This window comes from Deltaproteobacteria bacterium, from assembly GCA_011375175.1.
Classification (GTDB): domain Bacteria; phylum Desulfobacterota; class GWC2-55-46; order GWC2-55-46; family DRME01; genus DRME01.
Window position 1 is genome coordinate 57,672 of the sequence record DRME01000063.1, and the last position, 47,579, is coordinate 105,250.

The following is a 47,579-nucleotide window of genomic DNA, read 5'->3' on the forward strand; positions in this document are numbered from 1 at the left end:
CGCGGCGGCCACGACGCTGCTCATATACACCCACTACCTGCCGGGGAGCATCGTCATCGGCCAGGGCCTCTATCTCCTCATCGAGCACCGCCGGGACCGGCGTCTTGCGCGAAACTTCTTCCTCGCCCTCTCGGCCGTGGCGCTTTTGTACCTGCCGCAGCTCGGCGTGCTGGCAAGTCAGCTTCTCTACGCGCCGCACCACGGCTCGCCGGCGCCCATGGCCTACGGCCTCAAGGGCGCCGTGGTGAAGGCGGGCTACACGCTCTACGCCTTCGCCCTCGGCGAGACCGTCCTGCCCTGGGACCTGAAGGTCACGGCCGCCGCTGCCGCCGCCTTCGCCGCCGCCGCGCTCGCCGGTCTCGTCGGGGCCTGGAGAGTGCGCGGGGTCCCGGCCTTCGTCCTCTGCTTTCTCATCGTGCCTCTCGTCTTCCTCATACTCCTTACGGCCACGGTCTTTCCGTCCGAATCGTTCCACCTCTTTCCGGGTCTTCTGCTCTTTGTCCTCCCAACCTTCTACCTGACGGCGGCCATCGGCCTCACGGTCCTTCCGGCAAGGCTCTCGGCGGTCTCTTTCGCCGTCATCGTGGCGGCCTGGTGCTACTCGCTGGGCAACCTCTATGCGAAGCGGGGCTACATAAATCCGAATTATGTGATACCATGGAGAGAGGCGGCCGCCGTGCTCGAAGAGCGGGTGAGGCCCGGCGAGCTCGTCATAGCCACGGACAGGTCGCTCTATTATTACCGCCGGGGCGTGGACATGGTGCTTCTCGACGAGACGAAACGGAAGGGCGCGGTGGAGGAGACGGTGGAGAGGAGCGCTCCGCCCGCGCTGTGGCTCCAGGTGCGAGATCGGGGCAACCCGGAGGATACGCGCCACATCGAGACCTTTCGCCGCAGCCTCTCCGGCCGCTACAGACTCGCCTCGGCCCTGGGCTTCGTGGCCGAGGACCCGATGACGGTGAGCTTCAAGGAGCGCCTTCTCCGGCGTCCCGTACCGAAGTACAAACTCATGATCTACCGCTATGTAAAAAAAGAAGAAGGATGAGAGAGAGAGAGGGACCGGCATACTGGCTGGTGAACATTGCGATGGTCCTGGCCGTCGTGGCGGCGGCGCTTGTGCTCTTCGAGTGGTGGGCCAGGGCCACGGGACGATTCGTGCCGGAGGACAAGAGCCGCATAAGGGCCGAGGAGAGGCTCTACTTCCTCAAGGACGACACGCTCGGCTGGATAGGAAAGCCCAAGGCCTCCTACAAGGTCAGGGGCACGCGGGAGGACACGGTGGTGCTCAACAACTCGCTGGGCCTGCGCGACCGCGAGTTCGCCGCCGACAGGCCCGCCGGCACCACACGCATAGCCCTGCTCGGCGACTCCTTCATCTGGGGGTTCGGCACCGAGAGGGCCGAGGACCGCTTCGGCGACGTGCTCGAGGAGCTCCTGCGCCGCCGGGGCCTAAAGGTCGAGGTCTACAACTTCGCCATAGCCGGCTGGGGCACGGACCAGCAGTATCTCGCCTACAGGCGTATAGTCTCCGCCTACAACCCCGATCTCGTCATCCTGGCCTATTACGTCAACGACGCCCTCGACAACGTGACGCGCCAGGGCAAGCCCTACTTCGAGATCGTCGGCGACGGGCTCGAGCTGCGCAACGTGCCCGTGAGCCGCGAGGGCGAGCAGGAGTGGGCCGAGGAGGGGACCATGGGGGGGCTCAAGACCTTCCTCGGCACGAGGTCGTACACCTACCGGCTCCTCCGGGACCTGACAAAGCGCAGCGCCCTCTTCTTCAACACCATGGTCTCGCTGGGACTGCTCGACGACCCGTTCGAGGGGCGCGACCCCGCCTACCTGCGCAGGCTCGCCTCGATGCTCATAAGGCGTCTGGCCGAAGAGGTGAAAAAGGACGGGGCCGAGCTCATGCTCCTCTTCATACCCGACAGGGCCGAGGTGGAGGGAGAGCCCATGGACTACGTGATGCGCAGGATCGTGGAGGTGAAGGACGGCCTGGCCGGCGAAGACTTCGGCGTGCCGTCGCTGGACCTCACGCCGCTGCTCGCCGCCGAGGCGGCCCGCTCGCAGCGGCCTCTGTACCAGCGCTTCGACGGCCGCCACTGGACCGTTGAAGGAAACCGCTTCGTGGCGCGGGCCGTGGCGGCGTTCCTCGAGGAGCGCCGCCTCGCGCCCTTTTCCCGCAGGGAAAGTTTTCCGCCTAAATAATGGGAGTTCCACGGGGCGGGCCGTTTAAACCTCTTGACAGAAGTTACGGATATTTATATGATTAAACATTCTCTTTTTGACGGGTGAGAAGGGACTGCATCGTATGCTCGAAGGTCTTTCCGAAAAACTGCGCCGGGTGCTCAAGGGGGTGAGGGGCCAGGGGACCCTCACGGAGTCGAACATAAAGGAGGCCCTGCGCGAAGTGCGCATGGCGTTGCTCGAGGCGGACGTCAACTTCGCGGTCGTCAAGGAATTCACGGCGGCCGTGAAGGAGAAGGCCATGGGCGGGGAGGTGCTGGCGAGCCTTACGCCGGGGCAGCAGTTCACCAAGATCGTGAAGGACGAGCTCACCCGTTTTCTCGGCGGCGCCGCGGCGGAGCTCGAGCTGAAGGGGCGTCCCGCGGTCATCATGATGGTGGGACTGCAGGGCTCCGGCAAGACGACCACGACGGCCAAGCTGGCACGTTTTCTCAAGGGCCGCGGCAGAAGCCCCCTCGTCGTCGCCGCCGACCTCGTGCGGCCCGCGGCGGTGCTCCAGCTCCAGAGGCTCTCCAGGGAGGTGGGGGCGGACTTCTTCGACATCGGTGACATGAAGGACCCCGCCTCCATATGCGCCGAGGCGCTGAGGGTGGCGGCCATCAAGGGTTACGACACGATGCTCGTCGACACGGCCGGCCGCCTCCACATCGACGACGGCCTCATGGAAGAGCTCAGGACGCTCAAGTCCATACTCAAGCCCTGCGAAACACTCTTCGTCGCCGACGCCATGACGGGACAGGACGCGGTGAACACGGCGGGCGGCTTCCACGAGGCCATCGACATAACGGGCGTGGTGCTCACCAAGCTCGACAGCGACGCCAGGGGCGGCGCGGCCCTCTCCATGCGCATGACCACGGGCAGGCCCGTGAAGTTCGTGGGCCTGAGCGAGAAGATGGACGGCCTGGAGGTCTTTCATCCCGACAGGCTGGCGGGACGGATCCTCGGCATGGGAGACGTGCTCACGCTCGTGGAGAAGGCCCAGGCCGTGGTCGACAGGGAGCAGGCCCGAAGCCTGGAGCGCAAGATCCGCAGGGACGCCTTCACGCTCCAGGACTTCAAGGACCAGCTCCGCCAGATAAGGAAGATGGGCTCGCTCGACTCCATCCTCTCCATGATCCCTGGCTTCGACGCCCTCAAGAAATCCAAGGGACTGACGGTGGACGAGCGCGAGTTCAAGGTCGTGGAGGCCATAATCGACTCCATGACCGTCAAGGAGAGGCTCAATCCCGCGTGCCTCAACGCAAGGCGCAAGCAGCGCATAGCGGCGGGCAGCGGCACCACCGTGCAGGATGTGAACAGGCTCATAAAGCAGTACGACCAGATGCGAAAGCTCATGAAGCGCTTCAGCAAGAAGGGGGCCAGGGGCCTGAAGGGGCTCTTCCAGGGCCTGGGACGCTGAGGCCCCGCCGCGCGCTTCATGCACCGGGACGCCGTGTCTTGCCCTGCGGCGTTCCCGCTGAAAATCCACGATGAAAGGAGGTGATGACTGTTGGCGGTAAGGATAAGGCTTGCGAGACACGGACGCAAGAAACGGCCGTTTTACCGTATAGTTGTTGCTGATGCGAGCTCTCCGCGAGACGGCAGATGCATCGAAGTGGTAGGCACTTACGATCCTAATCACGATCCGGCTGCTGTTGACCTCAAAGCTGAAAAGATTGTCGCCTGGCTCAAGAAAGGCGCGAGTCCCTCTGAGACGGTAAGGCAGATCTTGAAGAAGGCAGGGGTAGGGATACAGAAAGCTGGAGGTGCTGGATGAAGGATCTGATAGAGACTATCGCAAAGGCACTGGTGGACCATCCAGAACAGGTCAGGGTGACGGAGGTCGAGGGCGAGCGCTCCTCCGTCATCGAGCTTTCGGTGGCCAAGGAGGACCTCGGCAAGGTCATAGGCCGGGAAGGCAAGACGGCCAAGGCCATAAGGACCATACTGACGGCCGCCTCCACGAAGTTGAAGAAACGCTCCGTACTCGAGATCATTGAGTGAAGGGAAGGGGCTCGTCGTCGCAGGGCGCATAGTCGGCGTGCACGGCGTGAGGGGCGAGTTGAAGCTCGCGCCCTACGGGGACCCCGAGGCGTTCGACTTCAGGGAGGTCTCCGTATCGGCCGGAAGGCGTCTGCGCACCCTCGGGGTAGAGAGGGCGAGGGTGCACAAAGGGCGCATACTGCTCAAGCTCCGCGGCCTCGACGACCGCAACGCGGCCGAAGGGCTCGTGGGGGCCGAGGTCCTCGTGGAGAGGGCGGCCCTGCCGCGGCTCGCCGAAGACGAGTACTACCAGTGCGAACTCCTGGGACTCCGTGTCTGGACCGAGCAGGGAAGGCTGCTCGGCGTGGTGAAAAACATCATCGCTACGGGCGGCAACGACGTCTACGAGGTCGAGGGTCCCGGGGGAGAGATCCTTATACCAGCAATAAAAGAGGTCGTCAGGACCGTCGATGTCGAGGGCGGCAGGATCACCGTGAGGCTCATGGAGGGGCTCGGCGGCGACTGACGCCCCCCAGACGGTGCGGCGGACCGCGCAAAGGGGCGTTTTTGTCCCTGCGGCCCCGTGGAAGGCCGGCAACGGCCCCCGAATATTTCGACATAACGACCGGCTCGACCATGCGTTTCGACATATTGACGCTCTTTCCGGCCTACTTCGATTCGCCGCTCAAGCAGAGCGTTCTCGGCAGGGCGGCGCAGCGCGGGCTCATAGAGGTGCGGACCCACGATATAAGGGACTTCGCCCGTGACAGGCACAGGACCACCGACGACAGTCCCTACGGCGGCGGTGCGGGCATGGTCATGAAGGTCGAGCCCGTTGTGGCCGCCATAGAGTCGCTCGTCGGCCCGAGGGAGCCGGGCGTGCGGGGCGCCTCCGCCGGCGAACGGGTCGTGATGCTCACCCCGCAGGGCGAGCCCTTCGACCAGGCCATGGCCTCGAGGCTTGCCGCCCTCGAAAGGGTCGTACTCCTGTGCGGCCGCTACGAGGGCTTCGACGAGCGCATAAGGGCCTTCGTCGACATGGAGCTCTCGGTGGGCGACTACGTGCTCTCCGGCGGCGAGCCGGCGGCCCTCGTCGTCGTCGACGCCGTGGCGAGGCTCGTCGAGGGAGTGCTCGGAAACTCCGCGTCGGCCCTGACCGACTCCTTTTCGTCGGGGCTGCTCGAACACCCGCACTACACGAGGCCCGATGAGTTCAGGGGACTGACCGTCCCGGCGGTGCTCCTCTCCGGCGACCACGGGGCCATCGAGCGCTGGCGCAGGGCCGAGAGTCGCAGGCGCACGCTGCAAAGACGGCCCGACCTCGCGGCCCGGGGCGCAAGGCTGGGGGGACGGTGAGCCGCCAGGGGCTCCATGTAGAGGCAGGGACCCTCTGAGCGGTGATTATTCTACGATCAACAGTCAGTTGCGGCTTTTAGTTGAAGCGGTACATGAATAGGGAGGATGTGGTGACATGGCAACCGTAGGCGATATCGAAAAAGAATTTCTCAGGACCGACCTGCCCGACTTCAGGCCCGGGGACACGGTGGTCGTCAACGTGAGGATCAAGGAGGGCGAGAAGGAGAGGATCCAGGCCTTCCAGGGCACGGTCATAAGGAAGCGCGGCGGCGGCACGGGCGCCACCTTCACGGTCAGGAAGGTCTCTTACGGCATCGGTGTGGAGAGGATATTCCCCCTCCACTGCCCGTCCATCGAGTCCGTCAAGGTGCTCAACCGCGGCAAGGTCCGCCGCGCAAGGCTCTACTACCTGCGAAACCTCAAGGGCAAGGCCGCAAGGATCAAGACAAGGCGCTGAGACCGCGGCACCGCGTCCCGTCTCATCCCGCCGCTCTTCACGCCGGAGGGGCACGCCATGGCAGGGGAGAAAGCGTCGGCTCCGGGCCCCACCGCGGAGCTCGAGGCCCAGGCCCGAAAGATGGGGGTCGAGGCCGTGGCAGGCGTTGACGAGGCCGGACGCGGCCCCCTCGCTGGCCCCGTGGCCGCCGCGGCGGTGGTCTTCGCGGGCGCGCCGCCAGAGATCGGCATCGACGACTCCAAGAGGCTCGCGCCGCGGCTTCGCACGAGGCTCGCCGCCGAGATATTCCGCACTGCCAGGGCCGTGGGCCTTGGCCTTGCCTGGCCGGCCGAGATCGACGGGCTCAACATCCACAGGGCGACCCTCCTCGCCATGGAACGGGCCGTCGCCCGCCTTGCTCCCGTCAGGCCACGGCTCCTGCTCATCGACGGCATCCACACAACGGCCCTCGGCGTCGAACAGAGGACCGTCAAGGGAGGCGACGCCAGGTGCCTCTCCATAGCCGCCGCCTCCATAGTGGCCAAGACGGCGCGCGACCGCATCATGGAGGCCTACGAGCGCATCTACCCGGGTTACGGCTTCGGCAGCAACAAGGGCTACGGCACGGCAAGACACATCGACGCCCTCCGCGCCCTCGGCCCCACGCCCATACACCGCAGGACGTTCCTCGGCAGGATTCTCGATGTCCGGAACCTTTCCGGCATCTCCCGGTGAACACCCTTAGGCGAACATCTCCCGATGAGCACCTCTGCGAACAGTGAGCTCGGCCGCCGCGGCGAGGACGAGGCCGCAAGGCTCCTCACGGCGAGGGGCTACAGGATACTCGCCCGCAACTACCGCACGCGCCGCGGCGAGGTCGACATAGTGGCCGCCGACGGAGACGCAATCGTCTTCGTCGAGGTCAAGACCCGCGCCGGCGCCGGCTTCGGCGCCCCTGCGGCCGCCGTCGACGCCCGCAAGATGCGCCGCATGACGCTCGCCTCCCGCGCCTTCCTCGCCCTCCACGGTCTCGAGGACAGGCCCGCCCGCTTCGACGTGGTGAGCGTCGAGATCCGCGACGGCCGCACAAGGTGCGAGCTCATAAAAAACGCCTTCGATGCCCCCGACTGACCTACTTTCTTTTTTGAAAAAAAAGAAAGTAGGCAAAGAAAAAACAATGGATCTTCATGGGCGTCGCGGTGTCGTCGGTACGCAAAGCGGCCCTCGTCTCCATCGCTCGTGCCTGCGCTCCTTCAGGGAAGGTGTTTGGGCAGGGAAAGACAGGGGTTCTTGATGGGGGTCGCGGCGGCGTCGGCGCGCAAGGCGGCCCTCGTCTCCATCGCTCGTGCCTGCGCTCCTTCAGGGAAGGTGTTTGGGCAGGGAAAGACAGGGGTTCTTGATGGGGGTCGCGGCGGCGTCGGCGCGCAAGGCGGCCTTCGTCTCCAGCGCTCGTGCCTGCGCTCCTTCAGGGAAGGTGTTTGGGCAGGGAAAGACAGGGGTTCTTGATGGGGGTCGCGGCGGCGTCGGCGCGCAAGGCGGCCTTCGTCCCCATCGCTCGTGCCTGCGCTCCTTTAGGGGGCGTCTTCCTTCAGGGGTCTTGACGCCCTGCGGCGGATCTCTTCGGTTTTGATGCGGAATCGAGGGGAGTTGAGAGTCTTTTTCGGGGGGCTCAGCGGTCCCACATCCCCCTGCCGCCGCCTTCTTCGGGTTTGTCCTCGAAGGGCGAGCGGTCGATGAGCGGAACCGGGCGGCGCGGCTCTCGGGGCTTGGGGTGCGAGTCGGTGGAGGTCCTGATCTCCTCCACCGCCTCAAGGCGCATCCCCTCGAGGAGATCGACGGCCTCGGCCGCCCGTTTGCGCCCGTCCGGGTCGAGCCGCGGCGCAAGGGAGCGGAGCGAGTCGATAAGCGCCGCCGCGTAGTCGTCGAAGACCCTGGCCACGCGGCGCTGCCTGCGCGGTCCGGGCTCGTCGGACCAGCGGATGTTCCTGAGCATCCGCGCCGTCTCGTCGCTCCTGCGGGAAGCCTCCTCCATGGCCGGCGCGGCCTCGGGCATGAGGGGCTCCACGGCCCTGCCCAGCGCCGCCTCGAACTCGTCCACGTGCCTTAGCGCGATGGAGACGCAGTCGGTCTGCGCCGCGGCCGGCCGGGGGATGAGGAAGAAGGCGATAACGAGGATGGCGGTCGTCATAAAGGTATCCTGCCCGCGCCGGCTGCCTCGCGGGGGGCTGCACCGGGGGGGCGGCCCGCAAGGGCGTAAAAAATCCCGCCTGGCGCGGGCCGACCCCCCGGTGCAGCCGAAGACCCGAATAACATACGATGGGGGGAAACGCGGGCCTGTGGCCCTTCTACGGAAGAAAATTTCCCCCGGTGCAATAATTATACAGAAAGGTGTCAGGGGTGTCAAATCGTCGAGACGGTGATAGAAAGGTTCTCATGCTGGTGGACGGCAACTCCCTCGTCTACCGTGCTTACCATGCCATGCCCCACCTCACCGCGCCCGACTCCACGCCCACGGGCGCGGTCTACGGCTTCACGCAGACCCTTCGAAAGCTCATGCGCGAGCACCGTCCCACCCACATGGCCGTGGCCTTCGATCTCAAGGGTCCCACGGTGCGCCACGCCCTCTACGGCGACTACAAGATCGACCGCCCGCCCATGCCCGGCGACCTGGCGCGGCAGATACCGGTCGTAAAACGCGTCGTCGAGGCCATGGGCGTGAAGGTGATGGAGATGGAGGGCTACGAGGCCGACGACATCATCGCCACGGCCGTCAAGGCGCTGCAAGACCCGGACGCCGTGGACATAAAGATAGTCAGCTCCGACAAGGACCTCTGCCAGCTCGTGGGCGAGGGCGTGGTCATGATCGACGCCGCCACCGGCAGGGTGCGGACCCCCGAGTACGTGCGCGGGAAGTTCGGCGTAGAGCCCGGACGGATCCCCGACTGGCTCGGCCTGGCCGGCGACCCCGCCGACAACATACCGGGCGTGCCCGGCATAGGGCCGCGCACGGCGACGAGGCTCATAGACCGCCACGGCTCTATCGACGATATTTATGCAGACCTGTCAAAGATTTCGGGCAAGAAGCTGAGGGAAAATCTCGAAGAGAACAGGGACCTTGCCTTCCTCTCCAAGGTCCTGGCCACCGTCATCACCGACGTGCCCCTGGACCTGGAGTTCGAGGGGCTCGAGATCGGCTCGGAGAGCGGCGACCTTGCGGCGCTTTATGCGGAGCTCGGCTTCGAGAGGCTCCTGCGCGGGCTGCGCGGCGGCGGCGACGGCCCGGACATCGACTATGAGACCATCGACGGCGAGGGAGCCTTCGCTCGATTCCGCTCCGCCCTCGCCGGGCCGCTCGCCTTCTACCTCGACGACGCCGGCGGCGGGGCCCTGGCCTTCGCGTCCGCCGGCGGCGGGCTCTGGTACATGCCTCTCGGCGGAGAAGGGCCTTTGCCGCGGGGCCTTGCCTCGCTCATGGAGGACGGGACGGTCGAGAAGGTGACCGACGACGCCAAGAAAGCCCACCTCTTCTTCCTGCGCCGCGGCGTGGCGCCGCGCTCGGTGGTGATGGACACCTCGCTCGCCTCCTACCTGCTCGATCCATCGAGAAGCGGCCACGCCCTGGAGACCGTGGCGCTGGAGCACCTCTCCAGGAGCCTTGCGCCCATGGAGGGGGGTGAGCACGGGGAGCTTTCCGAACGGGCGAGGGCGGCCCGGTGCTGCGAGCGGGCCTCGGTCCTCGGAGAGCTCGCGCCGCTTCTCGAGGCGAGGCTCGAAGAGGCGGACCTCTCGGCCCTTCTGCGGTCCATGGAGCTGCCCCTTGCGCGCATACTGGCCCGCATGGAGCTTGCGGGCGTCAAGGTGGATACGGCGCAGCTCGAGATGCTTTCCCGCGAGATAGAGGGGCGCCTTGCCGCCATCGAGGAGGAGATATACAGGCACGCCGGCCGCAGGTTCAACATAAACTCGCCCAAGCAGCTCTCGGCGCTCCTCTTCGGCGAACTGGGGCTCAAGCCCCTCAAGAAGACGAAGACCGGCTACTCCACCGACGAGGGCGTGCTCACCGCCCTTGCGCCACTCCACGAGGTGCCGCGCCTCATAATCGAGTACCGGGGCCTTGCAAAGCTCAAGGGGACCTACGTGGACGCCCTCGTCGCCCTCGCCGACCCGGCCACGGGCCGCATCCACACCTCGCTGAACCAGACCGTCACCGCCACTGGCAGGCTTTCGAGCTCGAGGCCCAACCTGCAGAACATACCGGTTCGCAGCGAGCTGGGCCGCCGCATCCGCCGCGCCTTCGTGGCCGAGCGGGGCAGCGTGCTCCTCTCGGCCGACTACTCGCAGATAGAGCTGCGTCTCGTGGCCCACATGTCGGGCGACCCGGCGCTCATCGAGGCCTTCGGAAACGACGAGGACATCCACACCGCCACGGCCGCCTCGGTCTTCGGCGTCCCGCCGGCCGAGGTCACCTCCGAGATGCGACGCAGGGCCAAGGCCATAAACTTCGGCATCATCTACGGCATGGGCGGCTACGGACTCGCCAGGGAGCTGGGCGTGGCCGTCGCAGAGGCCGAGGCCTACATAGAGAGTTACTTCGCCCACTACGCCAGGGTGAGGGAGTTCATCGAGAGGACCGTGGAGCAGGCCGGGAGGCTCGGATGGACGACGACGCTCTTCGGCCGGCGGCGCATGATACCGGAGCTCGCAAGCGGCAAGGAGAACGTCGTCCGCCTCGGCGAGCGCATGGCCGTCAACACGCCCGTGCAGGGATCGGCGGCCGATATCATCAAGGCCGCCATGATAGCCGTCGACGGCGAGCTCGAAAGACGGGCCATGAGATCGCGCATGGTGCTCCAGGTCCACGACGAGCTCCTCTTCGAGGCACCCGCCGACGAACGCGACGAGCTCGAGGAGATCGTCAGGACCCGCATGGAGGGCGTCGTGCGCCTTGACGTCCCGCTGAAGGTCAATATCGGCACAGGTGCCAACTGGTGCGAGCTCGATGGCTGAGGGGCCCGCAGAGGGGCCGCCGTCCGTTGAAAAGTTAAAAAAAGTCTTGACCTTATGGGGGCTGATCTATTATATTCCAAAATATAACTCTATGAACCGGCCGCTCAAGTGTGTTATAATTTCTATAGCTGATGCGGGTTGGTCGCCCCGGCGCTTCGGGCCGCGGGGCAGGCGACAAACGGTAAGAGGGTGAAAGTAATGGCGATGACTGTGAGAGAGGGCAAGCACAACGGTATCGAGAGGGACGACAAGCCGTACACGACCGGCGAGATAGCTTCCTTTTGTCATGTCACCATAAACGCCGTGAAGAAGTGGATATCGTCGGGCAAGCTCAACGCCTTCCGCACGCCCGGCGGCCACTACCGCATAGAGCGCAGCGACTTCAAGGACTTCATAGACCGTTACAGGCTTCACATCAAGGACGAGATATTCCCCGAAAAGCGCAAGATACTCATAATAGACGACGACCCGGCCATCGTCGAGTACCTCAAGGGCGCGCTCGAGATGATGGAGGACGACTTCGAGATAGAGACGGCCATGGACGGCTACGAGGCGCTCATAAAGGTGGGCGACTTCAAGCCCGAGCTGCTCATTCTCGACATCAGGATGCCCAAGATCGACGGCTTCGAGGTCTGCCGCAGGCTGCGGGCCGACGACAAGACCCGGGGGACCAAGATACTGGCCGTCACCTCCTACGGCAACGAGGACATGGAGAACATCATCCGCTGCGGCGCCGACCAGTGCATCTCCAAGTCCCACAACCTCAAGGAGTTCCAGAAGAGCGTGGAAAAGCTTCTCAAGTGACGGACTCCGCACCCGATGGGGAGACTCATGGGGTGAACCATCATGGCAAAATCTGTCGGCAGGATCTACGGCTCGCTCAGCATCTCGTGGAAGATGGGCTCCGTCTTTCTCCTGCTGCTGTTCATGATGGGCGTAGGCGGCTCCGTCGGTCTCTATAACGCCGTCAGGATCTCCGATGTCTCGGAGTACCTCTACAACGACTACTTCCGCAGGGTCCAGACCCTCTCCAGGGCCGAACACGAGTACCTCCTGCTGCGCCAGGACTTCATACGCCACCTCGTGCTCGCCGCCGAGCCGTCGCCTTCCCGCCTCGACGGCCTCATAGAGAGCCGCCGCGCTTCACTCGACACGCTCCTCGCCGATTACAGGATCATGGGGGTGCCCCCGGCCCTCGGCCCGGCCTATGAGAAGGTCGAAGAGAGCCTATCGAGGTACATCGACGTCCAGCGGCGCGCCGTGGAGGCCCTGCGCAGCGGCGACGGCGGCCGGCTGAGGGCGCTTCTCGACAGGGAGGAGCCCGGCGCCTTCTCGGCCTGTCTCGACGCGCTCGGCTCCCTCACGGAGGCCGAGAAGAGGAGCGCCGCGCAGGTCTACAGCGGCATCTCCTCGTCCGTGGCCGTCACGAAGACCGTCACCCTCGGTCTCTCGGTGGCCGCCATCCTCATAGCCGCCGGCCTCTGGTACGTGCTCACGCGCTCCATCGTCCACCCCATAGTCACCATCGGAGAAGCGGCCAGGGACATCGCCTCCGGCGACCTCAAGAAACGGATACCCCCCCTTGAGAGTGAAGACGAGATCGGAGCCCTGGCCCGGCGATTCAACACCATGGCCGAGTACCTCCAGGACTACTACGAGAGGCTGGAGCAGAAGGTCGAGGAGAGGACCGAGGAGCTGCGGCGCGCCAACGAGGAGCTCTTCACCCGCAAGCACGAGATCGAGATGGCCAACATGGAGCTCGAGGAGGCCAACAGGCACAAGAGCCAGTTCCTCGCCAACGTGAGCCACGAGCTGCGCACCCCCCTCAACTCCATCATAGGCTTCTCCGAGCTCCTTCAGGAGCGGTACTTCGGCGAGCTCAACGAGAAGCAGGCCCAGTACGTGGGCTTCATCAACTCCAGCGGCACCCACCTGCTCGAGCTCATAAACAACATCCTCGACCTCTCCAAGATCGAGGCCGGCCGCATGGACGTGACCATCGACGAGTTCCCGCTCCTTGAGGTCATTGGCGAGACCGTAGACTCGGTGAAGAACATGGCCCAGAAAAAGGGCGTGGAGCTCGGCTACAGGCAGGGCGACGGCGGTCCCGTCGTCGCGGCCGACAGGGCAAAGCTCAAGCAGATACTCATAAACCTCCTCTCCAACGCCGTCAAGTTCAACCGCGAGGGCGGCTCCGTCTACGTGGACTGGCATATCCGGGAAGACCCCAAGGGGGACGCCACCGAGCGCTCGCTCTTCATCTCGGTGAAGGACACGGGCATAGGGATAAAGCAGGAAGACCGCGGCAGGCTCTTCAAGGAGTTCGAGCAGATAGACCCTTCGTCCACCCGCGAGTACGGAGGCACGGGCCTGGGGCTCTCGCTCACCAAGAAGCTCGTGGAGCTCCATCATGGAGAGGTCATGGTCGAGAGCGAGTTCGGCAAGGGGAGCACCTTCACGGTGCGCCTGCCCCAGCCGGCGGCCAACGGCGGCGGGGCGGAGCCGGCGCCCGCCGTGGAGAGGCCCGGGGCCGAGACCGAGACACGGCGGCCGCTCATCCTCGTGGCCAGCGAGAGCGACGAGATAAACCGCATGCTCGACGCCTACCTCGAGAGCGAGTCCTACCGGGTCGCAACCGCCTCGGACGGCGAGGACCTGCTCGTCAAGGCGCGCTCGGAGAGACCCTTCGCCATCGTCATGAGCGTCAACATACCGAAAAAGGACGGCTGGGACGTGATGAAGGAGCTCAAGAGCGACCCGCTCACCTGCGAGATCCCCGTGCTCATCATCACTGTCTCGGACCGCAAGGAGCTCGGCTTCGCCCTCGGCGCCGTCGACTGCCTCGTAAAACCGTCGCCGGGGCGCGACGGGCTCGTGGACCTTCTCAGCCGGGTCGGCACCGCGTGGCAGCCGCGCCACAAGCGCACGACCATCCTCATAGTGAACAGCGACGGCAAGGTCCTCGACTTCCTCGACCAGATGCTCAGGGGCGAGGGCTTCTCGGTCATAACGGCCCGGCGCGGCGAAGAGGCCCTGGCCCTGGCCCAGGAGCGCACGCCCGACATCATCATCATCGATCTCATGCTCGCGGGCCTGAGCGGCTTCGACGTCATAGACGCCCTCAAGGAGCACCCCATGACGAGGGAGATACCGGTCATGATATTCACGGCCAAGGATATAACCGAGGCCGACAAGGAGAAACTCGGCGGCGACATACAGAACATCCTCCACAAGTCGAAGTTCAAGAAGGAGGACCTCCTCTCGGAGATACACCTTCTCGAGATGGCCTACCCGGAGAAGGCCAACATGGTCGACCCCCTCACGGGACTCTTCAACAGGCGGTACTTCAACATCGTGCTATCGAGGGAGCTGAGCCGCTGCACCCGTTACGGCCACATCTTCTCGGTGCTTCTCGTCGACATCGACCGTTTCGACGAGTTCAACGTCTCCAACTCCTATCTCTCGGGCAACGAGCTCATAAAGAAGCTGGCAAGGAAGCTCAAGGGCAACGTGCGCAAGGCCGACACGGTGGTAAGGCTCGAGGACGACGAGCTGGCAGTGCTCATGCCGGGCATCACGGCCGACGAGGCGCTCAAGGCCGCCGAGAAGCTGAGGATAATGGTGGAGCGCATGAGCGTGCCCGCGGTCTCGGGCGACGGGAAGGGGGTCACGGTCACCATAGGCGTAATCGGCCTCCCCGTGGACGGCGAGGTGGACATCATGGAGGAGCTGCGCCGGTGCGTGCGCCGGGGGCTCGACAGGGGGGGCAACAGGACGGTGGTCTTCGGACGATAAGAGGCCGCCGGCTCGACTTCGGCGTCCGCCTTCCGGGGCGGGCCTGGTCACCGCGGACAACGCGGTGCCTCAGGAGCCGCCGTCTCTTCTCCCCCCTTGCCTCTTCCCCGAAGAGAGGGGAGAGGCCGACAACCCTTTTATGCGTCTTCGCACCTCGGCCATGACCCTTGCCGGAGGCTCCACGCCGCCGTAGCGGTGGGCCTCGAAGACCTCGGTCACGGCCCGCACGTGGGCCGAGCCGCACCTTGCCGCAAGCTCCGAGGGCGTCTCCGAGGGGCGACGCGGGAAGCCCTTCTTTTCAAGGACCCTCAGCATCTCCCTGTAATAGGCGGGCGTGTCGCCGCCGGCGCCGGCCGGCCGGCCGTGGCGCCGGAGCGCGAAGAGCGCCGCCGCCGCGACGGCCGCCGTGGAGAGCGCCGCCGTAACGGGAAATCCTCCCCCGGCCCCCTCGCCCGCGCCCCATGCCCTGGCCCCCAGACCCTTGAGCCAGGTCCGCAGGGAGCCGAGCATCGAGCCGGCCCGGCGCTCGAGCCCGGCGGCGGCCCTCAACTGGTCGGCCGAGCTGTAGGTTACGACGTACTTTATCCACCTCCACCGCAGCGAGTCCATGAGGAGGGCCAGGGTCGATACCCCGGAGTCCGGGGCGGGCGCCTGGCCCGGCGTGGGGTCGAAGCGCATCCAGCCCGCCCCTTCGATATAGGCCTCGACCCACGTATGGGCGTCGCTGTTGCGCACCACCAGGTAGTCGCCGTACTCGTTCCACCGGCCCTGGAGAAAACCGGTCACGAGCCTCGACGGTATGCCGACGGTCCTGAGCATCACGGCCATGGCCGTTGCGTAGTGCTCGCAGTAGCCCTCCCTGGTGTGGAAGAGGAAGTCGCCTACCGGGTCTCCCGTGGGGCCGGGCGCCGGGTCGAGCGTATAGCGGTAGTTCTCCGTCAGGTGGCGTCTTATGGCCGAGGCGGCCTCGAGGTCGCCTGACGCATCGGCGGTCACGGTGCGCGCGAGCCCGGCCACCCGTGGCGATAGCCGCCGTGGCAGTTCCAGGTACAATCGGCGCTCGTTCCGCGCAAGCGCCGACCCGTCGCCGTTCACGGGACGGGACCACACCCTGTACTCGGTCCTCGAAAAGGGAGGGGAGGGGAGACGGACCGCCCCCTTGGAGTCGACCCAGAGGTTCTTGAACCGTCCCTCCACGACGACGGCCCTGCCGGCGGCAAAGAGTGTCTCCGTCTCGAGAGGCTCGAGTACTATGCGCTGAGCGAGAAGCGCGCCTTGCGCGGCCCCGGCGAGCCGGAAGCGGCCGTTGCCGCCCCTCACGAGCCGCCGCTGCTCGAGGGCCTCGCTCCATTGCCTGCCGTCGAAGGTGTCGAGGGCCCGGCCCCGCAGGTAGAGCGGGGCGGGAGGAGAGCCGAGCCCCGGGAACTCCACCCTCATCACCACCGTGTCGTCGAGCTTGACGGGTCCCATCGCGCCGAGTTCGACGCTGTCGGAGAAGCCCGATATCTTGACGGTGTCGAGCGTTCGCGTCTGGAAGAAACCGGCCGCCATGCGGGGCAGGATGAAGAAGAGCCCCATGGTCATGACGAGGCACGCGCAGGTGAGCGCCGCGGTGTACAGGAAGAAGGACGGCCCCAGAAGTCCCGGCGGCGGCTCGGCGTCCGGCCGCCGGGCCGACTCCTCCCAGTCGCGCCTGAGGTTGAGCAGTATCATGGCCCAGATGGCGCCTATGACGAAGAGGGCGAGCAGGGCGAGGAACGCGGGGCTCACCGTGGAGGCGGCGGCCGAGAGGATGAGGAAGAGGACGAGGACGAAGAGGAGGACGTAGTCGCGGGCGGCGCTCATGTCGAAGAGCTTGGCCGCCATGAGCACGGCGAGGAAGCGGGCGAGCGTGTCGATGAGGGAGGCCGACAGGGCGTAGTGAAAGGAGACGAACACGGCGAAGAGCACGAGGGCGAGGACGTTCCACAGGGCGCCGGGAAGCGGCGGCCTGCGCCTCAGGTTGACGGGCAGGCTCGCAAGGCAGGCCGCGGCCACGGCCGCGACGAAGCCGCCCCCGACGCTCTCTACGAGCATGAGCGCCGCAAGGCCCGCGGCCGTCATGACGTAGGTCGTTATGAGAAGACAGGCGTGGAAGCTCATGGCTCCACCGTGACGGAGAGGGACGCCGCGGCGCTCCCCTCTACGGGCTCCGTGAGGGCGAGCGCGGTCAGCACGGCGCGCAGCTGCGCCGGACCGCCCCTCGGCGCAAGCCTCTCGCCGAGGGTGCGAAGCCCCACGCTGTAGCCCCGCTCGATGTAGTGGGCCGCAAGGCTCGCCGCCCGGTCCACGGCCTCCTCGAACTCCAGCTCCGCCCGGTCCGGCGCGCCGCCGGGGCGGTAGTTGTCGAAGCGTATGGTGACGCTGCGCTCGCTCTCGACCTCGGTCTCCCTGGCCAGCAGCCTCGCCGCCTTGGCCGTGGAGCGCCAGTGTATGCGCCGGGAGTCGTCGCCGAGGGTGTACTCGCGCAGCCCGTGAAAGTCGTGGCCCTCGCCGCGCCGGCCGCTGGAGGAGCCGTCGCGCCCGGCGGGGCCGCCTCTCCCGGCCGCCTCCACGGGCCTTACGGCCGGAAAGACGACGACCTCCTGGGGACGGCGGCAGAGCTTTCCCTTGGTGAAGAGACCGAAGGGAAAGCGGGTCGTGATCCTGAAGCCCTCGAGCCTGTAGCGCCCCCTCCTCGTGAAGAGATAGGTCGTCGTCACCAGGGCGTCCCCCCGCGGCGGCAGACGGAGCGCGTAGGCCGGGGCCGCCTCGAGCCCGGGCGTGTCCATCTCGCGGACCGTCACCGAGTAGGAGGAGAAGAGACGCTTGCCGTTGGCCACGGCGATCCCCACCGTCGCGGGCGAGCCCCTGTAAAGGCCGGCGGGCAGCCTCCGCCCTGCCGTAACGCCCCTCAACGCCGTCTCCGACATGACGCCCGAGATGACGATGAGCGAGAGCAGCGCCGCCGTGACGAGGTAGAGGAGGTTGTTGCCCGTGTTCACGGCCGCCACGGCGATGACCATGAGCAGCGCGAGAAAGCGCCTCCCCTCGCGCGTTATGCGCAGGGTGCGGGGAAGCCAGAACTCCCTGCGGCCGGCGATGCGGGCCGCCCGCCCCCACAGCCCGGCCGCGACCATGGCGAGCCAGGGAAGCGGCGCCGATATGACACTCTTCACGCACATCTTCTTGCTGGGGGGGACTCTCTTGTTATTCGGATCTTCGGCTGTGCCGGGAAGCTCGGCCCGCGCCAGGCGGGATTGTTACGCCTTTGCGGCCCGAGCTCCCCGGCACAGCCCCCCGAGGCAGCCGGCGCGGGCAGCCTGGGGGAAACTTTCTGTAGAAGGGCCATAGGCCCGAGGGCCACAGGCCCACGTTCCCCCCTCGTCCCATCGTATGTTATTCGGATCTTCGGCTGTACCGGGGAGTTCGGCCCGCGCCAGGCGGGGTTGTTACGCCTTTGCGGCCCGAACTCCCCGGCACAGCCCCCCGAGGCAGCCGGCGCGGGCAGCCTGGGGGAAACGGGGGTCTGAGACCCGTGGGTCCGAGACCCTTTACAAAAGGTTCTCTCAGTCAAAGAGGGACTTTCACGTCATCGAGGATCTCCTCGATGACGAGGGCCGCGTTCCCGGCGGTTTCGAGCTCATAGCCTTCGGGTATTATTCTGTGGGCGAAGACGGGGACCGCCAGCCTCTTTATGTCGTCGGGCGTGCAGAAGCGGCGCGAGCTCGCCAGGGCGAGGGCCTGGGCGGTCCTGTACATGACCATCGATCCCCTGGGGCTAACGCCCAGTCTTACGCCCTCGTGGGACCGCGTGGCCTCGACGATATCCATGATGTAGGCGGCGATGCCGTCGGAGACCCGCACCGAGCGGACGAGCGAGGCCATGGCGAGGAGTTCGTCGGTCGTCACCACGGCCTCGAGCCCTTCGGGGTCGAGCTCGGCCTGTTGGGCCTTCATTATGGCGAGCTCTTCGTCGCGCCCGGGATATCCCATGCGAAGCCTCATGGTGAAGCGGTCGAGCTGGGACTCGGGCAGGGGAAAGGTGCCCGAGTACTCGAGGGGGTTCTGGGTGGCGATTAGCATGAAGGGTTCGGGCAGGGGGTGGGAGACCTTGTCTACCGAGACCTGGCGTTCGCTCATGGCCTCGAGCAGCGCCGACTGGGTCTTGGGCGTTGCGCGGTTTATCTCGTCGGCGAGCACCACGTTCGTGAAGACGGGACCGGGTTTGAACTCGAAGTTGCGGGTCGCCTGGTTGTAGACGGTCACGCCGGTCACGTCCGAGGGCAGAAGGTCGCTCGTGAACTGTATGCGCTGGAAGGTGCAGTCGACGGACCTCGCAAGACCGTGGGCGAGGGTGGTCTTGCCCACGCCGGGCACGTCCTCTATGAGGATGTGTCCCCTTGCGAGCATGGCCGCCACGGCGAGCTCTATTATGGCGCGCTTTCCCCTCACGACCCTTTCGAGGTTGTCCACCAGGGCCGCCGTCTTAGCGAAGGCCTCGCTGTAGTCCATCTTTCCCCGAACTCCCGGAGCCGGTCCGCTTCCGGCCGGCCCGCCGCGCTCCATCCCTGTCATCATAGCCATCATATCCTAATCGGCCGTCGTCTTCACCCCCTTTAGGGCCGCCGCGGCCCTTCGTTTTTGGTTGACAAGCATTATAAGTTACTGTATCTTGATCGCCTTCCCGGCAACGGCCGTCTTCACCGACCGGGCGGCCGGAACTGAGAGGGTGGTGAAGGGGGTAGGGAGCTGACTCTCTTTTTCGAAAAGGAGGAAGAAAGTGGGAAAAAACATTACGCAGAAGATAATCGAGTCGCACCTTGTGAGCGGCGAGGCCGTCGCCGGTAAGGAGATCGCCATAAGGATCGACCAGACCCTTACCCAGGACGCCACCGGCACCATGGCCTACCTCCAGTTCGAGGCCATGGGTGTGCCGAGGGTGAAGACCAAGCTCTCGGTGAGCTACGTGGACCACAACACCCTCCAGTACGGCGGCTACGAGAACGCCGACGACCACAGGTTTCTCCAGACCGTGGCGGCCAAGTACGGCATCTACTTCTCGAGGCCCGGCAACGGCATATGCCACCAGGTCCACCTCGAGCGTTTCGGCGTTCCAGGCCAGACCCTTCTCGGCTCGGACAGCCACACGCCCACCTGCGGCGGCATCGGCATGATGGCCATGGGCGCCGGAGGACTCGACGTGGCCGTGGCCATGGGCGGGGGCCCCTTCAGCCTCGTATGCCCGAAGGTCGTGAACGTCTACCTGACCGGCAGGCTCCAGCCCTGGGTCTCGGCCAAGGACGTGATACTGGAGCTTCTGCGCCGCCTGAGCGTCAAGGGCGGGGTGGGCAAGGTCATCGAGTACGGCGGACCGGGCGTGGCGTCTCTGTCGGTGCCCGAGCGGGCGACGATAACCAACATGGGAGCCGAGCTCGGCGCCACGACCTCCATATTCCCCAGCGACGACGTAACGCGCGAGTTCATGGCCGCCGAGAAGCGCGAGGACCAGTGGGTGGAGCTCAAGGCCGACCCCGACGCCGCCTACGACGAGCGCATAGAGATCAACCTCGACGAGCTCGAGCCGCTCATCGCCAGGCCCCACATGCCCGACAACGTCTGCAAGGTCTCGGAGATCGAGGGGATGAAGGTCGACCAGGTCTGCGTCGGAAGCTGCACCAATTCGTCGTACCGCGACCTCATGCTCGTGGCCGAGACGCTGCGCCGCGGCGGCTACAAGGTCCACCCGGAGCTCGATCTCACGATCTCGCCCGGCTCGCGCCAGGTCTTCGACATGATAGCCCACAACGGCGGACTTGCAAGCCTCATCGAGGCCGGGGCGCGCATACTCGAGGCGGCCTGCGGTCCCTGCATAGGAAACGGCCAGTCGCCGCCCTCCGGAGGTGTGTCGCTTCGCACCTTCAACCGCAACTTCGAGGGCAGAAGCGGCACCAAGAACGCCGGCGTCTACCTCTGCAGCCCCGAGGTGGCCGTGGCGGCCGCCATCAAGGGCGTAATAACCGACCCCCGCAAGCTCGGCGAGGTGCCGGTGATAGACGTCCCCAGGGAGTACATGGTCGACGACTCGATGATCGTGCCGCCCGCCGACGACCCCGACAAGGTGGAGATAAGGAGGGGCCCCAACATCCAGCCGCTGCCGCGGGCCGACAGACTTCCCGAGACCCTCTCCGGCAAGGTGCTCATAAAGCTGGGCGACAACATAACGACCGATCACATAACCCCTGCCGGCACGTGGCTCAAGTACCGCAGCAACGTGCCCAAGTACGCCGAATCGGTCTTCTCGGCCATCGACCCCAAGTTCCACGAGAAGGCCAAGGCCGCGGGGGGCGGTTTCGTCATAGGCGGCGAGAATTACGGCCAGGGCTCCTCGCGCGAGCACGCGGCGCTGTGTCCCATGTACCTGGGCATAAAGGCCGTGATCGCCAAGAGTTTCGCCAGGATCCACAAGGACAACCTCGTCAACTTCGGCATCCTGCCCCTCACCTTCGCCGACGAGTCCGACTACGACGCCGTGGACGAGGGCGACGAGCTCGAGCTCGTGGGCCTTACGGCCGAGGCCCTCAAGTCGGGCGGGGACGTCATCCTCAGGAACAAGACCAAGGGCGCCGAGATAAGGCTCAAGCACGGCTATTCGCCCCGCCAGGTCGATATCCTCTGCGAGGGCGGAAAGCTCAACTACACCAGGAAGCTCAAGGCCGCCTGAGGGCGCCGGGGCGGCCTGCGAATGCCGCTGTGAAAGAGACCCCCGGCCGGTTTCACCGGCCGGGGGTCTCTTTGTCTCCGACGCCTTTCGATGTGACGGGAACGGCGTCTCAGTAGACGCCTATGTCGAGGTACGACACGGCTATCTTCTCGATCGCTATGACGTAGGCGGCCGTGCGGTAGTCATTGACGTTGGGGTAGGAGTTCTTGACCTCGCGGATGTGCTGGAAGGCGAGCCTCATCGTATCGTCGAGGCCCGACCGCACCAGGTCGAGTTCGTCGTAGCCGCGGTTGAGCTCCCTGAAGACCCAGTCGGGCATCTTTTTTCCTGTGGTCTCCTCGAGGGCGCGGATTATGTGGAAGCCCCGCATCTCTTCGGCGCGGCGGGCCATGCGGCCGAAGCGGATGTGGCCGAGGTTGCGGACCCACTCGAAGTAGGAGACGATGACTCCTCCCGCGTTGAGGTAGGCGTCGGGGATGATCGCTATGCCCCTGTCGTTGAGGATGCGGTCGGCGTCGAAGGTGACCGGGCCGTTGCCCGCCTCGGCCACGAGCCTCGCCTTTATGCGCGGCGCGTTCTCCTCGTCTATGACCCCCTCCACGGCCGCCGGTATCAGTATGTCGCAGTCCGCCTCGAGCACCTTGCGTCCGTCCTCCACGTAGCTGGCCCCTGGAAAGCCTCTTACCCCGCCGTTCTCGACCATGTAGCGGTGGATATCCTCTATGACGAGTCCATCTTCGTTCACCAGCGCGCCGTCGCGCTCTATGACGGCGATGATCCTGGCGCCGTCCTCCTCGGAGAGGAACTTGGCGGCATGGTAGCCCACGTTGCCGAGCCCCTGGATGATTATGCGCTGGTCGCCGAGACCTCCGCCGAGGTTTGCGGCCTTCACGTCGTCGCGGTGGCGGAAGAACTCGCGCAGTGCGTACTGGACGCCGCGGCCCGTGGCCTCGACACGTCCCCGCACGCCGCCGAAGTGGACCGGTTTTCCCGTCACGCAGGCCACGTAGTTTATGTCCTCGGGATAGAGGTGCTTGTACGTGTCGGCTATCCAGGCCATCTCGCGCTGGCCGGTGCCCATGTCCGGGGCCGGGACGTTCGTGGCCGGGCTGAGGAAGCCCTTGGTGGCCATCTCCCTTGTGAACCGCCGCGTTATGCGCTGCATCTCGTCGCGCGTGTAGCGCCGGGGGTCTATCTCGAGACCGCCCTTTGCCCCGCCGAAGGGGACGTCCACTATGGCGCACTTGTAGGTCATGAGCGCCGCCAGGGCCTCGACCTCGTTCTGTTCCACCGTCGGCGCGTAGCGGATTCCGCCCTTGGCCGGAAGCCTGTGTATGCTGTGGACGGCCCGCCAGCCGTGGAAGACCTCGATCCTGCCCTTTATCTCCACGGGGAAGTTGACCTTGAGCACGGCGTTGCAGCCCTTGATGGCGTCGGCTACACCCTTTTCGAGCCCCTTGATGCGCATGGCCTTGTCCACCATGCGGTCCACGCTCGTGCGGAACTCGAGCCCCCTGGCGCTCCTGTTCTGCGGCATGACTGCCCCTCCTTGAGTTGTTTTCTGCGGGCGGCCACCGGGAAGCGGCGGCGCGGCATTCCCGGCGCCGCCCGGTCTTCTTATCGGGAAGAAAGGACGGGACCTTGAGAAAGGCCGGGCGGTAGAGAGGCCTTGGGGCCTGTTCGGTCGAGGTCAGTCGGGCGTCCCGGCGCCTCCATCTTCCCGGAGCTCACCGTCGGACTCGTCGACGAGGTAGAGCCTGTCGTCCTCGACGAGGTAGAAGAGCGGCGCCGCCGTGAGTCCCGGGTAGATGGAGCGTATGAGGCGCACATCGCGCAGCACGGACTCCACGGCGTCGACCTTTCCGAAGCGCGGCGCCATCTCGTCGAAGTGTCTTCGCGCCGCCTCGGCGTCCCAGCCCCAGCGTCCGACGAGCCCGGCCACGAAGGCCTCCCGCTGGGCGGCGAGGTCCACCATGCGGCAGTCGCTGTGGCCGATGACGGCGAGGTGGTCTATGCCGCCCACGGCGAGGGCGTAGGAGATGGCGAAGCTCACGCCCGTGACGGTGCCTCCGCTGTTTCTCACCACGAAGGAGAAGTTGCGCGGCACGCGCAGCGTCTTGCGGCTGTCCATGCACATGACGGTCACAAGTCTCGGGGCCGCGCAGGGGGCGGGTTCTCCGCCCATGTTGTGACACCTCAGCAGCTCCCCTACGGGCGAGTGCCGGTAGCGCTCCGGTATCTCCCCTTCACGGCTTACGTTTATGAGCCTGTGCTTCAATGGGGCTCCTTTCAGGCCGGGCCCCGGCCCGGCGGCTCTTTCTCTCGGCGAGGTACTCGCCGAGCACGACGGCGCTGTTGCGCTCCCTGTCCCTGGCCGAGTAGAGGAGCGTCACGGCGGAACGTCCGCACCGCTCGAGGATGAGCTCCACCGCCTCCTCCCTTGCGTCGAGCTCGCGGCGGTAGCGCCGCCTGAACTCGGTCCAGCGCGATGGGTCGTGACCGAACCATCGGCGAAGCTGCACGGACGGAGCTATCTCCCTGAGCCACAGATGAACGGCCGCCCTCTCTTTGGACATGCCCCTGGGCCAGAGCCTCTCGACGAGCACGCGAAGACCGTCGTCCGCGGCGGCCTCGTCGTATATGCGCTTCACCCTTATCTCCACATCCACATTGTCCCCTGAACAACCTACCAGAAAACTGCGCCTCCCGCTACTGAAATCGAGAGCGTCCCTTCATGTCAACCCGTTTGGGCGGAGCGGTTGACAATCTGCGTGCGCTGTGGTACCCATAAGGAAACTCTGACTAACGACCCTGGGGGAACCGTGGGTCCATGACCCTTTGTCAAAAAGGTTCCCTCAGTGCAATAGAATGGAGTTTCCTCGATAGTCGGGGAAGTCACGGAGGTCTCGTGATGGCGAAAGAGAGGGAGAGCGGCAGGACCGCCGGGCTGCGCGAGCTCGACAGGGCCCACGTCTGGCACCCTTTCACGCAGATGCGCGAGTGGGAAGGGGATGAGAACATCATAATCGAGCGGGGCTCCGGCGTCTGGCTCATCGACACCGAGGGCCGTCGCTACATCGACGGTGTTTCGTCGCTGTGGGTGACCGTCCACGGCCACCGCAGACGGGAGATCGACAGGGCCGTGAGAGAGCAGCTCGGCCGCATCGCCCATACGACGCTGCTGGGGCTCGGCAGCCCGCCCTCCATCGAGCTCGCCCGCAGGCTCGTAGAGCTGGCTCCGCGGGGGCTCGAGCACGTCTTCTACTCGGACAACGGCTCCACGGCCGTGGAGGTGGCCATGAAGATGGCCTTCCAGTACTGGCAGCAGGCCGGGGGCGGCAGGCACAGGGACAGGCAGAAGTTCGTCGCCTTCTCGGGCGCCTACCACGGCGACACCTTCGGCTCCATGAGCGTGGGCGAGATAGACATCTTCGTCGACAAGTACAGGCCGCTCCTCTTCGAGACCTTCAGGGCGCCCTATCCCTACTGCTACCGCTGTCCGCTGGACCTGGACAGGGACGATTGCGGGCTCGCCTGCCTCGACGAGCTCGAGGCGATACTCAGGGACCGCCGCCACGAGATAGCGGCCTGCATAATCGAGCCTATCTTCGAGGGCGCTTCCGGCATGATAACTGCGCCCGAGGGCTTCCTCAGGGCCGTGCGGCGCCTTACGCGAAAGTATGGTATACTTCTCATAGCGGACGAAGTGGCCGCCGGCTTCGGCCGCACGGGCGCGATGTTCGCCTGTGAAAAGGAAGGCGTTTCGCCGGACTTTCTCTGTCTCGCAAAGGGGCTCACCGGCGGATACCTGCCCCTTGCGGCCACGCTTACGACGAGGAAGATATACCGGGCCTTCCTGGGCCGCTATGAAAGCTACAGGGCCTTTTTCCACGGCCACACGTACACGGGCAATCCCCTGGGCTGCGCCGCGGCCCTGGCCAACCTCGACATCTTCGAGCGCGAGAGGGTGATCGAGGGGCTCGCTCCAAAGACGGAGCTCCTCGGGCGGCTCCTGCGGCGTTTCAGCGACCACCCCAACGTGGGGGATGTAAGGCACGTGGGGCTCGTGGCGGGCATAGAGCTGGTAAGGGACCGGGCCTCGAAGGAACCGTTCCCGCCCTCGATGCGCGTGGGACGGCGCATAACCCTGGCCGCCGCGAGGCGGGGGCTCATAACGCGCCCCCTGGGCGATACGCTCGTCATAATGCCGCCCCTGTCCATAAGGCCCGGCGAGCTCAGGCGGCTTGTGGATATACTCTACGACTCGATGGTCGAGGTGCTGGGCTGAACCGCCCGGCGGGAGCAGAGGTTGAGCGGCCCGAACAGGATATTCTTCATAACGGCCACCGACACGGGCGTGGGCAAGACGTTCGTCACGGCCTCCATGGCCGTCGCCCTGCGCTTAAGGGGGGTGGACGTGGGTGTCATGAAGCCTGTAGAGAGCGGCTGCTCCGAGGAGGACGGCGGGCTCGTCCCCCACGACGCCGTGGTGCTCAGGAGGGCCGCCGCAGTGGACGACCCGCTGGAGCTCGTCTCGCCCTGCCGCTTCAGCCATCCCCTGGCGCCGAGCATAGCCTCAGGCCTCGAGGGCAGAAGCGTAGACTTCGAGAAGATTGTGGACTGCTGCGAAACGCTGGCCGCCCGCCACGACGTGCTGCTCATCGAGGGCGTGGGAGGCTTCTTCGTCCCCCTGGACGAGCAGAACACGGTGGCCGATCTCATACGGCTTCTCCGCGTGCCCGCCATCGTCGTCGCCGCCTCGAGACTGGGCGTCATAAACCACCTGATGCTCACCCTCTGCTGCGCTGAGGTGAGGGGCGTTGAGGTCAAGGCCATAGTCGTCAACCACCCCACGGCCATGCGCCTCGACGCGCCCGAGGACGAGAGCATCCACCACAACCTCGACGAGATCCGCCGCATAACCGACATACCGGTCATCGGCGAGGTCCCCCACATAAACGAGGACGACCCCTACGGTGCCGCCGCCCCGACCATCGGTGTCGACTGGATGCTCTTCTGACGCTTCTCCGGGGCCGCCCGGCGAGGTCGCGCCCCTTGCCGCCTCTCACTTCTGGCGGGGCCGCCCCGACGCGCGTTTGCGGGGGCTACGTTCAAGGGTCTCTTCGCCCCGCCGTCTCGACCCTGTTGCGTCCCTTCTTCTTGGCGTCGTAGAGGGCGTTGTCGGTCCTCGTTATGAAGGTGTCGATCGTGTCGCCGTCTTCGAGTTCGGCCACGCCGAAGCTCGCCGTCAGCCCCGGTATCTCCTCGAAGGGACCAGCCTCGATGCGGCCGCGCACCCTCTCGGCGAGTCTCACCGCTTCCTGCAGGCCCGTCTCCGGCGCCACGATGACGAACTCCTCGCCTCCCCAGCGGGTGAGGGAGTCGGACCTCCTCAGGGTCGCCCTCGCTATGTCGGCCACCGTCTTCAGGGCCCTGTCGCCGGCCATGTGGCCGAACGTGTCGTTTACGGCCTTGAAGTGGTCTATGTCGAACATGATGAGCGAGAGCCTGCGTCCGTAGCGCCGGACCCGCTCGACCTCGGCCTCCATGATCCTGTTGAACTCGCCGCGGTTGAAGGCGCCGGTAAGGGGGTCGGTGACGGCCTGCTTCTTGATCTCGCTCTCCATCCTCTTGCGCTCGGTGATGTCCGTTATGACCTGGGCCAGGTACATGGGGCTGCCTATCTTGTCGCGCATGAGGAAGAAGCTCTCGAAGGTCGGTATGGACTCTCCCGAGCCGGAGACGAGCTCGAGCTCTCCCGTCCACTGCCCCCGCTCGAGCACGGCGGGGACCACGCTATCCTCGACGTGCCCGCGAAGCTCCGGGGGATAGAAGGAGAGGAAGAAGTCCCCCGTCGCCTCCTCGGGCTTTTCCACCCCGATCATCCTGGCCAGCGCCGGATTCATGTACTTTATCCTGCCGTCGAGCGTGCTTATGACGAGCCCCTCGCCGGCCGTGTCGACAAACCGGTGGAAGAGCATGAGGGCTTCTTCGGTCTCCTTGCGGGCCGTTATGTCGCGGACGCTGAAGACGAAACGCAGCCTTTCGCCGCCCTCCATCCTGTCTATGCCGAGCTCGATGGGAAAGGTGGAGCCGTCCTTCCTCACACCGGTGGTCTCGCAGCTCTTGTCGATGATCCTGCTCACGTTGTAGGTCAGGTGATAGGGGACGCCGCCGCGGCTGAGGTAGAAGCCCGGTATGAGGAGCCGGATATCGCGGCCCGGCAGCTCGCCAGGGTCGTAGCCGAACATCTCCTCGGCGCTGGGGTTTAGCGTCTCTATCGTCAGGTCGTCGTTTATGGTGATCACGCCGTCGACGATGCTGTTGAATATGGCGCGCAGCCTCCTCTCGCTCTCCTGGATGCGCCGGTCGTCCTCCATGTGGATGAGCTCGCTGGCCGCGCGGGCGGCGAATACGTTGAGCAGCGACTCGGCGTCGGGTGCGGCGGACATGGGCCTGGTGTCCATGACGGCCATGTGGCCCACGATCACCCCGTCCGGCCCCTTGAGCGGTATGGCCCTGTAACTCTCTATGCCGTTGTCGCTCAGCCACCGGTCGTTGGGAAAGGCGCGGGCCACCGCCGAGCTGAAGTGCACGGCCTCGCCATCGACGACCAGGCCGCAGGGCGTGCCCTCGGTGTCGTACTCGAAGCCCTCGCCCCAGTCCCTGCCGGTCCACAGCGAGATGATGCGGCAGCGCTTGCCCTTCCGGCCGGCTGCGAGCTTGGCTATGAAGGCGTAACGGACGCCGAGCGCCGAGGCGAGACTCTTGGTGAGATTGTTGAGGAAGTCTTCGGAGTGGTGCGATGAAGTGCCCTGGACGAGATAGTGGAGCCGCTGGTTGGCGAGCCTGTAGCCCTCGGCCGCCTTCTCAAGCTCGGCGACCCTGCGCGTGAGCCTGGAGACTTCCTCCAGAAGCTCCCGCCTCGTCTTCCCGGCTTCACCCATCGTCTTCGCTCCCCGACCGTTCAAACAGTCGTAGAGTATATACGATCCTTACGCTCATTTCCACTCTCTTCGGGAAGAGGGCAAGAGAAAAAACACAACGCCCTGCGGATCATACCGAGTAATCAATTTGCCGGCGGCGCTCCCCTGGGGGGTCGGGCCGCAAAGGCGTAAAAATCCCGCCTGGCGCGGGCCGACCCCCCAGGGGAGCGCCGCCGGGCAGCCCGCGTTCCCTGTCCCTTAAGGCTCAGGCCAGGCGCGCCCTCGCGTAGAGCACGTTGTAGGTGGCAGGAAGGGGGCCGTCGCCGAAGCTTTCCTTGTAGAGACGGGCCGTCTCTTCGATGAGGCGCCGGGCGCCGAGTCCGGCCGGGCCGGCGGCGGCAGGAGCGAGGGCGCCGATCTGTTTGAGCGTGCGCAGGAGGTCGATTAAGCCTGCGTAGCGCCTGACCACGGGGCGCTCTTCAAGCTCCGCATACCGGAAACCGGCGGCGCGCAGCGCCTCCTCCACCTCCGGGGCGGCGGCGAAGTCCATGAAGCTTGTGCGCCCGGTCCCGCCGACAATCTCCTCGGCCGCTCGATAACAGCCGCGCAGCTCCCTGAGCGTGCCGCTTGCGAGCGTGGCGAAGACGAGCGTTCCTCCCGGCGCAAGCACCCTGGCCGCCTCGGCAAGGGCGTTATCGAGCGACGAGGCCCACTGGTAGGCGAGACTGGAGATCACCATGTGGAAGGCATCGTCCCTGAAGGGGAGGGCCTCGAAGTCGCAGGCCACCTGCGCGCCGCCCTTGCTCCGCGCCCTCTCGACCATGGGCAGGGCGAGGTCGCAGGCCGTTACAAGGGCGTCCGGCCGTCGTCGCAGAAAGGCCTCCATGCACCAGCCGGTGCCGCAGCCGGCGTCGAGGACCCGGGGAGGCGAGGGCGGCGCATGGAGAGCGGCCATGCGGGCCACGGTCAGGGCCGTTTCGTGCTGGAGCCCGCCGTAGCGCTCGTAGGTGGCGGCGGCCCTCGAAAAGGACCGTTTAAGGCGCTCGCGCGCGTCCAGTCCCCGACGGCACGGGGCCTCGACGGGGGCGCATCGCGCCGTTACTCCCTCATCTCTCATTGCCTCAGTCCCGTCATATCAAGGTGTTGCAGAAACTTGTTCATAATCTCCATGAATTCTTTCGGCCTCGTGAGAAAGGGGGCGTGGCCCGCGCCCTCAATCTCGGCCAGCTCGGCCCGCCTCAGCCTCTCGGCGAGGAAGCGGCCCGCGCCGACGGGGCAGACGCCGTCGCATGCGCCGTGGACGACGAGCGTCGGCGCCTCGACGGCGGCGAGTCTCCGGCGCAGGTCCGCCGTATCGAGGGCCCTGAGGGCTGCGAGCATGGAAGCGCCGTCGCGTCGGTCCTTTCTGCCGGTGTAGAGGGAGAGGAAGCGTCGCGCCCCGTCACTGGCAAGCTCCTCGCCGGTGAAACAGAGGGGGTAGAACCTCTCGAGGGCCGCCGCCGGGTCGCGCTCCACGTCGCGGATCATCCGCCTTACCAGCGCCGCCGACTGGCCCCAGGGAAAGTCGCGCCGCCGCGTAAAGCAGGGCGAGGCGCCGACGAGCACGAGGGCCGCGAAGCGCGCCGGCTCCCTCGCCGCCGCCTCGATGAGGACCTTCGCCCCCAGCGACCATCCGACGGCGACGAAAGGCCCCCCTGCGCCGGTGCTGCCGAGCAGCTCCCTCACGGCCGGCTCGAGCCCCGGCGCGCTCCAGGGCGTGGCGGCGCGGCCGTGGCCCGGCAGGTCGAGGTTGAGCGCCGGGCCGCGGGCGAGCTCCCGGGCCGCATCGTCCCAGACCCGCGAGTCGCAGGCCCAGCCGTGGAGGAAGAGAAAGGCCGGTCTCACGACGGAAGCCTCTCGACGACCCCCGTCAGGGCGGCGGCGAGCCGCTCGATGTCGCTTGCTTCGTGGAGGGCCGACAGGGTTATGCGAAGGCGCGCCAGCCCCTGCGGCACCGTGGGCGGGCGTATGGCCTGCACGAAAAAACCTTCCTCCAGGAGCGCCCGGCTCGCCGCCACGGCCGACTCGTTCGAGCCCGTGACGACCGGCACTATGGGGGTTCCGTCTCCCGGGGGCGCGAGGCCGGCGGCGGCGAGGAGGCCGCGCAGCAGGGCCGTGTTGGCGGCGAGCCTCTTTCTCGGTCCGTCGTCCTTTTCGACGAGGTCTATGGCCGCCATCGACGCGGCGCACTGGGCCGGAGGCAGGGCGGTCGTATAGATGTAGGAGCGGGCCCTGTTCCTCAGATACTCGACGAGCGGACGGGGGCCGGCCGCGTATGCGCCGAAGGAACCAAGGGCCTTGCCGAGCGTGCCCATCTCTACGAGCCTCGGGCTCTCGACGGAGAAGAGCTCCGCCGTGCCGCGGCCTCCGGGACCGATAACGCCCGTTGCGTGGGCGTCGTCGACTATCACCAGGGCGTCGTAGCGCTCGGCGAGGGCGACGATCTCGTCGAGGGGGGCTATGGTGCCGTCCATGCTGAAGACACCGTCCGTTACTATGAGCCTGCGCCTCGCTTTCGAGCGCCGCAGGGCCGCCTCCAGGGCCTCCATGTCCCTGTGCGGATAGCGCCGCAGCCGTGCCCGCGAGAGCACGACGCCGTCGAAGATGGAGGCGTGGTCGAGCCTGTCGCAGAAGACCTCGTCGTCGCGGCCGGCGAGGGCCTGGAGCAGCCCCAGGTTTGCGTGGTAGCCGGAGTTGAAGAGCATGGCCGCCTCCGCTCCCTTGAAGGCCGCTATGCGCTCTTCGAGCCTTGCGTGAAGCTCCATGGTGCCGCTTACGAGCCTCGAGGCGCCGGCACCCGCGCCGTAGCGCTCGAGGGCCCCGGCGGCGGCCTCCTTCAGGGCCCGGTGCGATGCGAGGCCGAGGTAGTCGTTGGAGCAGAAGAGAAGGACCCTTCGCCCCGCGATCTCGACGGACCGCCCCTGCGCTCCGGCAATGACCGGGGGGGTTCGCGCAAGGCCGTTGCGGTCGAGCTCTTCGAGCAGGGCGTCGAAGTCCATGACCCGGCCGCCGAGCTCAGTTGCGGGGCCGAAGCCCCATGTCGCGGACCATCTGCAGGTCCTCTTCCGGCGGGCTTCCGGCCGTGGTCAGGTAGTCGCCTATCATCATGCCGTTAGCGCCGGCCGTGAAGATGAGGGGCTGGAGGCTTCTCAGGTTCACTTGCCGGCCGCCGCACACGATTATGTCCTTTGCTGGCAGCATGAAGCGGTAGAGGGCGATTATGCGCAGGCACTCCCTGGGAGTGAGGTTTCGGGCCCCTTCGAGCGGGGTGCCCGGCCTGGGGTTGAGGAAATTCACGGGGACCGAGTCGACGTCGAGGTCGCGCAGCGTGACGGCGAGCTCCACCCGCTGGGCCCGGCTCTCGCCGAGGCCGAAGACCCCGCCCGAGCAGACGTAGAGGCCCAGCTCCTTCGCGGCCCTCACGGTCTCCACGTCGTCGTCGTAGGCGTGGGTCGTGCAGACCTCGGGGAAGAAACTTCGCGCCGTTTCGAGGTTGTGGTGGTAGCTATGGAGCCCCGCTTCCTTGAGGACCCTCAGCGTGCCGGCCGAGACCGTGCCGAGCGAAGCGCAGCTCTCGAGCCCCGTGGACTCCCTTATGCGGGCCACGGCGTCCTTGAGCACCGCCACGTCGCGCTCCTTCTCCACGGCCGTGCCGCTCGCCACGATGGAGAACTCCCTTGCGCCGCTGCGGGCCGCCCTGCGCGCGGCGCCGACGATCTCGTCGGGGGCGACCATGGGGTAGGTCTTGACGGGCGCGGAGTGATGGACCGACTGGGCGCAGAAGGAGCAGTCCTCGGCGCAGAGCCCGCTCTTGGCGTTGACGATGGAGCAGAGGTTGACCTCGTCGCCCTTGAAACGACGGCGTATGCGGCACGCCGCGGCGAGCACGTCGTCGAAGAGGCGCTCCGGCATCTCGGCGAGCCGGCGGCCCTCGTCGCAGGAGAGTCCCTCGCCGCTCAGGGCCTTTTCGGTGTATTCGTCCAGTAGTCTCAGCTCTTCGGGTCGTCTCATGGCCCATAGTGATACCACGGCGGGGAGGGTTTGTCAACCCATAGACTTGAAACGGTTGACGATGGTCGGCCTCTCCGACGGACAGAGCCTCGCAGGCAGGTCTTGTGCCTGGGTCTGCGGCCCCGGAGGGGGGCCCTTGCCCCGGAAGGGAGGGGGCCGGAAGGCAGGGGGGATCGGTCCGCGCCAGGCGGTTTTTTTTACGCCTTTGCGGACCGATCCCCCCTGCCTTCCGGTGCAAAGGCGGGGTTCCCCGGAAAAGACTCTCCCCGCCTACTTCTTCCCCCGTCTTGCCGCCTCCTCGAGCCGTCTTGCCATCTCCCTGTCGAACCCCCGGTCGGTGGGCTCGTAGTAGCGCCGGCCCCTGAGGCGCTCGGGTAGGTACTCCTGTTCGGTGACGCCGCCCTCGAAGTCGTGGGGATACTTGTAGCCCCGGCCGTAGCCGAGCTCCTTCATGAGGCGGGTAGGGGCGTTGCGTATGTGCAGGGGCACGGGCAGCGGCCCGTGGCGCTTCACGTCCGCCGCGGCGGCCAGGTAGGCCCTGTACGAGGCGTTGGACTTGGGGGCCGCGGCGAGATAGGTCGCTCCCTGTGCAAGCGCTATCCATCCCTCCGGCATGCCGACGAAGTCGACGGCCTCCTTGACGCCCAGGGCCACGGCAAGGGCCCGGGGGTCGGCGTTTCCCACGTCCTCGGAGGCGAATATGACCATGCGGCGGGCGATGAAAAGAGGGTCCTCGCCGGCCTCGACCATGCGCGCAAGCCAGTAGAGGGCCGCGTCGGCGTCGCTTCCGCGCATGGACTTTATGAAGGCCGATATGACGTTGTAGTGCTCTTCGCCGCCCTTGTCGTAGAGGAGCGCCTTCTTCTGCATCGCCTCGGCCGCGGCCTCGACGGTGAGCCTGCGCGCGCCGTCGGCGTCGGGCCCGGTTATGACGAAGGCCGTCTCCAGGCAGTTGAGCGCCGCCCTCGCGTCTCCCTGCGCCGCCCCGGCGATGAAGGCGAGCACATCTTCTCCGGCCTCGACCTTTTCGCCGCCCAGGCCCCGTTCCCCGTCGGAGAGCGAGCGCCGGAGGATATCGACTATCGCCCCGGCCGCAAGGGGCTCGAGGGTGAGCACCTTGCAGCGCGAGAGCAGCGGGGCGTTGACCTCGAAGGAGGGGTTTTCGGTGGTGGCGCCTATGAGCGTTATGGTGCCGTCTTCCACGTGGTGGAGGAAGGCGTCCTGCTGGGCCTTGTTGAAGCGGTGGATCTCGTCGACGAAGAGGACCGTGCGCCGGCCCCTGGCCCGGTTGGCCATGGCGGCCCCGACGGTCTCGCGGATATCCTTGACACCCGATAGGACGGCCGAGAACTGGCGGAAGTCGGCGCCCGTGCTCTCGGCGATTATGCGCGCGAGGGTGGTCTTGCCCGTGCCGGGCGGACCCCAGAGGATGAGCGAGGGGAGCTCGCCGCCCTCGACGATGCGGCGCACGAACCTGCCCGGGCCGGTCAGGTGCTCCTGCCCCTTGATCTCGTCGAGACTGCGCGGCCGCATCCTCTCGGCGAGAGGCGGCCTCACGTCCGTCTCCCTGCGTGAGCGTCCTTCAAAGAGATCCATCCCTACATGATACTACGACCGCAGCGCCGGCGCAAGGACGCCGCCCTGCGGGGGGCGCGGCCACACAAATCCTGCGCGGCGGCGTCGATGGAGTGGTAGGCGTTCTCGGCCTCGGCCTGGGCCGTGAGCATGGCGTCGAGCACGTCGTCGAGGTTGTGTTTGAGGACCGAGAACACGGAGGGGTCGAGGGCCCTTTCCTCCACCATGGCGTCGATGCACCTCAGGGCCATGGTGTTGCTCATGGCCTGGCGGTAGGGGCGCTCCTCGGTGAGCGCCGTGAAGACGTCGGCCACGGCCAGGACCTTCGAACCGAGGGAGAGCACCTCCCCGTCGTGACCGAAGGGGTAGCCGTCGCCGTCGAGACGCTCGTGGTGGAACGACGCCCAGGCGGTTATCGTCTCCAGGGCGGGAAGGGTGTCGAGTATGCGGAAGGTGTGGTAGGGATGGGCCTTTATCAGGTTCACCTCGTACTCGGTGAGCGAGCCCTCCTTGTCGAGTATCTCGTCGGGAACGGCGAGCTTTCCGAGGTCGTGGAGTCTGCCGGCTATCTCGATCATGCGGCACTCGCGGGGTGAGAAGGACATGGCGCGGGCAAGCTGCGAAGCGCAGGCGGCCACTCCGCTCGAGTGGGTGACCGTGTAGGGGCTCCTGAAGTCGACGACATGGGAGACGAGGCGCGACAGTTCGGAGAGCCCCTCGAGATCGAGCCGCACCGGGGCGGGGCGGACGCGTCTTTCTATCACCCGGCAGACGGAATGGGATACGACGTCGAACCAGAAACTGTCCCTGCCGGCAAGCGAGAGGAAGGCCTTTACGTGGCGGGGGACGAACTTCCCGCCCGAGCCCTCCATTATGCGGGCGCATATGTCGTCGCGCTGGCTCAGTATCTCGAAGGCCGGGTTTATGAGGACGTCCACGCGGTCGGCGAGGTGGACGATGAAGCTCAGCTCCGGGACCTCGTGGCCGTCGACGTGGGCGCCCGCGCCGTCTTCCCAGTCGACGTGGTGGCGGCGTATGACGTCGGCCACCGAGGAGAAGGGTCCGAAACCGTTGAGGAGCCGGTAGCCGGGCTCCGCGTGCTCGATGTCGCCGCAGTCGAAGCTCTTTACGGCGAGGCGCTCCCTGGTGGTGAAGGCCCCGATGTCGTGGAGCGCCCCGCCGAGTATGAGCTCGTTTATCCGCCCCGGCTCCAGGCCGAGCTCTTCGCCCACGGCCGAGGCTATACAGGCCACGCGCTTGTGGTGGTTCACGAGCGCCGGGTCTATCAGGTCCTTGGCCCCGCACAGACACATCACAATGTCGAGCTCGGTCACCTGGAACTCTTTTATCATGGAGAACCGCCCGCAGCTCAGGTCTTTTCCCGGAAGGGCGCCGTAACGCCGCAAAATCCTTCCCGCCCGATAACGTGTACCGCCGGCGTGATGTTAGCACAACATGAAAGCATGCTTCAAGAAAATTTAACCCCCGACGATATGGTATTAAGTAAACTCTGATTTATTGCACTGACTGAGGGAACCTTTAACGCCCTGCGGTTCATCCCGATTTTGCAAGCAAAATCGGGATGAACCGCAGGGAATTAAAAGTCTTTGAAGGGGGCGTCCTGCCCGCGGCGGCTGCCTTTGGGGGCTGCACCGGGGGTTCGGGCCGCAAAGGCGTAAAAAAATCCCGCCTGGCGCGGGCCGAACCTCCGGTGCAGCCGAAGATCCGAATAACATACGATGGGGCAATGGGCCTGTGGCCCTTCTACAGAAAGTTTCCCCCAGGTAATTGAAGGGGGCGTCCTGCCCGCGGCGGCTGCCTTTGGGGGCTGCACCGGGGGTTCGGGCCGCAAAGGCGTAAAAAAATCCCGCCTGGCGCGGGCCGAACCCCGGTGCAGCCGAAGATCCGAATAACATACGATGGGGCAATGGGCCTGTGGCCCTTCTACAGAAAGTTTCCCCCACGGTAATCAATCAGAGCTTCCCTAACCGTGGCGAATGAAGCGGCCCGTCTCGGCGGGCCTGGTTCAAAGGGAGGATGGGGCATGGAGTGCGCAAGGATATCTTTCGTCGGAGGTTGGGCCTTCTTCATCTTCGCGCTCGCCGCCGTCCACACGGCGCGGGCCGACTACTACATGTACGTCGACGACGGCGGCGTGGTCCATATGACCAACAAGAAGGAGGGCGTGCCCGAGAAGTACCGCGACAGCGTCAGGGTGGTGAAGTCGGCGCCCCCGCGGCGCAAGGCCCCGGCGAAAGAAAAGTCCTTTCCGGCCCTCGAAGCGCTGTCGAAAGAGCCGGCGGGGGAGAGCGCCGCGCGGGTCCCGGCCGGGGCCGTTTCGCAGGGGCCGGTTCCGGCGGCCGGCGCCGTGTCGATGCCGCCGTGGTGGGAGAACAGGTACGCCCGCACGGCGGCCGCTACGGTCCTCTTCGTGGCGGCCGTCTTCATGGTCAGGGCGTTGCTCTCCCGCTACGTCGAGGACCGGCGCATAGCCAGGCTTGTGACCATATTCATGGTGAGCGTCCTCATGATCTACCTCTTCAGGGAGTTCGCCCTCGAGAGCAGAAGACGCCTGGACAGGGCGAAGGAGTACGCCACGGCCGTAAAGGAGGGGATCGAGAAAAAGGAGCGCGAACGGCTCAAGGAGATGGAGCGCATGCTGGCTCTGCCGGTCGATTGAGGGATACGCCGGCGAAGCGACTTCAGCGAAAGCCTCCCTCCGGGTAAGAATCGGGGGCTTGCTTTGATTGACAGCGGGCGGCCCTTTCCGGTAGGATTTCCTTATCGCCTCCGGCTGACCGGGGGAAGGGGGGAGGGGGGAGGCGAAAAAGAGATGACGGGAGATCGACTATTCTCAATATGCGCCTTGCCGTCTTCGGGGGCACCTTCAACCCCATCCATTACGCCCATCTAAGGGTGGCCGAAGAGGCGCGGGAGTCGCTCGGGGCCGAGCGGCTCGTCTTCGTGCCTTCCCACATCACGCCCCACAAGCAGCCCTCCGCCGTTGCCGGCTCCGGCAAGAGGCTTCGAATGGTGGAGCTCGCCGTGAGCGGCAATCCGGCCTTCGAGGTCTCGGACATCGAGCTTCGCAGGGGGGGACGCTCCTTCACCATCGACACGGTGCGCCAGCTCAGGCGAGAGCGCGCCTGCGACACGGTCCTCATCATCGGCAGCGACTCCTACAACGACCTCGGCTCGTGGTACAGGACGGCCGAACTCGTCGCCGAGACGGATTTCGCCGTCGTCAACCGGCCGGGTCACGAACCGAGGCCGATTGACGAGGTACTTCCTGTTGAATTGGCAAAAGACTTCTGGTATGATGCCGAGGTCACGGCGTACCGCAGCGGCGCGGGACGCACCATAAGTTTCCTCGATACCACGATGCTGGCCATATCGGCATCGCAGATACGGGAGAGGATAGGACGGGGCGCATCGGTCAGGTATCTGCTGCCCGACGCCGTGATCGACTACATCAGGGAAGAGGGACTCTACGGCATGGAAAGGGGAGCTTGAAGACGAGCGGGTCGAGAGACAAGGCGGCGGCCATAGGGAGGCTCGCGCAGGACAAGAAGGCCGAAGAGATCGTCATCATTGAGATCGGGAGCCTCTCGTCGGTATGCGAATACCTGGTGGTGGCCGGAGCGTCGAGCGAGCGCCAGGTCCAGGCCATAGCCATGCACATAGAGGAGGAGCTGCGCAAGGACGGCGCAAGGCCGCTGGGCATCGAGGGCATGGGCGAGGGACGGTGGGTGCTCATGGACTACGACGACGTGGTGGCACACATATTCCTCAATCCCGTGAGGAGCCATTTCGACATCGAGGGGCTCTGGGTGGACGCGCCGTCCTACAGGCTCGAGGAAGACGGCACCCTCTCCGCCCGTCAGGCTCCGGGGCGGCGAAACGCCGCAGCGTCCGACCGCTCGAAGGAGGGGGCCGGCGGCGAAGAACTCCGGGGGACCTTCCCGCCTAAAGGCGGCGAGGCTTAAGGAGACACCTGAACAACCACCCTTGGGAGACCTTTCTGTGGAAGGGTCAAGGACCCGCAGGGTCTCGGACCCATAGGGCCAAGGACCCGCAGGGTCGAGGACCTACAGGGCCGAGGACCCAGAGGGTCAAGGACCCGCGTTGAAGATCGTCTTTATTACCGTCGGCCCTCCTGGACGGGGGGCGACGGCCGAGGCCGCAAAGGGGTATTTAGAGAGGATCGGGCGCTACGCCCCCCTGGAGGCGGGCCATGTGAAGGCCGCCCCCTACGGCGCAGGCGCCGCGGCCAGGACGAGGGCCATGGCCGCCGAAGGGGAGCGCATAGCGGCGCGGATAAGGCCCGGCGACTACGTGGTCGTGCTCGACGAGAAGGGGAGGACCTTCACGTCGAGTGAGTTTGCGGCGGTCATCGGCAGACTGGCGGGCGGGGGAACGCCCGGCGTAAAGAGGGTGGTCTTCGTCGTCGGCGGGGCCTACGGCCTCGACGAGACGGTAAAGGGGCGGGCCGACCTGCTGTGGTCGCTCACGCCCATGACGCTGCCCCACGAGCTTGCGCTCCTCGTGGCGGCCGAGCAGGTCTACAGGGCTTTCACCATAATGAGAGGGGAGCCCTACTCGCACTGACCGTCACGGACGGACGGCCGTCACGGACCGCCGGGGAGAGGGGCTTGCGCCGGGGGACAGGACGACCGGAGAGCGTCCTTGAAGGCGGCCCGAAAAACCGGCAGAGGTGAACGACTGAAATGTACTCACAGATAATCCTCTTTTTCATCATAGTGCTCATCACCTCGTTCTTCTACCTCCACTCGCTCAACCCGCAGGAGGTGGTCTTCAACCTCACCAAGGACTGGTCCATCGTCCTGCCCGTCACGGTGCTGCTCTTCTGCGGCCTCTTCGTCGGTCTCGCTCTGGTGGTCTTCAACACCATCTTCGTGGACCTGCGCCGTTTCTTCAAGGGCATGAGGTCGCGCAGGGCCGAGAAGCTGCGCCAGCAGTGCAGCGAGAACTACCGCGCCGGCGTGGAAGAGCTCTACCGCGGCAACACCAAGCGCGCAAGGGCCCTGCTGGAGAAGGCGCTCGAGATAAACCCCGACGATGTGGACATAAAGCTGCGGCTCGTGGACGTCTACAAGGCCGAGCGCAGGCCCCAGGAGGCCTTCAAGCTCCTGGAGTCCGGGCTCGCCAGGCGCCCAGGCTCTCTGGAGCTGCTCATGGCCGTGGCGCTGACGGCCGACGAGTTCGGCGACGTCTACAAGGCGGCGGCCACATACGAGGAGATACTGAAGATCGACGAGGACCACTACCTCGCCCTCACGCGGCTGCGCGACATAAGGACCGACGAGGGCAAGTGGGAGGAGGCCGCAAGGCTGCAGAAGGCGCTTCTGGACCAGGACCACCGCGGCACGCCTCTCGAGGACGAAGCCGTGCTCGAAAAGGAGAAGCGCCGCCTTGCGGGCCTGCTCTACGAGTGGGCCCAGGAGCTCGCCGCCTCGGACCGCCAGGACGAGGCCCTCGACACCCTCAAGGAGATATTGAGGCTCGACGACACCTTCCTGCCGGCCTACGTCCTCCAGAGCGACATCAACGTCGCCCAGGGCAACGTGAGCCAGGCGCTCAAGATCCTCGAGGGGGCCTTCGAAAAGCACCACCGGGCCATACTCTTCCTGAGGCTCGAGGACGTCTTCATAAAGGAGTCCAACCCGGAGAAGATACTGGAGAAGTACAGGAAGGCCATAGAGCGCAAGCCCCACAACACGGAGCTTCGCCTGCTGCTCTCGCGGCTGTACCTGCGCCTTGAGATGGTCGACGAGGCCATCGAGGAGCTCGAGCGCATAGCCAACGAGTGGGAAGACACCTATTACGGCCGCGTGCTGCTGGGCGAGGCCTACATGAGGCGCAACCAGAACGAGAAGGCCGCCCAGAGCTTCCACCGGGCCATAGGCATAGACAAGGAGCTTCTGCCGCCCTTCGTCTGTTCCGGCTGCGGCGCCCGAAACGACCGGTGGGAGGCGAGGTGCCCGAGCTGCGGCGACTGGAACACGCTGGTCATGAACAAGGTGAAGCTTGCCCCGGCGGCCAAGCCCGCAGAGAAGGCCGAGTATGCAAGGACTTAGGCCGGTCTGCCTCGTCGTCATGGACGGATGGGGCCTATCGTCCGACAGGACGGCCAACGCTCCCCGTATCGCATCCACCCCCAACATAGACAGGCTCTCCTCGCACTATCCCTTCGGTCTGTTGCGGGCCTCGGGCCTCGCCGTTGGGCTTCCCGAGGGACAGATGGGCAACTCCGAGGTCGGACACCTCACCCTCGGCGCGGGCCGCGTCATCTACCAGGAGATAACGCGCATAAACAAGGCCATCGAGGACGGGAGCTTCGGGGACAATCCCGCCCTTGCCGCCCTCGTCGACGCCGCCGTGGAGCGCGGCGGGGCGGTCCACCTCATGGGGCTCGTCTCCGACGGCGGCGTGCACAGCCATATGGATCACCTGAAGGCGCTGGTCGACGCCGTAAGGCGACGCGGCGTGGATCGCATATACATCCACGCCTTCCTCGACGGCCGGGACACGCCGCCGAAGAGCGGGCTCGGCTACGTGGGCGAGCTCGACGCCTTTCTCAAGGAGCGGGGCGCGGGCCGCATAGCCACTGTGACGGGCCGGTACTGGGCCATGGACCGCGACAACCGCTGGGAGCGTGTCCACAAGGCCTACGACGCCATCGCCCTCGGCGCGGGCGAGAAGGCCGCGACGGCGCAGGAGGCCGTCGAGCGCGCCTACGGCCGCGGCGAGACCGACGAGTTCGTAAAGCCGACGGTCATAGGCGGCGACGGCGCCCCCGACTCCCTGCCCCGCGAGCGCGACGCCATCATATTCTTCAACTTCCGGGCCGACCGGGCCCGCGAGCTCACCCGCGCCTTCGTGGAGCGGGACTTCAACTGCTTCGAGCGCAGGGGCGCGCCGGCCTCCCACTTCCTGACCATGACCGAGTACTCGGCCGACTTCCGCCTGCCCGTCATGTTCCCGCCCCAGCAGCTTGTGAACATCCTCGGCGAGGTGCTCGCCTCCCGCGACGTATCGCAGTTCCGGGTGAGCGAGACCGAGAAGTACGCCCACGTGACCTTCTTCTTCAACGGCGGCGTGGAGACGCCCTTTCCCGGCGAGGACCGGCTCCTCATACCGTCGTCACGGGACGTGGCCACCTACGACCTCGAACCGGCCATGCGGGCCGCCGAGATAGCCGACGCGGCCGTGGAGCGCATAAAGGACGGGAGCTGTCGTTTCGTGCTGCTCAACTTCGCCAACGGCGACATGGTGGGACACACGGGCGTGCTCGAGGCGGCCGTCAGGGCCTGCGAGGCCGTGGACACGGCCCTGGGAAGGGTCGTCGACGCGGCGCTGGAGAAGGGATGGGCCGTGCTCGTAACCTCGGACCACGGCAACTGCGAACAGATGACAGACCCGGCTACGGGCCAGCCCCACACGGCCCACACGACCAACCCCGTGCCCTTCATCCTGGTCGACGAGACGCGAAAGGGGGCGCTCCTGCGCGACGACGGGGGCTTGAGCGACATAGCCCCGACGGTGCTCGAGATCATGGGCCTTGAGCGGCCCGCCGAGATGGACGGAGAGGTGCTCTTCTGAAGCGCACCGGCGAAGGCCCCTTTCCCCTTTCAAAGACCTCCGGTTCCCCGCGGTTCCTCAAACGAGCAGTCCTCAGGCGACCTCGCCGCCGCAGCTCGAGCCCGCTCCGGCCGTGCAGCCGTAGCAGTGGCGGCCCGTCACTATGCGGCGTTCCCTGAGCCTTTCCACGTCGAAGTCGCGCAGGTGTTCCGGGGCGCCGTGGTTACACCGCAGGCCGAGCATCTGGTTGAAGTCGCAGTCGTAGAGCGAGCCGTCCCATCCGACGGAGAGCATGGTCCTGCACATTACGCTTCCGGCGGCCTCGGGGTTGAAGGCCGCTTCGAGGCGTTCCATGTAGCCTTGCAGAAGCCTTTTGTCTTCGAGGGTTCTTCCGAAGCGGCCGATGGGCATGTTCGTTATGGTGAAGAGACGGGTGAAGACCACGCCGTGGCGGCGTTTGAGCTCCCTTCTGAAGTCGGCCTCCAGCGAGCTCTGGGAAGGGGGGAAGAAGGCGCCGGCCGGGTTGTAGACGAGGTCGAGCACGAGGGGCGAGCCCTCGACGCCGTAGCCGGCGGCGTTGAGGCGTCTCAGGGCCTCGATGGAGCGGGCGAAGACGCCGGGTCCGCGCTGCCTGTCGGTTGTGCCCTCGATGTAGTGGGGGAGGGAGGCGACGACTTCCACGCCGAGCGAGGCGAGAAAGTCTATGAGGTCCCCGCAGCCCTCTTCGAGGAGCACGGTGAGGTTGGTGCGGGTCATGACGGCCAGTCCCATGGAGCGGAACCTTTCGACGATGCTGCGGTAGCGGGGATGGAGCTCCGGGGCGCCGCCCGTTATATCGACGGTCCGCGCCGCGCACCTCTCCACGGCGCTGAAGACGAGTTCCAGCGTCTCGTCGCTCATTAGCTCCCGCCTGCGGGGACCGGCCTCCACGTGGCAGTGGGCGCACGAGAGGTTGCAGCGGCGGCCGACGTTTATCTGCACCGTATCAACGGCCTGCGAGGTGAGGGGGTAGAGACCGGCCCGGCGCAGGCGCTCGTCAAAGGGACTTTCCTGACTTTCGGTCTTGTTCATGGCTGCGGTGGTGTCGCGCGGCTCAAAGACCCAGCTTCGCCGACTTGTTCTTCATCTGCACGCCGTGGACGAGCGAGGCGCCGCCGCGGATGGCGCCGGCCACGTGCACGGCCTCGGTCATCTGCTCGGTGGTGGCGCCCTTGCTGAGCGAGGCCTCGGTATAGGCGTCGATGCAGTAGGGGCACTGGAGGGCATGGGCCACGGCCAGTGCTATGAGGGCCTTTTCGCGCTCGCTGAGCGCCCCCTCGGCGAAGACGCTGTTGTACCACTCGAGGAACTTCTTCCACAGCTCCGGGGCGTCCTCGCCCATGGTTGCGAACTTTGCGAGGTCGGCGGGGTTGTAGTATGTCTCCATATTGCGGCACCTCCGGCTGTGTGCTATGATTCGTCAATAGGGCTGCAAGCGAGAGAGTGTCAGGTTAATACAGGTCGGCTTCCATGTCAAGACGAACAGGGCCGCCTCCCGCGAAAAGCAGGGGCGCGAGGGGGCGGCGGTGACGCTGCGGGGACACGTCATCCAGGCTGCAATCACGGCCGCCGCGGCCGCAACGGTGCTCGATCCGTGGCAAACGCTCGTGCTGGCCTCGAGCGTGGTTCTCATAGACGTGGACCACTATCTCGACTTCGTCGTCGTCACCGGCAGGTTCGGCCTGAGCGAGATGTTCCGTTTCCACGACTTCGTCTGGGAAAGGAGGGGCGAGGTCTACGGTCTGAGCGTCTTTCACACCGTGGAGGTCTTCTCTCTGCTGGCCGCCGCCGGCTGGCTCTGGAGCGAGTGGGCCTGGGTCGTTCTCGCCGGTTTTCTCATGCACATGGCGGCCGACGCGGTCTTCCTCTACCGCAACGACGCCCTCGGCACGAGGGCCGTCTCGATAGTGGAGTACGTGGTCAGGCGGGGGGGAGCCGGTTATCCGCGGTATGAAGACGCGGAGGAATGAACGGGACTCCATTTTCCTGAAGTGATACTTCAGCGTTTTGCCGAAACAGGCTGTTCTGTAAAGGTTTGGGAGGGAGTGAGTCATGTCGGTAGAGGCCTATGTGTTTGTGGAGTGCGAGCACGGCAAGTCCGGTGTGGTGGCCGAAGAGATAAGGCGCATCGGCGGAGTGAAGGACGCCAAGACCGTCACGGGACCCTACGACGTCATCGCGCTCGTTGCGGCGTCTAACTTCAAGGTGCTCGGCGACGTGGTGGTGACGAAGATCCAGGCCATAACCGGGGTGAAACGCACGCTGACGAACGTCATAATCGAGTAGCACGGCCGCCCGGAGCCGGAGGGGATTTTCTTCCCCAGTGCGGGCTTCCATATGCGGCCGTGGTGACGGCGCTCCCGTGGCGCGGTCCGCGCCAGGGCGGGGTTTGTTACGCCTTTGCGGACCGCGCCAGGGGAACGCCTCGGCCTTGGCGGGGGCTCCATAAAGGAGTGGGTCTTTTGTGTCGCATAATGTATATTATGTAAATTGCGGGTGGGGCTATATCGGTTTGCCGCCTGTCGGTCCCCCGGAGGGGGCGGGTCCGCGCCAGGCGGGGTTTGTTACGCCTTTGCGGACCCGCCCCCTCCGGGGGACCGACCTGATCGTACTCCCCTTTAAAGTTAGGTCTAATCGTGGCAATTTATTCTAGTTGACAAATTTAAGATGAGCGTAACCGATAACCTAATTACACTCCCGAACAACGCCGGGCGGAAGATTATTGAGGCTGGTGCAGTCATCGCGTGTCCCTTGTTGGACACAGAAAGGTTCGTTAAATTTTGCAAAAAAGATTGTGGCCTTTCCGTCAGTCGGGAGCGCCTTATACGGCTCGAACGCCTGCGTTTGTTTACCCCTATTTTCCGGGTACGGAAGCCTGAAAGGGATGCGCCACCACCATTTTATATTCTAGTGCGCAAGGGACATAACTGGTTCACAAAGAAATGGGCATGGGATACCACAGGACTTACCCCAACCTACCAAGTTCCCGATTACACCGACGGGACACAAGAGGGTTACTATTCTATCTTTCAAATCGATTATCTTCATATGGTTCTCCAGAGGATGACGGATTCTGTCGAACTGGATTACTACTTAGATCGAATTGATAAGAAGAACATCGATTGGCATAAGAAGGGCGAAAGGCGGATTGGGGTTGCAGAAAGCCGGTTGAAAAGCTTGCTCACCCACGAGTACCATCGTCGTAGTGTGGCATTGCTTTGCCAATTCATATCCAACCGATACTACCCCAAATCGCAGAGTGATCAGAGAAAGTTTAGAAATAGTCTTCGTCGTGGAATCTATCCAGACCACTGGTATGAATGGGACCCACGGAAAGCAGAGCGTTTGTTTGATTTAACACCTGAAAAGCTGCGTAACGCCTATAAGGGTTTGGCTTTAGCCCAAAAGGACTGCGACCCCCTGGAGCGATGGTACCAACTCACGCAGTTCGTTGCTGTTAAGGAACGTAAAAAACTCAAAGGGGATGCCTTGAGGGCCGAAACCCTTAGGGCCGGCGCCCACATGCTGCGCCTTCTCTATAAGGATTTGTATGGAGAAGAACTACCTCACCCAAACGAAGAAAAAGTCATCACCCATATCCCAGAATTGGATGTTCGCCAAGATACTCGCCGCTATCTTGAGTTAGTCGTCAACCGTTTTGGGCTTAATCCACAGCCGAAGCTCTGCCTTATTGTAGAAGGAGAAAGCGAGGAGGCTGCCGTACAAAAAATATTTAAACAATATTTTGGCGCTCATCCGGGTAAGTACTGGATCGAAATTGTCGTACTCGGCGGTGTCGGAGTGGCCACCGGTACTAAGCAAGATCGCTTCCGGGCAATCCTCCGGCTTGTAGACTATCTACATCATCACCAAACGATCACGTTTCTTATTTTAGACAATGAGAATTACGCAATAAGACTCGAGCAGGAAACCAAAAAGGCTAAGTCCATTCATAGCGACCGACGCTATGTCACGCGTCCAGATTATATCAAAATATGGAGGAAATCTTTCGAGTTTGACAATTTCTCCTGCAGTGAGATTGCGGCAGCAATGAGTAAACTGGCAATGGGTCATGCAAACTTCACCACCTCTGAAGTGGCTACCTGTAAGAAAAATCCTAATCCGGGTGCATCTCTGAAACACCTTTATAAGCAAAAGACCCATTACGGCCTTCAGAAGATCAAGCTAAGTGAATTTCTGGTTGAACATATGATGTCGCCAAGCTCACGGCGTAAGATCGAAAACCGACCCATTGTCAAAGTTCTGGAGCGGGTGAGACAATTGGCCGATGACAACCTGTTTCCGACAATGCACAAAATCTGGGAAGATAACCAGGCGTCAAACTATTTTGGTAAGAAACTTAAACGGAGCAGGAGCGGAGGGAAAGCGAAGGGTTGAAGAATATGCCGCGGTTTCCTCGACTGGTCGGTTTGCCGCCGGTCGGTCCCCTGGAGAGGGCGGGTCCGCGCCAGGCGGGGTTTGTTACGCCTTTGCGGACCCGCCACCGACAGGAAGGAGCACCTTGACCGTAACGGGGCTCCGGCCCGGCCCCTTGGATTTCTCCCCTCCCTGAGAGACGCGGGAGGATAATATTTCTTGACAAAAGCCGAATCTGGTATTACTTTATTGTTAAGTAATATGACTTCTTGATGTAAGGAGAAACCACGATGGCAAGGCCGGTAAAGATAACCTCGAAAGGACAGGCGACCATTCCGAAAGAGATAAGGGATATCCTCAAGACCGACGTCGTGGAGTTCGAGGTGGTGGATGGGAAGGTGATCCTTAAGCCCGTGCTGAGCGTCGGAGGGTCTTTGAGCCGGTATTCAAAGGGGTATCGGCCGCTCAAGGACGTAAGGGATACGGTGTGGAAGGAAGTGGTGCGTGAGAGGTCCGGGAAAAAGACTGCCTGATACGAACACCATACTCAGGTACCTGCTCGGTGATGAGCCCCGCCTCTATGAAAAGGCGGCGGGGTTCTTTGAGAAGGTCAGGGTCGGAGAGGAAAGGGCTGTGATCCTCGAAAGCGTCCTTGTGGAATGCGTATACGTATTGACCAAGTTCTACAAGGTCCCAAAGGGTGAGGCCTCTGCAAAGCTCAAGGAACTGCTGCGTTATAAAGGCATGGCCAATGACGACGGGGATGAGCTCATCGAGGCACTGACCACTTTCGCCGACAACCCCTCCCTCGATATCGTCGACTGCATCTTGTGTGTAAAAGCCGGGGCCGGCAGTATGCCTCTCTTTACTTTTGATAAAAGTCTGCTGAACCATTCAAAACGCCCAGCCTCCGGCAATTGATTGAGGTAGAAGCCCTCGATACTTCCAAATCGTCCCGGAAATTCATGACGGTACTTCATGGTTCATGGTCTTGAACTGCGCCTATAGGTCGGTTTGCCGTCGGTCGGTCCCCTGGAGAGGGCGGGTCCGCGCCAGGCGGGGTTTGTTACGCCTTTGCGGACCCGCCCCTCCCAGGGGAGCGACCTGAAGGAGCGCCCTGATCGTAACGGGGCTCCGGCCCCTTGGTTTCCCCTCCCTGACGACCTCCCCTCTTCCTGCCGGAAAAAAAGAAGATGAAAAAGAAGGATGAGAAAAGAAAGCAGGAGCGGGGCGGCGTGGCTGAAGGCCGCTTCGGGTTCCAACGGTACGACAGCGCCCAACAAGATTCATCGTTTTTTCTTTGCCTACTTTCTTTTTGGTAATACCTAACCAAATCGGACCAGATCATGTAGAATGTTCTGGTCATGAGAAGTTGTCCTAAGTGCTCTTATACGTGGGCTTGGCAACTGTCCGACGGCAGGTTCAAATGCCGTCGTTGTGGAAGCCGATACAGTTGGACCTC

At 64.9% G+C, this 47,579-nt stretch carries 43 protein-coding genes (1 of these 43 only partly in view); 27 read left to right on the plus strand and 16 right to left on the minus strand.

Annotated elements, in window-relative coordinates:
* From ENJ37_05120 to ENJ37_05165, 10 genes are all read left to right on the plus strand, one after another.
* Positions 1 to 1,045, plus strand: partial view of a hypothetical protein gene (locus tag ENJ37_05120; protein HHL39866.1) — the 3' portion only. It extends 545 nt beyond the left edge of the window; the window shows 1,045 of its 1,590 coding nt (coding positions 546–1,590); the start codon falls outside the window, past its left edge; the stop codon is at positions 1,043 to 1,045.
* The gene (locus ENJ37_05125; protein HHL39867.1) at positions 595 to 2,211 is read left to right on the plus strand and encodes a hypothetical protein; all 1,617 of its coding nucleotides are present in this window, start codon (positions 595 to 597) and stop codon (positions 2,209 to 2,211) included. Before ENJ37_05120 ends, ENJ37_05125 begins: the two co-directional genes overlap by 451 nt.
* A gap of 103 nt (positions 2,212 to 2,314) precedes the next feature.
* On the plus strand, positions 2,315 to 3,649 hold the full coding sequence (locus tag ENJ37_05130; GenBank protein ID HHL39868.1) for a signal recognition particle protein: 1,335 nt from the start codon (positions 2,315 to 2,317) through the stop codon (positions 3,647 to 3,649).
* A gap of 90 nt (positions 3,650 to 3,739) precedes the next feature.
* On the plus strand, positions 3,740 to 4,006 hold the full coding sequence (gene rpsP, locus ENJ37_05135; protein HHL39869.1) for a 30S ribosomal protein S16: 267 nt from the start codon (positions 3,740 to 3,742) through the stop codon (positions 4,004 to 4,006).
* Positions 4,003 to 4,233, plus strand: a complete 231-nt coding sequence (locus ENJ37_05140; GenBank protein ID HHL39870.1) for a KH domain-containing protein — start codon at positions 4,003 to 4,005, stop codon at positions 4,231 to 4,233. Before rpsP ends, ENJ37_05140 begins: the two co-directional genes overlap by 4 nt.
* Entirely contained in the window at positions 4,226 to 4,738 is a 513-nt protein-coding gene (gene rimM, locus ENJ37_05145; GenBank protein ID HHL39871.1) for a 16S rRNA processing protein RimM, read from the plus strand. The genes ENJ37_05140 and rimM overlap by 8 nt, the downstream gene beginning before the upstream one ends.
* 110 nt (positions 4,739 to 4,848) lie before the next feature.
* Positions 4,849 to 5,568, plus strand: coding sequence for a tRNA (guanosine(37)-N1)-methyltransferase TrmD (gene trmD / locus ENJ37_05150; GenBank protein ID HHL39872.1), 720 nt, complete (start codon positions 4,849 to 4,851; stop codon positions 5,566 to 5,568).
* 115 nt (positions 5,569 to 5,683) lie between these two features.
* Positions 5,684 to 6,025 carry a 50S ribosomal protein L19 gene (locus ENJ37_05155; GenBank protein HHL39873.1) on the plus strand — a complete coding sequence of 114 codons (342 nt, stop codon included), beginning with the start codon at positions 5,684 to 5,686 and terminating at the stop codon, positions 6,023 to 6,025.
* Between the two features lie 57 nt (positions 6,026 to 6,082).
* Positions 6,083 to 6,739, plus strand: a complete 657-nt coding sequence (locus ENJ37_05160; GenBank protein HHL39874.1) for a ribonuclease HII — start codon at positions 6,083 to 6,085, stop codon at positions 6,737 to 6,739.
* 24 nt (positions 6,740 to 6,763) lie between these two features.
* Positions 6,764 to 7,135 carry a YraN family protein gene (locus ENJ37_05165; protein HHL39875.1) on the plus strand — a complete coding sequence of 124 codons (372 nt, stop codon included), beginning with the start codon at positions 6,764 to 6,766 and terminating at the stop codon, positions 7,133 to 7,135.
* A 538-nt stretch (positions 7,136 to 7,673) separates the two neighbouring features.
* Here the strand turns inward: ENJ37_05165 and ENJ37_05170 are convergent.
* Positions 7,674 to 8,192 carry a hypothetical protein gene (locus tag ENJ37_05170; protein ID HHL39876.1) on the minus strand — a complete coding sequence of 173 codons (519 nt, stop codon included), beginning with the start codon at positions 8,190 to 8,192 and terminating at the stop codon, positions 7,674 to 7,676.
* A gap of 209 nt (positions 8,193 to 8,401) precedes the next feature.
* Here ENJ37_05170 and polA point away from each other — a divergent pair, with 209 nt between their 5' ends.
* The 3 genes from polA (at position 8,402) to ENJ37_05185 (ending at position 14,806) form a co-directional block, all read left to right on the plus strand.
* Complete coding sequence (gene polA, locus ENJ37_05175) at positions 8,402 to 11,011, plus strand: DNA polymerase I (GenBank protein ID HHL39877.1); 2,610 nt, start codon at positions 8,402 to 8,404, stop codon at positions 11,009 to 11,011.
* Between the two features lie 198 nt (positions 11,012 to 11,209).
* A complete protein-coding gene (locus ENJ37_05180; GenBank protein HHL39878.1) occupies positions 11,210 to 11,815 on the plus strand; it encodes a response regulator in 606 nt (201 codons plus the stop codon).
* Between the two features lie 42 nt (positions 11,816 to 11,857).
* The gene (locus ENJ37_05185; GenBank protein ID HHL39879.1) at positions 11,858 to 14,806 is read left to right on the plus strand and encodes a response regulator; all 2,949 of its coding nucleotides are present in this window, start codon (positions 11,858 to 11,860) and stop codon (positions 14,804 to 14,806) included.
* A gap of 69 nt (positions 14,807 to 14,875) precedes the next feature.
* Here ENJ37_05185 and ENJ37_05190 read toward each other — a convergent pair whose 3' ends face one another.
* From ENJ37_05190 to ENJ37_05200, 3 genes are all read right to left on the minus strand, one after another.
* Entirely contained in the window at positions 14,876 to 16,948 is a 2,073-nt protein-coding gene (locus tag ENJ37_05190; protein ID HHL39880.1) for a DUF3488 domain-containing protein, read from the minus strand.
* Positions 16,945 to 18,009, minus strand: coding sequence for a DUF58 domain-containing protein (locus ENJ37_05195; protein ID HHL39881.1), 1,065 nt, complete (start codon positions 18,007 to 18,009; stop codon positions 16,945 to 16,947). Before ENJ37_05195 ends, ENJ37_05190 begins: the two co-directional genes overlap by 4 nt.
* 388 nt (positions 18,010 to 18,397) lie before the next feature.
* Positions 18,398 to 19,339, minus strand: a complete 942-nt coding sequence (locus ENJ37_05200) for a MoxR family ATPase (protein ID HHL39882.1) — start codon at positions 19,337 to 19,339, stop codon at positions 18,398 to 18,400.
* Positions 19,340 to 19,607: 268 nt separating this feature from the next.
* Here ENJ37_05200 and ENJ37_05205 point away from each other — a divergent pair, with 268 nt between their 5' ends.
* The gene (locus ENJ37_05205; GenBank protein ID HHL39883.1) at positions 19,608 to 21,548 is read left to right on the plus strand and encodes an aconitate hydratase; all 1,941 of its coding nucleotides are present in this window, start codon (positions 19,608 to 19,610) and stop codon (positions 21,546 to 21,548) included.
* A gap of 109 nt (positions 21,549 to 21,657) precedes the next feature.
* On the opposite strand, the gene ENJ37_05210 is transcribed toward ENJ37_05205, so the two are convergent.
* The 3 genes from ENJ37_05210 to ENJ37_05220 all read right to left on the minus strand — a co-directional run bounded on the left by ENJ37_05210 (position 21,658) and on the right by ENJ37_05220 (position 24,217).
* Positions 21,658 to 23,085 carry a Glu/Leu/Phe/Val dehydrogenase gene (locus ENJ37_05210; protein ID HHL39884.1) on the minus strand — a complete coding sequence of 476 codons (1,428 nt, stop codon included), beginning with the start codon at positions 23,083 to 23,085 and terminating at the stop codon, positions 21,658 to 21,660.
* A gap of 153 nt (positions 23,086 to 23,238) precedes the next feature.
* Entirely contained in the window at positions 23,239 to 23,826 is a 588-nt protein-coding gene (locus ENJ37_05215) for a carbonic anhydrase (GenBank protein ID HHL39885.1), read from the minus strand.
* Entirely contained in the window at positions 23,795 to 24,217 is a 423-nt protein-coding gene (locus ENJ37_05220) for a DUF488 family protein (protein ID HHL39886.1), read from the minus strand. The genes ENJ37_05215 and ENJ37_05220 overlap by 32 nt, the downstream gene beginning before the upstream one ends.
* A 242-nt stretch (positions 24,218 to 24,459) precedes the next feature.
* On the opposite strand from ENJ37_05220, the gene bioA reads away from it, so the two are divergent.
* The gene (gene bioA, locus ENJ37_05225; GenBank protein ID HHL39887.1) at positions 24,460 to 25,836 is read left to right on the plus strand and encodes an adenosylmethionine--8-amino-7-oxononanoate transaminase; all 1,377 of its coding nucleotides are present in this window, start codon (positions 24,460 to 24,462) and stop codon (positions 25,834 to 25,836) included.
* Between the two features lie 21 nt (positions 25,837 to 25,857).
* The gene (bioD, locus tag ENJ37_05230; GenBank protein ID HHL39888.1) at positions 25,858 to 26,568 is read left to right on the plus strand and encodes a dethiobiotin synthase; all 711 of its coding nucleotides are present in this window, start codon (positions 25,858 to 25,860) and stop codon (positions 26,566 to 26,568) included.
* Between the two features lie 91 nt (positions 26,569 to 26,659).
* Here bioD and ENJ37_05235 read toward each other — a convergent pair whose 3' ends face one another.
* From ENJ37_05235 to ENJ37_05265, 7 genes are all read right to left on the minus strand, one after another.
* Complete coding sequence (locus ENJ37_05235; protein ID HHL39889.1) at positions 26,660 to 28,495, minus strand: sensor domain-containing diguanylate cyclase; 1,836 nt, start codon at positions 28,493 to 28,495, stop codon at positions 26,660 to 26,662.
* Positions 28,496 to 28,739: 244 nt separating this feature from the next.
* Positions 28,740 to 29,591 carry a methyltransferase domain-containing protein gene (locus ENJ37_05240; protein ID HHL39890.1) on the minus strand — a complete coding sequence of 284 codons (852 nt, stop codon included), beginning with the start codon at positions 29,589 to 29,591 and terminating at the stop codon, positions 28,740 to 28,742.
* Positions 29,588 to 30,358 (minus strand): alpha/beta fold hydrolase, encoded by a 771-nt coding sequence (locus tag ENJ37_05245; GenBank protein ID HHL39891.1) that lies wholly within the window; start codon positions 30,356 to 30,358, stop codon positions 29,588 to 29,590. Before ENJ37_05245 ends, ENJ37_05240 begins: the two co-directional genes overlap by 4 nt.
* Entirely contained in the window at positions 30,355 to 31,512 is a 1,158-nt protein-coding gene (bioF, locus tag ENJ37_05250; protein HHL39892.1) for an 8-amino-7-oxononanoate synthase, read from the minus strand. The genes ENJ37_05245 and bioF overlap by 4 nt, the downstream gene beginning before the upstream one ends.
* Positions 31,513 to 31,528: 16 nt before the next feature.
* Positions 31,529 to 32,524 (minus strand): biotin synthase BioB, encoded by a 996-nt coding sequence (gene bioB, locus ENJ37_05255; protein ID HHL39893.1) that lies wholly within the window; start codon positions 32,522 to 32,524, stop codon positions 31,529 to 31,531.
* Between the two features lie 270 nt (positions 32,525 to 32,794).
* Complete coding sequence (locus ENJ37_05260) at positions 32,795 to 34,120, minus strand: replication-associated recombination protein A (protein ID HHL39894.1); 1,326 nt, start codon at positions 34,118 to 34,120, stop codon at positions 32,795 to 32,797.
* Between the two features lie 2 nt (positions 34,121 to 34,122).
* Complete coding sequence (locus tag ENJ37_05265; GenBank protein ID HHL39895.1) at positions 34,123 to 35,451, minus strand: HD domain-containing protein; 1,329 nt, start codon at positions 35,449 to 35,451, stop codon at positions 34,123 to 34,125.
* 692 nt (positions 35,452 to 36,143) lie between these two features.
* Here ENJ37_05265 and ENJ37_05270 point away from each other — a divergent pair.
* The 6 genes from ENJ37_05270 (at position 36,144) to ENJ37_05295 (ending at position 41,722) form a co-directional block, all read left to right on the plus strand.
* Positions 36,144 to 36,779 carry a DUF4124 domain-containing protein gene (locus tag ENJ37_05270; GenBank protein ID HHL39896.1) on the plus strand — a complete coding sequence of 212 codons (636 nt, stop codon included), beginning with the start codon at positions 36,144 to 36,146 and terminating at the stop codon, positions 36,777 to 36,779.
* A gap of 179 nt (positions 36,780 to 36,958) precedes the next feature.
* Positions 36,959 to 37,612, plus strand: coding sequence for a nicotinate (nicotinamide) nucleotide adenylyltransferase (gene nadD / locus ENJ37_05275; GenBank protein HHL39897.1), 654 nt, complete (start codon positions 36,959 to 36,961; stop codon positions 37,610 to 37,612).
* Complete coding sequence (rsfS, locus tag ENJ37_05280; GenBank protein HHL39898.1) at positions 37,492 to 38,085, plus strand: ribosome silencing factor; 594 nt, start codon at positions 37,492 to 37,494, stop codon at positions 38,083 to 38,085. Before nadD ends, rsfS begins: the two co-directional genes overlap by 121 nt.
* 139 nt (positions 38,086 to 38,224) lie before the next feature.
* Positions 38,225 to 38,707: a 23S rRNA (pseudouridine(1915)-N(3))-methyltransferase RlmH gene (locus ENJ37_05285; GenBank protein ID HHL39899.1), complete on the plus strand. Its 483-nt coding sequence runs from the start codon at positions 38,225 to 38,227 to the stop codon at positions 38,705 to 38,707.
* A gap of 119 nt (positions 38,708 to 38,826) precedes the next feature.
* Positions 38,827 to 40,197, plus strand: coding sequence for a tetratricopeptide repeat protein (locus ENJ37_05290; GenBank protein HHL39900.1), 1,371 nt, complete (start codon positions 38,827 to 38,829; stop codon positions 40,195 to 40,197).
* Positions 40,184 to 41,722: a 2,3-bisphosphoglycerate-independent phosphoglycerate mutase gene (locus tag ENJ37_05295; GenBank protein HHL39901.1), complete on the plus strand. Its 1,539-nt coding sequence runs from the start codon at positions 40,184 to 40,186 to the stop codon at positions 41,720 to 41,722. Before ENJ37_05290 ends, ENJ37_05295 begins: the two co-directional genes overlap by 14 nt.
* Positions 41,723 to 41,794: 72 nt before the next feature.
* On the opposite strand, the gene ENJ37_05300 is transcribed toward ENJ37_05295, so the two are convergent.
* On the minus strand, positions 41,795 to 42,772 hold the full coding sequence (locus ENJ37_05300; GenBank protein HHL39902.1) for a radical SAM/Cys-rich domain protein: 978 nt from the start codon (positions 42,770 to 42,772) through the stop codon (positions 41,795 to 41,797).
* 22 nt (positions 42,773 to 42,794) lie between these two features.
* Positions 42,795 to 43,127: a 4-carboxymuconolactone decarboxylase gene (locus ENJ37_05305; protein ID HHL39903.1), complete on the minus strand. Its 333-nt coding sequence runs from the start codon at positions 43,125 to 43,127 to the stop codon at positions 42,795 to 42,797.
* Between the two features lie 139 nt (positions 43,128 to 43,266).
* Here ENJ37_05305 and ENJ37_05310 point away from each other — a divergent pair, with 139 nt between their 5' ends.
* The 5 genes from ENJ37_05310 (at position 43,267) to ENJ37_05330 (ending at position 47,038) form a co-directional block, all read left to right on the plus strand.
* Positions 43,267 to 43,710 carry a hypothetical protein gene (locus tag ENJ37_05310; protein ID HHL39904.1) on the plus strand — a complete coding sequence of 148 codons (444 nt, stop codon included), beginning with the start codon at positions 43,267 to 43,269 and terminating at the stop codon, positions 43,708 to 43,710.
* A gap of 82 nt (positions 43,711 to 43,792) precedes the next feature.
* The gene (locus tag ENJ37_05315) at positions 43,793 to 44,026 is read left to right on the plus strand and encodes an Lrp/AsnC family transcriptional regulator (protein HHL39905.1); all 234 of its coding nucleotides are present in this window, start codon (positions 43,793 to 43,795) and stop codon (positions 44,024 to 44,026) included.
* A 381-nt stretch (positions 44,027 to 44,407) separates the two neighbouring features.
* Positions 44,408 to 46,138 carry a hypothetical protein gene (locus ENJ37_05320; protein HHL39906.1) on the plus strand — a complete coding sequence of 577 codons (1,731 nt, stop codon included), beginning with the start codon at positions 44,408 to 44,410 and terminating at the stop codon, positions 46,136 to 46,138.
* A 269-nt stretch (positions 46,139 to 46,407) separates the two neighbouring features.
* On the plus strand, positions 46,408 to 46,650 hold the full coding sequence (locus ENJ37_05325) for an AbrB/MazE/SpoVT family DNA-binding domain-containing protein (GenBank protein HHL39907.1): 243 nt from the start codon (positions 46,408 to 46,410) through the stop codon (positions 46,648 to 46,650).
* Positions 46,598 to 47,038, plus strand: a complete 441-nt coding sequence (locus ENJ37_05330; protein HHL39908.1) for a type II toxin-antitoxin system VapC family toxin — start codon at positions 46,598 to 46,600, stop codon at positions 47,036 to 47,038. Before ENJ37_05325 ends, ENJ37_05330 begins: the two co-directional genes overlap by 53 nt.
* The last annotated feature ends 541 nt before the right edge of the window (positions 47,039 to 47,579 follow it).

Bases quoted from the DNA above. Each gene is read 5' to 3' on its own strand.
- ENJ37_05130 (HHL39868.1), top strand. From the start codon at position 2,315: ATGCTCGAAGGTCTTTCCGAAAAACTGCGCCGGGTGCTCAAGGGGGTG.
- ENJ37_05140 (HHL39870.1), top strand. From the start codon at position 4,003: ATGAAGGATCTGATAGAGACTATCGCAAAGGCACTGGTGGACCATCCA.
- trmD (HHL39872.1), top strand. From the start codon at position 4,849: ATGCGTTTCGACATATTGACGCTCTTTCCGGCCTACTTCGATTCGCCG.
- ENJ37_05155 (HHL39873.1), top strand. From the start codon at position 5,684: ATGGCAACCGTAGGCGATATCGAAAAAGAATTTCTCAGGACCGACCTG.
- ENJ37_05160 (HHL39874.1), top strand. From the start codon at position 6,083: ATGGCAGGGGAGAAAGCGTCGGCTCCGGGCCCCACCGCGGAGCTCGAG.
- ENJ37_05165 (HHL39875.1), top strand. From the start codon at position 6,764: ATGAGCACCTCTGCGAACAGTGAGCTCGGCCGCCGCGGCGAGGACGAG.
- ENJ37_05170 (HHL39876.1), bottom strand. From the start codon at position 8,192: ATGACGACCGCCATCCTCGTTATCGCCTTCTTCCTCATCCCCCGGCCG.
- ENJ37_05180 (HHL39878.1), top strand. From the start codon at position 11,210: ATGGCGATGACTGTGAGAGAGGGCAAGCACAACGGTATCGAGAGGGAC.
- ENJ37_05185 (HHL39879.1), top strand. From the start codon at position 11,858: ATGGCAAAATCTGTCGGCAGGATCTACGGCTCGCTCAGCATCTCGTGG.
- ENJ37_05190 (HHL39880.1), bottom strand. From the start codon at position 16,948: ATGAGCTTCCACGCCTGTCTTCTCATAACGACCTACGTCATGACGGCC.
- ENJ37_05195 (HHL39881.1), bottom strand. From the start codon at position 18,009: ATGTGCGTGAAGAGTGTCATATCGGCGCCGCTTCCCTGGCTCGCCATG.
- ENJ37_05200 (HHL39882.1), bottom strand. From the start codon at position 19,339: ATGGACTACAGCGAGGCCTTCGCTAAGACGGCGGCCCTGGTGGACAAC.
- ENJ37_05210 (HHL39884.1), bottom strand. From the start codon at position 23,085: ATGCCGCAGAACAGGAGCGCCAGGGGGCTCGAGTTCCGCACGAGCGTG.
- bioA (HHL39887.1), top strand. From the start codon at position 24,460: ATGGCGAAAGAGAGGGAGAGCGGCAGGACCGCCGGGCTGCGCGAGCTC.
- ENJ37_05235 (HHL39889.1), bottom strand. From the start codon at position 28,495: ATGGGTGAAGCCGGGAAGACGAGGCGGGAGCTTCTGGAGGAAGTCTCC.
- ENJ37_05240 (HHL39890.1), bottom strand. From the start codon at position 29,591: ATGAGAGATGAGGGAGTAACGGCGCGATGCGCCCCCGTCGAGGCCCCG.
- bioF (HHL39892.1), bottom strand. From the start codon at position 31,512: ATGGACTTCGACGCCCTGCTCGAAGAGCTCGACCGCAACGGCCTTGCG.
- bioB (HHL39893.1), bottom strand. From the start codon at position 32,524: ATGAGACGACCCGAAGAGCTGAGACTACTGGACGAATACACCGAAAAG.
- ENJ37_05260 (HHL39894.1), bottom strand. From the start codon at position 34,120: ATGGATCTCTTTGAAGGACGCTCACGCAGGGAGACGGACGTGAGGCCG.
- ENJ37_05265 (HHL39895.1), bottom strand. From the start codon at position 35,451: ATGATAAAAGAGTTCCAGGTGACCGAGCTCGACATTGTGATGTGTCTG.
- ENJ37_05270 (HHL39896.1), top strand. From the start codon at position 36,144: ATGGAGTGCGCAAGGATATCTTTCGTCGGAGGTTGGGCCTTCTTCATC.
- nadD (HHL39897.1), top strand. From the start codon at position 36,959: ATGCGCCTTGCCGTCTTCGGGGGCACCTTCAACCCCATCCATTACGCC.
- ENJ37_05290 (HHL39900.1), top strand. From the start codon at position 38,827: ATGTACTCACAGATAATCCTCTTTTTCATCATAGTGCTCATCACCTCG.
- ENJ37_05295 (HHL39901.1), top strand. From the start codon at position 40,184: ATGCAAGGACTTAGGCCGGTCTGCCTCGTCGTCATGGACGGATGGGGC.
- ENJ37_05300 (HHL39902.1), bottom strand. From the start codon at position 42,772: ATGAACAAGACCGAAAGTCAGGAAAGTCCCTTTGACGAGCGCCTGCGC.
- ENJ37_05305 (HHL39903.1), bottom strand. From the start codon at position 43,127: ATGGAGACATACTACAACCCCGCCGACCTCGCAAAGTTCGCAACCATG.
- ENJ37_05315 (HHL39905.1), top strand. From the start codon at position 43,793: ATGTCGGTAGAGGCCTATGTGTTTGTGGAGTGCGAGCACGGCAAGTCC.
- ENJ37_05320 (HHL39906.1), top strand. From the start codon at position 44,408: ATGAGCGTAACCGATAACCTAATTACACTCCCGAACAACGCCGGGCGG.
- ENJ37_05325 (HHL39907.1), top strand. From the start codon at position 46,408: ATGGCAAGGCCGGTAAAGATAACCTCGAAAGGACAGGCGACCATTCCG.